We start from the raw sequence: 57,091 nt of genomic DNA, 5'->3' as shown, positions 1-57,091 counted from the left end.
TGCGGCTTCGGCTGAGCCAAGCCAGCTATCGGCGACGAATATCCAAAAACTGTCTGTTAGTCGCTACTATGTCGGTCAGCAATGCGCCGGACCTCGCTTGCTGCTGCATCGAGTATACTCGTCGACAGCAGTTCATCCTCGATGATCCGGGACAGCGTCACCGCACCGACCATCATGGACAATATTGCCATGGCCTTTTCGCTTCGAGTTTCATCGTCAGCACCTCCGATGAGTTCTTCGAGCACCTCGAAATGCGCCCGGATACCATCCTCAAACGGGCGACGAACTTCGGCAGTTTGACGCGCCGCGTCGGCGCCGAGAGCAACAAGCGGACACCCTTCGGCCTTCTCGCCACTATGATCTTTGGAGAGGTAGAAGCCGATAATCGATTCCAGCGGATCTGACGTGTCTGCTGCGGCATCAGACCACCTTCTCGTGGCGCTCTCGAGAGCACGCCGTGATGCGAGCGCCGCAAGATCGTCCTTTGATGCGAACTGCTTGTAGAATCCACCCTGGGTGAGGCCTGCCCCCTTCATCAGGTCTTTCAGGCCAATCCCGTCGAAACCATGCTCTCGAAACAACCGGCTGGCGACGTTGATCACTCTCTCCCGATTTTCTTCTGCCTGTACGCGGCTCACTCGCATGTGGACCTCCAATTAGATTTCATTTGACATCTATATATATTTTAGAGTTAGAGTGCAATCTAATATTTTTGACTAGGCCGTCAATAAGGGGCGATGAAATGAAACGGAAACTTGTTGTCACTGCAGCAGCAGTGCTGGCTCTGGCCGCAGGCGGAGCCGCAGCACTGCTGCTTCCGGCGCAGGCACCAGAGGCAAAGGCTGCCGATCCCCGGACCTTGGCGCCACTGGTCAACCTGGCGACGGCCAGGCTTCCTGGCAATTCGAGCAGCAACTTTACCGGAACCGTTGGTGCCCGGGTCCAGAGTAATCTCGGCTTTCGCGTTCCCGGCAAGATCGTTGAACGTTTTGTCGACGTCGGGCAGCAGGTAAGCGCTGGACAGCCTTTGATGAGGCTTGACGAGACTGATCTTCGCCTTGCTCTGACCGCCAAGCGAAACGCTGTCATTGCAGCACAGGCGACGTTTGTCCAAGCGAATGCAGATGAGAAACGCTTTGCCGTGCTGGTGAAGACCTCTGCCGCCTCGACGCAGCAATATGAACGATCGAAAGCTCTGCTGGATTCGGCAACGGCACAGTTGGCCGCCGCTCAGGCTGAGGCCAATGTTGCCGAAAACGAGGCCAGATATGCGGTTCTTGTTGCCGATGCAGATGGAACCGTTATCGAGACGCTCGGTGAGCCGGGTCAGGTGGTAACCGCCGGGCAGCCGGTTGTCCGGCTCGCGAAGTCTGGTCCGCGCGAAGCGATTGTCTGGCTTCCCGAAACCATGCGTCCTGACATTGGCGTTCAGGCCTCCGCATCGGTTTATGGCAGAAACAATGTGGAAAAGGCCAAGCTGCGCCAGATCTCCGATTCCGCCGATCAGCAGACCCGCACTTATGAAACGCGCTGGGTGCTGGAAGGGGGCGCTGCAAATGCGCCCCTCGGGGCGACCGTCACCATCGAAATCGAGAACAGGGATGTGCAGAACCATGCCGAACTGCCGATAGGCGCGCTGTTGGATGACGGGACGCGAACAGGCGTCTGGGTGATCGATCAGCAATCTTCCGTCGTGAAGTTCCGTGATGTGAACGTGGAGCGGGTGGGCGAAGAGAATGTGATCGTGACCAACGTCAAGCCGGGAGAGCAGGTCGTTGCGCTTGGCGCACATCTTCTGAAGGATGGAGCGCAAGTTCGCACCAGCATTGGGACAAAAGAGGCGGCAAACTGATGAACCTCAATCTGTCCGCCCTTGCGGTTCGCGAACGCGCCGTCACGCTGTTCTTTATCGTCCTTCTGTCGCTTGCCGGCGTCTATGCCTTCGTCAAGCTAGGACGCGCTGAAGATCCCTCCTTTACCATCAAGACGTTGACGGTCACGACTGTCTGGCCGGGCGCAACCGCGCGCGAGATGCAGGATCTCGTTGCCGAGCCGCTGGAGAAGCGCATTCAGGAATTGGCCTGGTACGACCGGGTCGAGACAACGACGCGCCCCGGCTTTGCCTATCTTACCGTCACGCTCAAGGACAATACGCCGCCACGCGCTGTCGCCGAAGAATTTTATCAGGCGCGCAAGAAGCTCGGCGATGAAGCCAGAAACCTGCCGCAGGGTGTTCTGGGACCATTCGTGAACGATGAATATTCCGACGTCAGCTTCGGCCTTTACGCTCTCAAGGCGCAGGGCATGCCGATGCGCGATCTCGTCCGGGAAGCGGAAAAGATCAGGCAGGATATGCTCCATGTTCCCGGCGTGAAGAAGATCAACATTCTCGGCGAACAGCCGGAGCAGATATTCGTAGAGTTCTCCTATGAGAAGCTCGCCACGCTCGGCATATCACCTCAGGACATTGCCGCAGCGCTTCAACGGCGCAATACCGTTACGCCCGCTGGCTCGATAGATACGCAGGGTCCGCAGGTCTTCATTCGTCTCGACGGTGCCTATGACAGTATTCAGTCTATCGCTGAAACGCCCATCGTCGCTTCCGGCCGTGCGTTCAAGCTTGCCGACATTGCTGAGGTACGCCGGGGTTATCAGGAGCCGGCAAGCTATGTCATCCGTCATAACGGCGAGCCGGCCATCATGCTCGGCGTGGTCATGCAGCAGGGCTGGAATGGTCTGGAGCTTGGCAAGGCGTTAGAGCACCGCTCCGGCCGGATTGCACAGTCATTACCCCTTGGCATAACACTGACGAAGGTCAGCGATCAGGCCGTCAACATTGACGCGGCGGTGGGTGAATTCATGGTGAAGTTCGCCATGGCCCTCGGGGTCGTGCTCTTCGTCAGTCTCATTGCCCTCGGCTGGCGGGTGGGCATCGTCGTGGCTCTGGCCGTTCCGCTGACGCTCGCTGTGGTCTTCATCATCATGCTCGAGACGGGGCGGTTCTTCGACCGCATCACGCTCGGTGCATTGATTCTCGCACTTGGCCTGCTTGTCGATGACGCCATCATCGCCATCGAGGTGATGGTCGTGAAGATGGAAGAGGGCATGGACCGCATCAAGGCGGCTGCCTATGCCTGGAGCCATACTGCGGCACCGATGCTGTCGGGCACGCTTGTGACCATTATCGGCCTGATGCCCGTCGGTTTCGCCGCCTCTGCGGCGGGTGAATATGCCGGCAACATCTTCTGGATCGTCGGTTTCGCACTGATTGTTTCCTGGTTCGTGGCGGTGATCTTCACGCCCTATCTCGGTGTAAAGCTGTTGCCCGATATCAAGCCGGTAGCAGGCGGTCATCATGCGATTTACGATACGCCGAACTACAGACGCCTGCGCGGCGCGATCGAATTCACCGTCAAGCACAAGTTCCTGACCTGTGCCGTGGTCGGCGTCGTCATGGCGCTGTCGGTCGTCGGGATGGGTGCGGTGAAGCAGCAATTCTTCCCCACATCGGACCGTCCTGAGGTTCTTGTCGAAGTTCGCATGCCTGAAGGCACGAGCATCGAAACGACGACAGCCACGGTCAAGAAGCTGGAGGCCTGGTTGAAGCAACAGCCTGAAACCAAGATCGCGACCAGCTACATCGGCCAGGGTGCGCCCCGCTTCTTCTTCGCCATGGCGCCCGAACTGCCCGATCCTGCCTTTGCGAAGATCGTTGTGCTGACATCCGACGCACATGAGCGTGAGGTGCTGAAACTTCGTCTGCGGGAAGCCGTTGCGCAAGGGCTGGCGCCCGAGGCATTCGTGCGCGTCACGCAACTCGTCTTTGGCCCCTATACGCCATTCCCCGTCGAGTTTCGGATCAAAGGACCGGACGCCGAAGAGCTGTACAAAATCTCCGAGCAGGCACTTGCTCTCATGAGCTCGGTACCTGACGTCAGAAATGCCAACCGTGACTGGGGTAACCGTACACCTGTTGTCCGGTTCGTTCCTGATCAGGATCGCCTGAACCTCATCGGCATGTCGTCCGCCGATGCTGCCCAGCAGATACAGCTCCTGCTGAGCGGTGTTTCGGTTACGCAAGTTCGTGAGAACATCCGAAACGTTCCCGTCGTGGCCAGAAGTGCCGGTGAAATCCGCCTTGATCCTGCAAGGCTCGCCGACTTCTCGTTGGTGACGAGAGACGGTCGTGCGATCCCGCTCGATCAGATCGGCCACACGGAGGTGCGCTTCGAAGAGCCGATCCTCAAGCGTCGTGACAGAACGCCTGTGGTCACGGTCCGGTCCGACATTAACGAGGCCACACAACCGCCGGAGGTTTCGCAACAGGTGATGACCGCTCTTCAGCCGCTCATTGCATCTCTGCCTTCTGGCTACACGATCGAGATGGGTGGCAACATCGAGGAGTCACTTAAGGCGAATACTGCCCTGGTGAAGGTGTTCCCAATGATGATCGCAGCGACCCTGATCGTCATCATCCTTCAGGTCCGCAGCCTGTCGACAATGACCATGGTGATGCTGACGGCACCGCTCGGTCTTGCAGGCGTCGTGCCGACCCTGATCCTGTTCAACCAGCCTTTCGGGTTTAACGCGATCCTGGGTCTCATCGGCCTGGCGGGCATCCTCATGCGCAACACGTTGATCCTCACCGAGCAGATCAAGGAAAACAAGGCTGCGGGTCTGGACGACTATCATGCCGTGATCGAAGCCACGGTGCAGCGAACGAGGCCCGTCATCCTGACAGCGCTTGCCGCGGTCCTCGCCTTCATTCCCCTGACGCATTCGGTTTTCTGGGGCTCGATGGCCTACACACTTATCGGCGGAACGGCGGTGGGCACGCTTATCATCCTGCTCTTTCTGCCGGCACTCTACGCCGCATGGTTCCGCATCAAGCCGCCCAAGGCAGAAATCTATTCGACGGAGCACGGAAACACGGAAAGAGCTCAGCTCTCCCTTGCTGCGGAATAGCCGACCTGTTCCTGCCGTTCAAACTCCAACGCCTCTTCCAGTACAGAATCCCCGTCGTTCGCATAGGCAGCGGGGATCGACCGAGGTTTTCACCTCTGCAACCTTGAGCGAAATCGGTGCAATGTTCTTTGCACTTTCGGCAGAGGCGTTGCCGCCATCGGCCTGTTTGAGAGAGGGAGGCGGATATGCAGCAGTTTTCGGGCGTTACTGGTTCTGTCGTTGGCCAGACAGGGTTCCGGCATTCCACGCCTGGGGTGCAGGCAGGACGGGTGGCTGACCCTCTTGCCAGACATGCACCGTCATTGTGAGTGTCACGCCGCCGACGCTTGCGACCGTATTTTCCAGAACTTCGAGTGTCGAACCGTCGCGTGTTGAATTCACATAGGTCACAATTCGCGACTTCCCGGCAATTCTGGCCTGCGCCAACCGGGCGTCGGACAGTTGCTTCGCCCGGTCTCCAAAGCTTGCGATGATGCCGTCGATCGAAGATTGCTGAGATTGCAGCAGTGCAGCCGGATCGTAGGTCGTCTTTGCGCTGAACGTGGCGATTTGTCTGATCTCGTCGGCTGCTTCGAGTTTCCAGACGGTGCTTGTCGGGACGAGCATACCCTTCAACTCTTCATTGCCTTCAACCGTCCATTCCCGTCCGATATCGGTCGTGAACGCTTCTGAAGATTGCCCAAGCGCAAGGATCATGCTTTCGGGCGCAAGAACGTCGATAATTGTGAGAGGGTTACTTTTGACGGTCTGGAGCATACGGGAGGCCGTGCTGTCCGGCGGAGAGGTGGACAGTAGCTTCTCCATATTGGCAAGGATCTGATCCGCGCCGACCAGCGCCGTGGGGGTGCCGCTCAGGTCGGTCTCGAATTCCACTTGCTGAACACCGTAGGCGGCGAGCGAATTGCGAAACATGGCGTTCATGGGATAAGAATCCGCCGCGTCCGCCGCATCCGGCGGGATATCAGCGGAGAGCCTCCATCGCACCCGCATGCCCTCGTCGTCCCGCGACAGCACCGTTGCCGATTGACGGAAGTCACCGCGCATGACAGCGGAGGATGCTCCCGGCTTGTCGAGCCAAAGCGACATATCGGTCTCGGTCGTCTTTTGAACGCGATAATGAAGCTCAGTCCCGATGGCGGGCGCGTAAGGCGGAACGGTCACACTCTCCGCCGCCTGCGCGGGGCCGAATTCCATGGTTGCCTGGAATGTCAGCCCGGCTGTGAGAAAGAGGCGAGGGACCAGACCTGTATGGCGCCGTGTTATATTCGTGCGAATTTGCGTGCCCTCCGGTTACGGCTTTCCCTACACCTGACATGCCGATTTTGGACTGTCTATCCCAAGTTCAACGCCATATGGCTTCCGTGGGTAGTGATTTTTGATCATTGAATTCTGTATTGCGTCGCAGTTTCGCTACCATTGCACGAATGGGGTGCTGCATCCCGGGCGGTTCGCACTGCATCCGCACGCTCCCGGGTTTCGGTGCTAGTTGATGCGTTGATTGGTTGCGGCATCGAACAAATGGATCGATGCCAGATCCGGCTGAACCTCGATGGTCGCGCCCGGCTGCGCTTGTACGCGCTCGCGGAAGACACCAATGACCTGGTGATGGCCGAGCATCATCGTGACCTGCGTTTCCGATCCCATTGGCTCCACCAGCAAAACGGTCGCGGTGAGGCCTTGGTTGACCAGCTCGAAATGTTCCGGGCGGATGCCGTATATGGCGTCGCCCGAGGTCGGGCCGGGCGGCAGGGGCAGGACGACGCCATCAGCCTCGAAGCCATTGGCAGTCAGTCGCCCCTTGATGAAATTCATCGCCGGGGAACCGATGAAGCCGGCGACGAAGGGATTGGCGGGCCGGTCATAAAGTTCGAGCGGCGCCCCGCATTGCTCGACCCGCCCGGCATTCATCACCACGATCTTGTCGGCCATGGTCATGGCTTCCACCTGGTCATGCGTGACATAAACGGTGGTGACCCCCAGACGCTGGTGCAGCCCCTTGATTTCGCCGCGCATCACCACGCGCAGCTTGGCATCGAGATTGCTGAGCGGTTCGTCGAACAGAAAAACCTGAGGATTGCGGACGATTGCGCGGCCCATGGCGACGCGCTGCCGCTGCCCGCCGGAAAGCTGTCGGGGAAACCGTTCGAGCAATGGCGTCAGCCCCAATATCTCGGCTGCCCAGCTCACCCGCTCGGCGATCTCGGTTTTGCTGCCGCCGCGATGTTCAAGCGAAAAAGCCATGTTTTTCGCCACGCTCATGTGCGGATACAGCGCGTAGTTCTGGAAGACCATGGCGATGTCGCGGTCTTTCGGCTCGATCTCGTTGACGACACGGCTGCTGATCGAGATATCGCCGCTGGTCACGGTTTCAAGCCCTGCGATCATCCGCAGTAAAGTGGATTTGCCGCAGCCCGAAGGGCCGACGAGGACAACGAATTCGCCATCGGCAATATCGATGTCGACACCATGGATGGTGGCGAATGCGCCATAGCTTTTCTTGACGGATCTAAGGGTAACGGGTGCCATGGTCAGCCTTTCGATTAGCCTTTGAGGCCGGTATGGGCGAGGCCTTCGACGAATTGTTTCTGCGCAACGATGAAGACGATGAGGACGGGGATGGCGGTCATCGTCGCGGCGGCAAGCTGGATGTTCCACATCGGTCCGCCGTAGGCGTCGGTAAATTGTGTCAGCGCCTGGGGCAGGGTGAACTTGTCGGGGCTGGAAAGAAAGACGATGGGTTCGAGATAGAGGTTCCAGCTGCCGAGAAAGGTAAAGACCGCAACGGCGGCCAGCGCCGGACGGGCAAGCGGCAGGGCGATGGTCCAGAATATCTTGAACCGGCCGAGGCCATCGACCCGGGCGGCCTCCTCCAGTTCCACCGGCAAGGAGATGAAGAACTGGCGCATGATGAAGGTGGCGAAGACCGCCGGCGCACCGAAGATCGGCACCAGGATCAGCGGCCAGTGTGTGTTGATCATGCCCCATTTGAGAAACATCCGGAACAGCGGAACCAGCGTCACTTCGGATGGGATGAGCAACCCCACCAGCACCACCATGAAAATGGCGTTGGCAAATGGGAACCTGATACGCGCAAAGGCATATCCGGCCATCGACGCCACTGCCATGGTGCCGATGGTGACGATTGCCGCGATATAGGCCGAGTTCCAGTATTGCAGCGCGAAGGGCTGTATTCTGAAAACGTCGGAATAGGACGAAAAATCAAAGGCGCGCGGCCAGATATCCGGCGGAAAGGCAAATATCTGGCTGACGGGTTTGACCGACGACGTGACCATCCACCAGGTTGGAAAAACGAAGGGGACAAGCAGCACGCAGAGTATGAAATAGATCAGCGTCTGCGCGCGTGGGCTGAGTTCAGTTTTCATAGAATACGAACTTTCTGCGCAGGTGCCATTGGATGAAAGTGAGCGCGCCGACAATGACCAGCAGGATGATGGAGAGTGTCGAGCCATAACCGAAGAGGTAGAACTGGAAGGCCTGCTGATAGAGGTAATAAACGAGAACCGTCGTGGAAAAACCCGGCCCGCCCTGCGTGAGGATCATGATTTGCGCAAAGACCTGCAACGCGCCGACGATGGTGACGATGGATGCGAGCAGGATCGTCGGGCTGATCATCGGCAGGGTAATGCGATAGAATTGCTTGAAGCGCGGCACACCGTCGACGCGCGCGGCTTCGAACAGTTCCCGCGGCACGCCCTGTAGTGCTGCAAGAAACAGGATCATGTTGAGGCCGAGATTCTTGAGCGCCTGCACGACGATGACCGAGATCATCGCGGTCGTTGGGTGGCGCAGCCAGTTGGGACCTTCGACGCCGATCATTTGCAGGAGGCCGTTGATACCGCCATTGTTCTGCAACAAGAAGCTCCAGACGATTGTCCAGGCAACCAGCGACACCACCACGGGCGAAAAGAACAGCGTGCGGAACACGGTCATGAAGGCCAGCTTCTGATTCAGGAGCAACGCAAGCCCCAGCGCCAGGCTCATATTGAGCAGGGCAAGTCCGGCCGAGAACACGGCGGTCACGGCCAGCACTTCGCCTATGGCCGGGTCGTTGAGCAGCTTCTGGTAGTTGGCGGCGCCGGTGAACCGGAACGATCCCGCCAGCACGTTCCACTCATGCAGCGAATACCAGAAGACCAGCACCAGCGGCACGAGCACAAAGACAACGATACCGATGAGTTGCGGCGCTATGAACAGATAACCGGTGGCGGCGTCTCGGCGCGCCATGGTCCAGAAGCCGCGCCGGGCCTCTTTCTGCGCCGTCTGGAGAGCAAGCGTCATGGCTTTTCTTCCTTATGCCTTTCGCATCCGCCGAAAATCGGATGACTACCAAGCGTCAATTGGCCGCCAGCAACGGGTCAAGACGGCCGCAAAGCGCTTGCAGGACAGCCGCGACATCGGCATCTGGTCGCCAGAGACCGTCGAGGCCAGCGCGAACGGTCTGTTGCAGCCGGGCAAAATTGAGAACCTGCTGTGTTGATTGGCCGGTGGCGACGCCACGAATGACCACGGCCTCTATCTGCTCGCGCGACAGCAACGGATTGGCGGCCGCGAGCACATCGGCAGTGAGCAGACTTTGCCGTGCCGGCGGGAAAAACCGCGCGAGCTTGGCTACATTAGGCTTGGAGGAGAAAAACGCGAGGAATTCCGCCGCGAGCTTCGGGTTTTTGCCGCTGGCCAGGACGCCAATGCCTGCCCGACCTGTAACGGCATAGTCACCTGCAGGTCCTGTAGGCAACGGCACGAGATCCCAGTCGAAGGCCTTGTCACCTTTTGGTAGCAACGACGCGCGGCTGATCTGGGTGGTCGTCATCGCCGCATCCCCGGCAAAGAAATCGGCCGAAACACCAGGGCCCGGCATGGCTTTCTTCACGAAGATCGCATCGTGGATGAAGCGCATGGCATCAACCATCTCCGGGCTGGCAAAAGCGCAGGATTTGGTATCCTTCGACCAGGGATAGGCATTCCAGCCGGTATAGACTTCGGCAAGGTTCTCCCAGGCCTTGTATTCGAAATCACGAATGATCAATCCCTGTTTGCCGGTGGCCGCGACTTTCGCTGCGGTCGCAATGGCATTGTCCCAGTTCCATTCGCCGGCAGCGATCATTTCGGCGGGTGTCTTTGCACCTGCCGCCCGGATCATGTCGTTGTTGACGAAGACGCCGAAGGGCGACGTCGAGAACGGATAGAGATATTGTACACCTTCGTAAGACCAGGCGGTGAGTGTTGCCGGGGGGAAGTCGCCCATGTCGTAACCTTCGGTATTGGCAAAGGTTTCGGTGAGGGGATAAAGCGCGCCGGCCGCCATGAAGTCAGGCGCGCTCGTGTCGAACAGCCAGGCCAGATCGGGAGGGTTGCCGCCGGCGATCTGGGTGGTCAAGGTGGTGGCATAGCCTTCGTATGCAAGCGAATCGTAGTTGATCTTGACGCCGGGATGGCTGGCCTCGAACTCATCGGCGATCTCATTGAAGAGGGCGAGATGGGCTTCGTTGGCGCTCCAGATGGCCATTCGCAATTCCTGCGATAAAGCCGGCGAAACCAGCCCGGATGTGACCAGAAAACCGGTCAATGCAATTTTCACTATACTCCTGCGCATGAATAATCCTCCCAGATTATACGTTTTGGCTAGTAGCCGCGAATATCAGGCCAATGGCGCTCCACCCCTTGGCGTTCGATGTGGGTGTGGAATTCCGCCAGCCGCTTTTCATCGGCATGTACACCGTGCGGCGTCTCGCCTCTGTCGAGGCAATAGGCCGCCAGCATGCCGGCCACTTCGCCGATGTTCCATTCCACCGGGTGCAGCCTGTAACAACCATTGGTGATATGCGTGGTGCCGATATTCTTGGATGCCGCCAGCAGGTTCGTTTTGTGGCGGGGGATAAGGGCACCCAGCGGAATTTCGAAAGGGCAGGCCCCCACATCGATATAATTATCACCGCCCGTCGAGGGGTGCAGGTCGATGCGATACATGCCGATACCGATGCTGTCAGGGTAATGCACCGCGCCGCGATCGCCGCGCACCGCCAGCGACAGATCCTGCTCGACCACCGTGGTCAGGGCACGAATGCGACGGCTTTCACGGATATAGGGCGCCATGGCCAGGCCATGTTCCGTGCCTGTAATGTCGCCGCGCAGGCGCAGTCCCGGAAAGCCCTGACCGCCATCCGGGCGAGGCGCTTCGGTCTGCATCCAGTAGAACATGGAATAGGACAGACTAGCCGCATCGGCCAGCCGCTCGGCATATTGTTCGGGGGTAACGTCGATGATGGGCGCCTCGAAATAATCGATCATCGGCCAGTTCACGAGGCAGATATCGCTCGCATATGCGCCGGGCCGAAATGTGTGGCGGGCGGCAATGCGGCGGAATATCCAAAGGCTCATATCGCCCGCGCTCTGTCGCTGGTCGGCAACGTCGCGTGTTGCGTTGTCGACCGGGTTGGGATCGAAGAACCGGCGGCTGCGTTCCAGTGTCCGCGGGTTGGGAGAGTCCCAGCTCAACAGCGGGCCGCCCCAGAATTCGGGAGCAACCTGCCGCCAGTGGTCATACCGGGCGGGCTTGTCGATGACATGATTGCCGTCAACCTGATCGACGGCGAAGCAGATCGATACGGCCTGCTGATTGTGCGGTTGCGCCTCGGCCGGCGCGCTCGGCTCGCCGGTTTCGGATTGGGCTTCGAAACCGGTGACATAGTCGGTCGCGGTCAGCGGCAGCAGATCGCCCAGTTCGGTGGCGTCGATGATGTAGCGGGCCGAGCAGGAAATGAGGTCGCCCGTATTGCAATGGCGCAGCGTCACGGCCTGCACGGTGTCGCCGTCGACCGCCGCTGATATCGGCTCATAGGGCTTGAGGATGGTCAGCTTGCCGCCCGCCGCGTAAGGCGCAAGCATTGCTTCCATCACCGCCAGCGAAACGCGCGGCTCGTGGCACAGGCGAGATACATTGCCTTCTCCGGGGTTGAGCGTCAGATCGGCCCGGGCGGCGTCCGTCAGCGGATAATGGTCACGGTAATATTGCCGCACACCCGTGCGCAGGGCGCGATAGCTGGCGGTGATCCCGAATTGTTCCACCCAGCTGTGCTCGTCGGGCGGCACGGCCTGGCTGGTCAGCTGGCCGCCAATCCACTCGAATGCTTCGGTCAGGATAACGCTGCGACCGTTGCGCAGGGCCCCGAGCGCCGCCGCCACGCCGCCAAGGCCGCCGCCAACCACAAGAATATCTGCATTGTATTCTCTCACGTCAGGTTCTCTTTCCTTGAGTTGGGCCTTGTTTTGGGGAGGCGAGCGTTTCGCCCGCCACGATGTCGCAGCCCAGCAATATCTGCTTTACGGGGCCGGGTGGGCTGGTCAGGGTTTCGACCAGCATGGAGGTTGCCTGCCTGCCCATTTCTTCGCGGGGGATGGCATAGGAGGTGAAGACGCGTTGAAACCGAAGCGTATGTGTGCGGGTGCCGCTGCCCAGCACCACGATGGAAAGATCGCCGGGGACGCTCACCCCTTGCGAACGGGCATGATTGTCGAAGACCACCGCCTCGGCCACCTCGGCGAAAAAAACGACACTTGCGCCGCTGGCGCGAACGGCTGCCAGTTGCTCGCTCGGATCGCCATTTTCGCTTTCGTGGGAATAGACCAGCTCCGCCGCGCCCTCGATTGCGGCGAGAAAACCACGCCAGCGGTCGCTGATGGATTCCGCCGGACCCGTCGCGCCGATAAAGGCGAAGCGACGATGGCCGGCGGTAAGTGCTTCTCGGACAAGAGCATGTGTGGCCGTCACGTAGTCCGCGCCAACATAACGCACCGGCCCGCCGGCATCGTCACGGCGGCCGACTGCGACGTAAGGGTAGTCACCGGCAACCAACTGAGTCAGCTCATCACGATCGAACTGGCCGCCCAGAATGAGGCATCCGTCAGCTAGCCGCAGCCGACCAGTTTCCCCGAAGATGCGCTTGCGACCGTTATCGTCGCGCGCGGCTGCCGTCATCAGCAGAAGGTCGTAGCCCAACCTTTCCGCCTGCTCCTCGATCCCCATCAGAAAAGGCGTGTAGAAATCCGCCTGCGCAATCGGGAAGGCCGGCTGATAGGTGAAGACACCCAGGATCCGGTTTGCGCCCTTGACCATGCTGCGTGCGATGGGATCCGCCACATAACCGGTCTCGCGAATGGCCTTCAGCACACGCTCGCGCGTTTCAGGCGGAATGCGACCTTCAGCAGACTTCGCTTCATTGAGTACGAGCGAAACCGTTGCCTGGCTAACCCCCGCGAAGATCGCAATATCACGTTGCGTGACCCGCCTAGCCATAGAAATCTCATTCCCCGTCATTATTGCTAATTCGTATTAGCTGCTTATACGTATAAACAACATTACTCTGCAGGTGTCAAGGGGCGGTCGTAGGGTGGGCAAGCGGATTTCTATTCCGCGCAGACAGCTGTCAAGGCCAGGCAAGCGGAGGGCGCTCTGCTTTGCGCTTGCGGTGCTCTAAATCTGGGTGATGGTCAATTTCTGGGCGCGGAGGTGCAGGTCGTGGGGTGCCTATGTCAATCGTCATAAAGACTGAACGATTGCATCTGCGCAAAGTCGAAGACGCTGATTTCGTTTCACTCGGCAGAATTTACGCTGACCAGGAGTGCATGCGGTTCTATCCGAGTGCCAAGTCATCATTGGAAGTCAGAGAATGGTTTCAAAGACTTGCGTTCGACAGCTATGCGCAGCATGGATTTGGTCTCTGGGCGGTCGTCGATAGGGTTTCGGGGGAGGTCATCGGTGATTGCGGGATTACCCTGCAACAGACCCCGGCCGGCCTTGAGCCCGAAATCGGCTACCACCTATGGCGCGAATACTGGGGAATGGGCTTGTCAACCGAAGCGGCGATTGCGTGCCGCGACTATGCTTTTCACGCTCTGGGTTTGCGCCGAGTGGTGAGCATCACCAGCCCTGAAAACATACCCTCACAAAAGGTCGCGGAACGAGTGCATGACAGGATGGAAATTTATCAGAAGCAGCGTGAAGGCAGTGGAAGCATAGTCAGTCGTCACCTGTATATCAGCGAAAACCGATGACAGATAACGAGGCAATCGCAACATGGGCGAAAGCGGTTTCGTCCGCCATCGTTGAGGCGTGTCGGCAACCGTTCCGCCGCAGCTGGCGGATAACTGTTGCCGACATGCGTTTCGCCGGTTTCGAGCGCGCTCAGGCAGGCGCCGGATCGCTCACGCAGATCCTGCGTACGCGCTCAACTATTGTGCCACCTCCGCCGAAAACGCGGATTTGATGAGTGTTTTGGTATATTCAGCCGTCGGCCTGCTGAATATGGCGTCTGTTTCTCCCTCTTCCACGATCTTTCCATTTCTCATGACGATGACGTAGTCCGAAATGGCCTTGATGACCGAAAGGTCGTGGCTGATGAAGATGTAGGAAAGGCCATGGGCTTTCTGCAGATCACGCAGCAGGTCGATGACCTGTCCTTGGACGGATCGGTCCAGCGCAGATGTCGGCTCATCGAGGATGACGACTTCAGGCTTGAGGATGATTGCGCGGGCGATTGCGATACGCTGACGTTGTCCGCCTGAAAATTCGTGAGGGTAGCGGTTGCGGGCCGCGGGATCGAGACCGACTTCTTTCAGCGCTTCTATTGCCCGCTTGTCCCGCTCCGCCCGGCTGAGCTGTTGCTCGTGCACGAACAGGCCTTCGGTGATGATCTCCCCGACTGTCTGCCTTGGCGAAAGCGAGCCATAGGGATCCTGAAACACAAGCTGCAAGTGCCGCCGCAATGGCCGCATGGCCTTTCGATCAAGGCCTGTGATTTCCGTCTTGCCGAAGAAAATGCGGCCATCCGCAACGATGAGACGCAGAAGCGCGCGACCGAGCGTGGACTTGCCCGATCCGGACTCACCGACAATGCCGATGGTCTGTCCCTGATGAAGATTGACATTGACGCCGTCGACGGCCCGGAAGGTGCTGGACTTCGACAGGAAGCCACCCGGTATCTTATAGTCGATCGTCACATTCTTGCCGGAAAGAACGACCGGTGCTTCGCTGCCGACTGCGGGCTTGTGTCCACTGGGTTCCGCATCGAGAAGCATCTTCGTGTAGTCCGCCTGCGGACGCTCGAAGATATCTTCCGTCGTGCCGGACTCGACGATCTCGCCGCGGCGCATCACGGCGACGCGATTGGCGAAGTGGCGGACAACGCCGAGATCGTGCGTAATCAGGACGACGGCCATGCCGAAGCGTTGCTGCAACGACTTCAGAAGGTCGAGGATCTGCGCCTGGATCGTGACGTCGAGCGCCGTGGTCGGCTCATCCGCAATCAGAATGTCCGGCTCGTTTGCGAGCGCCATGGCGATCATCACGCGCTGGCGCTGACCGCCGGAAAGTTCATGCGGATAGCTGTCTATACGCCGCTCGGGTTCCGGAATTCCCACAAGTTTCAGGAGTTCCAGAACGCGTGCGCGCGCCTCCTTCTTGCTGCCGCCCCTGTGATGAATGATCGGTTCGGCGATTTGCGCGCCAATCCGGTAGAGGGGATCGAGCGAGGTCATCGGCTCCTGGAAAATCATAGTGATTTTCGCGCCGCGGATATCGTTCAGCTCGTTGACCGGCAGGCCGATCAGCTCGCGTCCCCGATATTTTGCCGAGCCCTCGATAATGCCGTTGGATGCCAGCAGTCCCATGATGCCCATCATGGTCTGGCTCTTGCCGGAGCCGGATTCTCCGACGACGGCGAGGGTTTCTCCCTGTTTGACGTCAAGATTGATGCCCTTGACGGCCTTCACGGTGCCGTCCGGCGTGTTGAATTCAACCTTGAGGTCGCGCACGGTGAGGATGGTTTCAGGTGTCGTATTCATATCAACGATCCTTGGGATCGAGTGCATCACGCAACCCGTCGCCCACAAAATTGAGCGAAAACAGGGTCAACACGAAGAAGATCGCCGGGAATATCAGGAGCCATGGTGCCGACTGGATATTGTTGGCACCTTCGGAAATCAGCGCCCCCCAGCTCGTCAGCGGCGCCTGCACGCCAAGGCCGAGGAAGGAGAGGAAGCTTTCCAGAAGAATGACTTTGGGCACGACGACCGTGACGAATACGACGACCGGTCCGATCGTATTGGGAATGATGTGACGACGGATGATCTGCCAGTCGCTCAAACCAAGGGCCTGGGCGGCCCCCACAAATTCCCGCCGTTTCAGCGCAAGCGTCTGGCCACGGACGATACGCGCCATGTCCAGCCATTCCACCGCACCGATGACCAGGAAGATCAGGATGAAGCTGCGGCCGAAGAAAACCACGAGAACGACCACCAGAAAGACGAAGGGCAACGAATAGAGGATTTCGACGAAACGCATCATCACATTGTCGACGCGCCCGCCGATATACCCGGCAGTGGCGCCGTAAAGGACACCGATCCCGAGCGAAACCAGGCTCGCCAGAATGCCGACGGCGATGGAAATCTGACCCCCCAGCATCACGCGGGCCAGCATGTCGCGACCATTCGAATCCGTGCCGAAGAAGAAGTACTCGCGGTTGACGTCGCCTTCCAGCTTCAGCGTGCGGCCATCGTCTTCGGTGGCAACGACCTTGGTGTTTTCGAATTCGTTGGCGCGGTCGAAATAGCGTGTCGCGCGTGGGTCGATCGCGCTGCTGGAGGTGATGGTCGCCGTGAAGGTTTGCCCTTCTACGGAAAATTCCTTCAGCTCCACGCGCGCCCGTCCGGCAACGCCTTCCATCACGCCCTGAAGGTTGTTCACGTCAGGGCGCGGCTCAAGGCTGGGCGCCATGGAGACGTAGGACGAGAATACCTGATCATAGGTGTGTGTGAGGAAATTCGGACCAATAAAGGAAAAAAGCGTAATCAGCAGGAGCATGATGGAACCCGCCATGGCCGCTTTGTTTCGTCTGAAACGCAGGGCCGCGAGCTGAAACAGGCTTCGGCTTTTCACCATGGGTTGATGAGCAGTGCCGGGGATATCAGTCATGTCTGACCCTCGGATCAAGCAGGCCGTAGAGAATATCGACCAGGAGATTGAAAACTATGACGAAAATCGCGACGAGAACGACGGTCCCCATCACCAGGGTGTAGTCGCGATTGATAGCGCCAAGAACGAAATAGCGGCCGACACCAGGGATCGTGAAGATCGTCTCGATGACCGCCGAACCCGTGAGAAGAGCTGCGGCACAGGGGGCGAGATAGGAAACGACTGGCAGCATCGCCGCGCGCATGGCATGCAGCACGACCACGCTGCGCGCCGGAAGACCATAAGCCTTGGCGGTGCGGATATGGTCCATCCGCAAGGCCTCGATCATTGCGCCACGCGTCAGGCGCGCAATAACCGCAAGCTGCGGCAAGGCGAGTGCGATCATCGGAAGAATGAGATATCTGAGCGATCCATCACCCCAGCTGCCTGCGGGCAGAAGTCCGAGTATCACGGCAAATACGAGTGTGAGAACCGGTGCGACAACGAAGTTCGGCACGGTAATGCCAACAGTTGAAATCGACATGAGCGAGAAATCGAAGGCACTGTTCTGCCTGAGCGCGGCCAAGGTACCGGCAAGAACGCCGCCCACCAGCGCCAGCAACAGCGCATAGCTGCCGAGTTCCAGCGAGTAAGGCAGACCCTTGCCAATCAGTTGCGCGACGGTATTGTCCTTGTAGATGTAGCTCGGACCGAAATCGCCGGTGACGGCATTGCGGAGGTAGATGAGATACTGGCGCCACAATGGCTCATCCAGATGATAGGTTCTCATCAGGTTTTCCATCGTCTGCGGCGGCAGGGGACGTTCGAGATTGAACGGGCCACCTGGCGCAAAACGCATCAGGAAAAACGAAATCGTGACGACGATAAACAGGGTCGGCACAGCGCTCGCCAAACGGCGCAGAATAAACGAGATCATGGTTTTTCGGGCTCCGGCATGGCACGGTGGTGTTTGCCACCGTGCCAGCGCTGCTTATTCGGAAACGCTCAGGAAGCGGCTGAGGTGTTCGTTGGCAGCATTGTCGACCCAACCCTTGACGCGGTTGGAAACCAGCCAGAGATCGGCCTGCGTCAGAAGCGGCGCGACCGGCTGTTCCTTCATGAGGATGGTCTCTGCATCATGCAGCAGCTTCGAGCGCGCTGCCGGATCCTTTTCGTCATAGGATTTCTTCATCAACGCGTCGTATTCGGCGTTGTTGAACTTCGAATAGTTGAAGGTCTTGTTGGAGGATACCGAAAGCGCCAGGAAGTTTTCCGCATCCGCATAGTCGGCAACCCAACCGGCGCGCGCCACGTTGAACTTTCCACCTTCCTGCAGATAGCCATAGTGCGAAGCGACGTCGAGGTTCACCAGCGACACCTTCGCGCCGAACGTGTTCTTCCACATATCCGCGATCGCCGTCGCCACGCGTTCATGGTTCGGGTTGGTGTTGTAGCGGATTTCGACGGAAAGCGGTTTGCCGCCTTCACCGTAACCGGCCTCCTTCATGAGCTTCAGCGCTTCGTCTTCCCGGTCGAGCTGCGACAGCGTGGCGAAATCGGCCTTCGCCGGCTCGCCGTAGGAATCCATGCCCGGGGGAACCATGGAGTAGGCCGGAACCTGCGATCCGCTGTAAATCTCCTTGGCGAGGAAATCGCGGTCCACTGCCATGGAAAGGGCCTGGCGGACACGAACGTCGTTATACGGCGCTTCGCGGGTATCGAAGGTGTAATAATATGTCGCGAGCGTCGGCGAAACGTGAACCTGTTCGCCATAGGACTTGCGCAGCCGGTCGATCTGGTCCGCAGAGAAGTTGTATGCGAGGTCCATTTCCTTCGCTTCGAAACGACGAACGGAAGCGGCCTGGTCGTCGATCGGGTAGAAGATGACTTTGTCGATCTTGGTGTTTGATGCGTCCCAGAAGTTGGTATTCTTGACGACCGTCAGGCTGTCATTGGGAACATGCGCTTCGAGCTTGTAAGCGCCGTTCGAGATCATGACACCCGGCTTTACGAAGTCGGTGCCGTTCTTATCGTAGCTCGCCTTCGAGATTGGCAGAGCCGTCTGGTGAGCAAGAAGTTCAAGGAAGAATGGTGTTGCACGCTCGAGGGTAATCTCAAGGGTCTTGTCATCCACCGCCTTTACGCCCAGCTGGTCAACCGTAGTTTCGCCCTTGTTGATCTTTTCGGCGTTCTTGATCGGGTAAAGAATATTTGCATATTTTGCTGCGGTTTTTGGGTCTTCCACACGCTGGTAGGAGAACACAAAATCTCCAGCCGTTACCGGCGTGCCATCCGACCATTTCGCATCCGCGCGCAGCTTGAATGTGTAGACGGTGCCGTCGTCAGACAGCGTCCAGCTTTCCGCGGTACCGGGAATGATCTTGCCGGCAGCGTCGTAAATGGTGAGACCTTCAAAAAGGTCTTTGAGGATGAAGGCTTCGATGTTGATCGAGGTTTGAGCCTGATCGAGCGTCTGCGGCTCCCCGGAATTGCCGCGATGCAGAACCGTTTCCGCGAGTGCGGAACTGGCGCCGAGCAGAAGCGATCCGAGCAGCAGAGTAGTGCGAACTGTTGTTGTTATGGACATTGTTTTCTTTCCCCGTGAGTATTTTAAGCGCACAAACAAGGCCAAATTTCTCCGAAGTGCAACCACAATAAATTGTGAGTTGGCGGGGAACCCACAGCTTTAGTGGGACCTGCGTGCTCTGCTTCTATTGCGCCATCCGCTCTCCGTTGCAGGAAATCCAAGCAAATGGTTGAGCAGCCTCCGGCCTGCGGCGGCAACGAAAACGGGGCGACCGACCGGCCGCCCCGCTTACTTTGAAACCAGGTGAAAGTGCGTTTTATGCCGGTCGTTCTTCGCCCGCATTCGGCCGCCAGGTAATCAGCTTTTTCTCTGCAACATCGAGAATGAGGTCGATGATGAGGACGAAAACCGCCAGGATGATGATGCCTGCGAAGACGCCGACCGCATCGAAATTCCCTTCCGAGCGCGCAATCAGGTAACCGAGGCCTGCGGAAGCGCCGAGATATTCGCCGATGATCGCGCCGACTACCGCAAAGCCGACGGAGGTGCGCAGCGACGACAGGATCCAGCTCGCTGCGGCCGGGAAGTAGACGTGGCGCAGCAGATCCGAACGCTTGGCGCCCAGAATGCGGGTATTGGACAGCACGACGGGGTTCACTTCACGCACGCCCTGCATGGCGTTGAAGAAGGTGACGAAGAAAACGAGCGTGACGGCCAATGCAACCTTTGACCACAAGCCAAGACCGAGCCAGAGAACGAAGATTGGCGCCAGAACGACACGCGGAATGGCGTTCACCGCTTTGATGAAGGGATCGAGCACGCGGGCGACGAAGGGGCTGAGGCCGAGCCAGACGCCGGCGCCGACGCCTAGACCGGTGCCGATGACGTAGCCAAGCACGGTTTCGCTGAGCGTGATGCCGACATGTTTATAGAACCCGGCATCGGCAACCCAGGCGATGACCTGTTTGACGATGTCATAAGGGGCCGGGAAGAAGAAGCGGTCGATGGCGCCCGAGGAAACACCAAGCTGCCATCCGCCCAGGAGGACGACCAGAAGAGCGACCTGGATGATACGAACATTAACGGCTTGCATAGCTTTTCTCCACTTCGCCACGCAGGGACGCCCAGATATCGCGATAGAGCGTCATGAATTTAGGATCGAGTTTGATTTCGGCGACGTTGCGGGGCCGTTCGAGATCGACGGGGAAGCTCTCGATAACGCGGCTCTTCGGGCCGGCTGCGAGAACGACGACGCGGTCTCCGAGTGCGATTGCCTCTTCCAAATCATGGGTGATCATCACCACCGCACGGCGGTCTTCCTGCCACAGGCGCAGCAATTCGTTCTGCATCAGGTGGCGGGTATGGATATCCAGTGCGGAGAAGGGTTCGTCCATCAGGATGACCTTCGGCTCGGTGATGAGCGCCTGCGCCATCTGCACACGTTTACGCTGGCCGCCCGAGAGCTGGTGCGGGAAACGGTCGCCAAAACCTTTCAGGCCGACCTTTTCGAGCCAGGCCGTCACTTTGGCGCGCCGTTCGTCCTCGGCGACACCCCGGAACAGCAGGCCGAGTTCCACGTTCTGATATGCCGTCTTCCAGGGAAGAAGTGCGTCCTGCTGGAACAGATATCCGATGGTGTTTTGAACGCCCTGAACGGCCGTGCCGTCGATTGACACCTTGCCCTGTGCAGGCTTCAGCAGCCCTGCGATGGCGTTGAGGATGGTGGATTTTCCGCAACCGGTGGGGCCGACGATGGAGAGAAACTCTCCATCGCCAACCTTGAGGTTGACGTTTTGAACGGCAACGAACGCACCAAATGCCATGGTCACGTCATCGATTGCCACCATCGGCTGGGGTTTGAGTTCCGTCACGGGCTCTAGCTTTCTCACTGGCGAAGACATCGCAGGACCTCAGTTTCCGCCCTTCGAAGCCGCAGCCTCGACGAACTTGTTGGTATAGGTGGTGTTGAGATCGATCGTCGCCTTTGCGACCGCATCGTTGAAACTTTTCAGAACGGCGAGCGGCGTTTCGAGATCGGCCGGCTCGAACTTGCCGTCTTCGGAGAAGATCGCCTTGGCCGCTTCGACAGCCTTGATGTAGGTCTGCTTGTCACCGGACACGAAATCATCGGGAAGCTTTGCGACGATTTCTTCCGCCGAATGCTGCTTCATCCAATGCAGCGCCCGAACCGTGGCATTGGTGACCTTCTGGATCACTTCGGGATTGGCATTGATGTAGTCTTGGGTCGCATAGAGGACTGATGTCGGATAGATGCCGCCATAGACGTCCTTGGCGCCCTGATCGCTGCGGGCGTCGATGAGAATCTTGCCCAGCCCGCGTTCGACCACGATGGTTGCGGCGGGATCGTAGTTGACGAGCAGATCGATCTTGCCCTGCTGCAGGGCGGCAACGGCCGCAGCGCCCGAACCGACGCCAATAATGGAGATGTCGTTGTCGCTGAGATTGTGCTGCTTCATGTAGTAACGAATGAAGAAGTCCGACGAAGAACCAGGCGAGGTGATGCCGACCTTCTTGCCCTTGATTGTCTCAGGCTTGGCCGGGTCAAAGTCGGTGTCGTTCTTGCCTGCGAGAACCAGACCCGAGTTGCGGGCGAGCTGTACGAAGCCCACGACATGTTTGTTCTGCGACTGCATCTGGATCGTGTGATCGTAGAAACCGACGGCGACGTCGGTGGAGCCTGCAACCAGTGCCTGGAGCACCTTCGATCCGCCCTGTGCGAAGTTCTCGGTGGTGACATCGAGCCCTTCGTCCTTATAGAAGCCGAGGCTCGCCGCCACGGGGAAAGGCAGATTGTTGAGGTTGTACGAGCCTACGCTCATTCTGACGGATTCGGCATTTGCAGATGCCGCCAGTGCACAGAGCGCGGCTGTTGCAAGCAGGTATTTACGCATGAGGGTCTCCTCCCTGTTTCATGTTTTGTGTCAATATGGCTGTATTTAAGCTGCGTCTTCAATTGCAGCGGTTGGCTTGGCGAAGGCAAAGCCTTCGAAAAGTCTGCGCGCCGTTCTGACAAGCCCGGCGGTTACTGTTCCCTCCCGCATTTCCAGCTGCACGTCGAGGCGGCCGGCGGGGTGTTCAATGCCGATCTGGATCGGTACGGAGAGGCGGCCCGCCAAATCGTAGGCAATCGAGCCTTCGGTTACGGCCGCTGTTGCAATGCCGACGGCACCGGTCGTCGCCAGGGCCGGGTGGCACTCATTGGGCATGAAGTATCGGACCGACAGAGTGCCGCCCTTGCGGGCCGGCGCGACGAGCACCGGTTTTGGAATGACCATGTCCGTGACATCACCCATGCCCATCAGCTTTCCAGCCTGAATGCGGATGCGGGTCATGCGCTCGATGAGGGCGCTGTTGGCGGTAAGCGTCTGCGGATCCTCATAACCTGTCAGGCCGAGATCGGCCGCCCGCATCAACACCATCGGAATGGCGCAGTCTATGGCTGTCACCGCCACGCCGTCGATCACGTCTACGGCTTTGCCCGTCGGCAGCAGCTTGCCGGTCTTTGCGCCTGCGGCATCCATGAACGTCAAGGCGATCGGCGCTGCGAGACCCGGCACACCATCGATCGAAGCGTCGCCGAGATAGGTAACTTCCCGACCGCGTGTTGGAACCTTCGCCTCGATCAGCTTGCCGGTATTGACGTTATGAATGCGCACCAGCGTGTCGCTGCCACGGGCTTCGACAAGCCCGGCTTCGATCGCGAAGGGGCCGACGGCAGCCAGCATATTTCCGCAATTGGGGGAATAGTCGACATATTGCCTGTCGGTGCGCACCTGCGCGAAAAGATAGTCGATGTCGGCACCCTTGACCGAGGCTGGGCCAATGATCGCCACTTTCGACGTGACCGGATTGCCACCGCCAATGCCATCGATCTGCAGCGGGTGGCCGGACCCCATGATGGAGAGGAGGGCCGCATCCCGTTCGGCTTGATCACGGGGGAGATCGGATGCGAGAAAGAACGGCCCACGCGATGTTCCGCCGCGCATCAGCACACAGGGTATCTTGAGTAGATCGTTCATGGAAGGTAGCCTCAGTCTTGCATTTGGCGGATCAATACGCCCGGTTGTTGCAATATGAGGAAAGAAGTATAATCTGTTAAATGCAATGTTCGGAGGTATTATTGCGATATGAGCATTAATTGCGAAATTCTTGATTTGCGAGCTTTTCAAGCAGTGGTTGAATTGGAGAGCTTCCACAGGGCGGCCGATGCGCTGCATATTTCGCAACCGGCACTAACCCGGCGTATCCAGAAACTGGAGCAGGCCATCGGTGCGCCGCTTCTCGAAAGGACCACACGCCATGTCGCTCCGACGGCGATGGGACAGGAGGTAATGCCGCTCGTCCGGCGCATGCTGGAAGAGTTTGACGGATCGCTTTTTGCAATGAAGGACGGTGCGCAGCGGCGCGGCCTTATCACGATGGCATGCGTTCCGACCGCGGCATTCTACTTTTTACCGACCGTTATCAAAACCTTTAGCCAGCAATATCCGCATATCCGGCTGCGTATCAGAGATCTGACGGCAAACGAGGGTTTGCAGGCGGTTGCCCGTGGCGAGGTGGAATTCGGGATTAACCTGATGGGTAATTCCGATCCTGATCTGGCGTTCGAGCCGCTGATCGATGACCCTTTTGTGCTGGCGATGAGGAAAGACCATCCTCTGGCAGCTTTCGAAACGATCGAGTGGGATCAATTGGAGCCGCACCCGCTTGTGGTTGTTGATCGCTCCAGCGGCAACAGGACCCTTCTCGATGGCGCGCTTGCCCGGCACAATCTAAAGCTGAACTGGTTTTACGAAGTCACTCACCTCAACACATCGCTCGGTCTCGTTGAAGCGGGGCTCGGGATTTCCGTGCTGCCGCGATTGGCCACCCCGCAGGATGAGCACCCTTTCATCGTCACGCGACCGATCGTTAATCCCGTGGTCTCGCGAACGATCGGTATCGTGCAACGGCGCAGCGGCGCGCTGTCTCCGGCCGCGGAAAAATTCGTGCAAATGCTGTTGAAGACCTGGAAAACACCCTGAATGGGGCGTTGCGGGGAGCTTTCACAGCGCCTGTGCCCATTCATGGCCGGGATGCAGGAGGTCCAGGCAATCCCGCAACCACCGTCGGCGTCAGCCCCGCCGCCTCAGCAGCCCCGCCAGAATCGTCAGCGCCCCGGTCAGGTCGTCGAATGACGGGCCACCGAGGCAAAACCGGATACCGCTTGCCTGATCTTCCGTATCCGCCATCATGGAATCCGGCGCGGTCAGTCTTATACCGCTTGCCGCCGCAGTGGATACAAAGCCATTGGCGGCGGCACGCTCCATCGGCAGCCAGACATTGTACGCATCGGGATGCGAGACAAGCTCGCTCGCACCCAGCAGGGATACCGCGAGGCTGGAGCGCCGTTGCGCCTCATGGCGCAGATCGTATTGGATTGACGAGATGACGCCGGTGGTCAGCCAGTCCTCCACGACCGCGCAGGAAAGTGCTGACGGGGCCATAGGCGCATCCTGCAGAAGTTTTTCCGCTGCATGCTTCTGTCCCGCTGGCAGCGCCAGTACCCCGATCTGCAACCCGGGGCCGACTGACTTGGACAAGCCATTCACATGAAACGAAATGTCGGGAGCCAATGCCGCCAGTGGACTGAAACCCGGGTCGGATGCGGCATAAACGCCGTCCTCAATGATCGTGACGCCGGCCCGTCGACAAATATCCACGATGGCGTGCCGCCGCGCCATGCCCATGGTGGCGGTTGTCGGATTGTGCAGCGTTGGCGTCAGATAGATCACCCTGCCACCGCCTGGCTCCATGCCAGCGAGCGCCGCCGCAAGCGCCTCCGGCACCATCCCCTCGGCATCGATATCCACAGCCTGCACCCTGCACCCCTTACGCCGAAGAAGCGCGAGCGCGCCGGGATAGGTGATCCGCTCGGTCAGCAGCACGCTATCCTTGCCGCAGGCAAGATCGAAGGCCAATGACAGGGCCTGGCGGGCACCGCTTGTCAGCACCAGATGCGATGGATCGACGGACAGGCCGAGTGTTGCAAGCCAACGTGCCAGCACACGCCGGTGCTCCACATGCCCGGCGGGCGGAGCATAGAGATTGAAATGATCCGCATCGATCCTGCGCGCGATACCTGTCAGTGTTTTTGCCAGGATACGGGCGTTGAGCGTGGCCGGTGGTGCGTTGGACGAGAGGTCGATCTCCCGATCGTTATGTGCCTCCTGGAGCGCCACGAATGTTCCCCGGCCCCTGACGCTGCGCGTCAGCCCGCGCCTTTCCAGAACGGCATAGGCCTTCGTCACCGTGCCGAGACCCACGCCCAGTTTCCAGGCGAGGTCACGATGGGCAGGCAGGCGGGCACCGCCCGTTAATCGCCCTTCGACGATGTCGTCGGCAAGCGCCAACACCAGCCGTTCGGCGGCATTCGCTTCGATATCCGCAAGGCGAGGCACCCAAGGGGATTGCAGCAGCACCGTCTCAACCTCGTTAAAAGTGTCACGTTACACTATTTCAATAACCAAGAAGTGTAACATAGGCTATGACGACGCTGAATGAAATCCATACTTTGCAACAGGCTGCAGCCACCATGGCGGGCGCATTGAGGTTTAAATGTTCAGCCACGTAACCGTCGGAACGCGTGATCTTCAGCGGGCAGGAGATTTCTACGACGCCGTGCTCGCGCCGCTCGGCCTGAAGCGCCGGACCATCACACCCGACGGCGGGCCGGCGGCACTCTGCTGGGTGGAGCCGCACGCTCCATTGCCGCGTTTTTACGTCTACAGTCCCTTCAATGGCGAGGCGGCAACGGCCGGCAACGGTGGCATGGTCGCCTTTCTGGCGCCATCGAAAGGCGCGGTGCATGAGGCCCATGCCGCCGGTTTGGCTCATGGCGGAACGGACGAAGGTGGTCCGGGTCCGCGGCCGCACTATGGTGAAGGTTATTTCGGCGCCTATCTGCGTGATCCCGATGGGAACAAGGTTCATATCGTCCATCGCGGTGATCTCCCGCGCTAGTGCAAAACCCTTGATTTCCGGAGAAAACCGATATGTTCGCCAGCCAGCTTGCCCTCGTTTATGGCACCTATTTCATCGCCACCGCCAGCCCGGGGCCAAGCAACATGGCAATCATGGCCACGGCGATGCGCAACGGCCGCCTGCCGGCCCTTGCTTTGGCGGCGGGCGTCGTCACCGGCTCGCAGTTCTGGGCGATCCTGACGGCGACCGGTCTGTCCGCCGTGCTCACCGCCTATGCGCAGGCGCTTTTCATCATCAAGATCGCCGGTGGGGCATATTTGCTGTATCTGGCGTTCCGTACCGGCAGGTCAGCCCTCAAGCCGGTCTCCGATGTTGCCGGGACGACTGCGCAGCGCGCGTTGCCGCGTTATCGATCACTCTATCGGCAGGGCCTTTTCATGCATATCGGCAACCCGAAGGCCATTTTGTCGTGGATAGCCATCATGTCGCTCGGGTTTCGCGCGGACGCGCCCGCGGGGATGCTGCCGGCAATCATCGGCGGCTGCGCCATTCTCGGCATTACCGTGTTCGGCGGTTATGCCCTGCTTTTCTCGACGACCGCAATGATTACGCTCTATACCAGGTTACGGCGCCGGATCGAATCCTTGCTCTCTGCGGTCTTTGCCATTGCGGGTCTGAAGCTGCTTGTCTGGTAGGGCTGAAGGCTCACCCGCCGTCCATGACCGCCCGTGATCCGAACTGAAAGAACAATGACATGACCTTCGCTATCCATATGATCGACGTATTTGGGTCCGGACCGCTTTCCGGCAATCCGCTGGCCGTTGTCACGGGTGCCGGCAACCTGACGCCCGAGGAAATGCAGCTGTTAACGCGGTGGTTCAACCTGTCTGAAACCACATTTCTGCTACCGCCCACACATCCCAAGGCTGACTATCGGGTCCGGATATTTTCGCTGGACCGGGAAATGCCCTTTGCCGGACACCCCACGCTGGGCAGTTGCCATGCCTGGCTCTCCGCCAACGCTGCGCTCAAAGACGAAACGGACGTCATTCAGGAATGCGGTGCCGGTCTTGTCACGATCCGGCGCGCGCAAGGGCGGCTTTCCTTTGCCGCTCCGCCGCTTATCCGCTCCGGCGCGCCGACACCGGCTGAGCTGGAAGAGGCGCTGCAGCTCTTGGGGGTCGAAGCTCATGACGTCCTTGATGCCGCCTGGATCGATAATGGTCCCGGATGGCTGGGGATCAGGCTGGCATCGGCCGAAAAAGTGCTTTCCATCGATCCGGTTCGCAGTTGGCCCGGGCGCATCGATGTCGGTGTGGTCGGCCCTCACGCGGAAGGCGGCAAGGCTGCCTTCGAAGTTCGCGCTTTCTTCAGCGATCATCTCGGTGCCATCGTCGAAGATCCCGTTACCGGAAGCCTCAATGCCTCGATAGCGCAATGGCTGTTTGCCACGGGCATGGTCGCGGCAGATTATGTCGCCGCTCAGGGGACGCGTCTCGGCCGCCACGGTCGCGTTTACCTGAGCCGCGACGAGACCGGAGTTATATGGGTGGGTGGTGAAACACGCACCCATGTCGAAGGCCGATTGCGCGGCCTTTCAAAGACAGATGAAAATGAGGTGAGTTGATGAATGACAGTGTTTACCGCCCGATTTCCGAACGTGTGTTGGCGGATGATTGGGGCCGGCTGACCAAATATGAATATGAACTCCGGCTGCGGGACGGCAGCTGGCAGAGGCAGACCCGGGAGGCATATGATCGCGGCAACGGCGCGACTTGCCTGTTGTACAACCCGGCAAGCGGCCATGTCCTTCTGACCCGCCAGTTCCGATTGCCTGTTCTCTTGAATGGCGGGCTGGAATCACTGATCGAGACACCGGCAGGACTGCTAGAAGGTGCGGAACCGGCGACGCGCATGCGTGCGGAGCTGATGGAGGAAACCGGTTATGAGGTTTCCGCACTCACACACCTGTTCGATATTTATATGAGCCCCGGCTCGGTCACCGAATATCTCGCCTTTTTCCACGGCGAATATACCGACACCCACAAGGTGGGCGCAGGCGGTGGCTCGGTTGAAGAGGGGGAAGATATTGACGTGCTCGAAATCCCCCTGCCGGAGGCGATGCGAATGATCGACCGTGGCGATATTCGCGACGCCAAGACGATCATTCTGCTCCAACATCTTGCCATCCGGCTTTTACAGGAAAAGCACGGGACGCTCTGATCCCGATCAATGGAGACCCGCACAGCCGTTTTCCGACCCGGCGCAACAGCGCCGGGCCGAACGATCATTATTTTGAAGTGCCAAACCGCCAAGGATCTCCAAAACCCCTTCCGCCTCGATCAGCCCCACTCCGGCGATCATCTGGCGAAAAGATTGGCGGCCATGTAGTCGACAAACGCTCTGACCTTTGGAGAAAGATATCGATTGGTCGGCCAGAGGACACAGAAGGTTCCCGTATCGGCCACATAGTCGTCCAGTAACGAAACCAGTTTCCCCTCGGATATCTCGGATGCCACGGCGAATGACGGAAGACAGGTGATCCCGAATGATCGCGCCGCGAGATAGATCAGGGGCTCCAGCGTGCTTGCAACGGTCGCAACAGGTAGATCGATCCTGATTTCGCGCCCGTCGCGAACCAGCGGCCACGGTTCAAACTTGCCGGAATTTGCGAAGCGGTGGTGGAGACAGCGGTGCCCGGCAAGGTCTTCGGGAACCGTTGGCCAGCCATGCGCTTCGAGATAGCCGGGTGCCGCCACGATCCTGTGCTTGAAGGTACCGAGCTTGCGGCTCATCAGCCTCGTGTCCCTGATATCGCCTGTCCGGATAACGGCATCGAACCCTTCCTCGATGACATCGACCAGGCGATCCGTGAAATCGAGGTCGAGATTGATGTCAGGATAGGCATCCATGAAGGCCGATATCGTCGGCATCAGCAGCATGCCCGCCAGCGGAAGGCTGACGCGCAGCTGCCCGCGCGGAATGGCCTGCGATCGCGATAGTTGCGCCTGGACGGTCTCATATTCCGACTGGATGCGCCGGCATGTATCGAGGAAGAAACCACCATCTTCCGTCAGGGTCATGCTGCGCGTCGAGCGATTGAACAATCGCACGCCAAGTTCGTTTTCCAGACGTGCGATGGCTTTACCGACGGCTGATCCGGAGATGCCAAGACGATGTCCGGCCGCCACGAAGCTTCCTGCTTCCGCAACCTGAATGAATATGCCGAGTGTTCCGAGCTTGTCCATGATCTACAATTGAGGAATTTTCTTCCGGTATGTTGGGAATAGGAGCCTGTTTATCCGCTATTTTTCTTTCGATATCCAGATGTGGCCGCGGCTGAACTGGCCGGGCTTCAAAATGGAGACACTTATGGAAACGACGCCTCTTGCAGCCTTCACCGGCTCTCCCGCCCCCACGACTTTCGTCGTCAATGTCATTCACGTTCATCCCGGAAAGCAGGAGGAAGCCTTCGCCATCATTCAGGACGTCGTGCATTACGTTGCCGAACGGAAAGAAGGGTTCCTCTGGAGCAGCCTTGCGAAAAGCACGGATGGACAGACGGTCGTCAACGTCGAGGCCATCCAGGGTGTGGGCAATGTCGATGAATTCTTTACCGATCCGGCATTCGTTGAAAAATTTCGTAAGCTGGACACGGTTTCAAAAAGCGAATTTCATACCTACACGGTTGATGATCTGGTTCTTCCCAAACTCAGGACCGCGTGACCGGCCTCGCGGCATCAGTTTTCCGGCCTGCTGATGGCGGAAGGGCAAGACATATTCATCCCTCGCAATATCGCAGCCTGCACCTGAAGTCGTTCATCAATGCCGTTTTTCCACGGCATTGGCAGCAGCCACAATTCCATCAACCACTATGTCCGGTCCTTGCCGACATGTTCGGCAAGGAAGTCTATTAAGGCGCGGATGCGGGTCGCAAGGTGCTCGTGTCCGGCAAAGACCGCGTGGATCTCTTCGATATCCTCGGGATTGTAGTCTTCCAGCACGGGAATGAGCGTCCCGGCATCGATATCGGGCTGGACATGGAACCGGCCCACCCGGCCGAGACCGGTGCCGGCAAGACAGAGCCTGCGCATGATCATGCCGCTGTTGACGGAGCTGTTGCCGGATACCGGAAGACGATAGATTTCCGTCGAGCCAGGATCGCGGAACGGCCACTCATTGAGGCTGCGCCGGAAGTTGAAACTGAAGCAATTATGGGCCGCGAGATCGGCCGGTGTTTTCGGCATGCCATGCCGTTTTATGTAGGACGGCGAAGCGATAATGACCCGCCGGCTCTCGAGAAGTTTTCTCGCCTTCAGGGATGAGTCATCCATGGTTCCGGAGCGGATGGCGATATCCGTCCGCTCCTCAATGAGGCCAATGATGCCGTCGGTCAGCGAAATGTCGAGCTGGACTTCGGGATAGAGGTCCAGAAAGGCCGGCACGAGCGGAAGAAGAAACCTTTCACCGAAGCCAACGGAAGCGTTTACCCGCAACAGTCCTCGCGGCACCAGTTTCCCGCCCGCCGCCACGATCTGCTCCGTTTCGGCGATGTCGGCTAGAATTCTCCGGGCCCGTGCCAGATAGATTTCCCCCTCCGGCGTCAGCGTCATCATTCGGGTGGAACGCACGAGCAGGCGGGTCCCGAGCCGATCCTCGATGCGGGTGACAAGCTTGCTGACAGCCGATGGAGAGAGCTTCAGGCGTCGCCCCGCTGCCGAAAAACTCTGCAATTCCGCAGCGCTTACAAACACTTCCATTTCGCCGGTGCGATTGTCCATGTGTCCGTCCTGTGAATTCAATTCAAAGCTATTTATCCAATAGTGTCGATTATCATACAAGCCTCCATCGACCATATTGCATGACAACAATTCCAACCGACAGCGACGCTGTCACTGTAACCCTCACCCGGGCGGTGAGTGGAGAGGAACCTGTCATGCCCTTAGCCATCTTCGCCTTGACGATCGCGGCTTATGCGATCGGAACAACGGAGTTCGTCATTGTCGGCCTTCTGCCGACAGTTGCGACCGACCTCCACATTACCCTTCCGCTTGCCGGCCTCATCGTCAGCGTCTACGCACTCGGCGTCACTTTCGGCGCGCCGATCCTGACAGCGCTCACCGGCAAGATCGAAAGAAAGCCGCTCCTGCTCGGCCTGATGGCTCTGTTCATCGTCGGGAACACCGCTGCGGCCCTTTCGCCCAGCTACGAGATGTTACTTGTCGCCCGTGTGATCGCCGCTTTTGCCCATGGTGTCTTCTTCTCCGTCGGTGCGACCATTGCCGCCGATCTCGTGCCGGAGAACCGCCGCGCCTCGGCGATCGCCATGATGTTCATGGGTCTGACCGTCGCCATCGTCACCGGCGTGCCGATCGGCACCTATATCGGCCAGGTATTCGGCTGGCGTGCGACCTTCTGGGCCGTTGGCGCGCTTGGTATCCTTGCCTTTGCAGCGATTGCTGCCCTGTTGCCGAACACGCTGAAAAAGGCTCCTCCGGCAAGCCTTCTTGACCAGGTCCGCGTGCTTGGTTCCGGCCGTCTGCTGATCGTTTTTGCCATGACTGCACTCGGCTACGGCGGCACATTTGTCGCCTTCACCTTCCTCGCGCCGATCTTGCAGGATGTTACCGGCTTTTCGGAATCCAGTGTCAGCCTGATCCTTGTGCTTTACGGCATCGCCATCGCCGCGGGCAATATCGGCGGCGGCAAGATCGCCAACCACAATCCAGTCAAGGCGTTGATCGGCCTCTTCGCGCTGCAGGCAATCGTCCTGGTGATCTTTTCCTTCACCGCGGGTTCACCGGTCTTGACCCTGATCACGCTTGCGGCCCTCGGTTTCCTGTCGTTCGCCAACGTTCCAGGTCTCCAGCTTTATGTCGTGCAGCTTGCCAAGGAACAGCGCCCCGGCGCCGTTGATGTCGCTTCGGCGCTGAATATCGCGGCCTTCAACCTCGGCATCGCGCTTGGCGCATGGCTTGGCGGCGTCGTGGTGGAATCGCCGATGGGTCTCGGCGCAACTCCCTGGGTTGGCGCGATCCTTGTTGCCGTCGCCTTGTTGCTGACCATCTGGAGCGGGGCTCTCGACCGCCGTGCGGCTCCCATGCTGAAGACCGCTTGATGTTGGCAAGCTTGGTGTGAGTGCTGAGTTGCCCGCCGGGCGCATCTGCCCAACCGCTCTGCAAAGACTGATAATCGATGACCAAGGAGAAACAAATGCACAATGTAACCGCCAATGGCGCCACCATTCCGGCCCTCGGCTTCGGCACGTTCCGCGTGCCTGGCCCCGATGTTCTCAGGATCGTTCCACATGCGCTAAAGCTTGGCTTTCGCCATGTGGACACCGCGCAGATCTACGGCAATGAGGCGGAAGTTGGCGAAGCCATTATCCATTCAGGCGTGGCCCGCGGCGATATCTTCCTGACTACCAAGGTCTGGGTCGAGTATTACGGGCATGACGCCTTCATCAAATCCGTCGATGAGAGCCTGATGAAGCTGAAGACCGATTATGTCGATCTGCTTCTGCTGCACTGGCCCAATGAAGCGGTTTCGCTTGCCGAGCAGATCGGCGCGCTGAATGAGGTGAAGGAAGCCGGCAAGGTTTGCCACATTGGTGTTTCCAACTTCAATACCGAGTTGATGGCTGAATCGGTCAGGCTCTCCAAGGCTCCGATCGTCACCAACCAGATCGAGTTGCATCCTTATCTCAATCAGGACGTGGTCATCGCCGCGGCGAAGAAGGCAGGCATGTCGGTGACAGGCTATTTCGGCATGGCTGACGGCAAGGTCTTCAACGATACGGTCCTCAAGGACATCGGCGCCCGGCACGGCAAGTCGGTTGCGCAGGTGGTGCTGCGCTGGCTGGTTCAGCAGGAGGGCGTCATTGCGCTATCCAAGACGGTCGGTGAGGCTCGCGTTGCCGAGAACCTCGCGATTTTCGATTTCGCACTCACGGCCGATGAAATGGCCGCCATCCACGCCCTTGCTGTTCCCGACGGCCGCATCGTATCGCCGGACGGTCTTGCGCCGGTCTGGGACAAGGCCGCCTGATAATGGGAGGGGAGGGGCGTCGTGCTCCTCCCTTCATGTCATCCTGCGACATGTCATGCAGTATCCGACTGATCTTGATAGCGGCCGGCTCACGCCATGACGGGTCACGATGTCGGAAGCAGCACGCCGACGGCGAATTCTTCGTCGGTTGCGGTGTGGCCCGCCTGTGTCTTGCGATATTCGCTGGGGGTAAAGCCACGCTCCGTCCGCAGCGTACGGGAAAGATGCGGGGCGTCGCAGAAGCCGGTGGCAAGAGCGATCTGGGTGATCGGGTCATGCGTCGTGCGCAGAAGCGAGAGTGCACGGTCCAGCCGGAGTTCGAGATAGACTTTGGACGGTGACGCCTTCAGGTCGTTGAGGAAACGCCGTTCGAGGCTGCGGCGGCCCAGGCCAAGGTCGTGAGCCAGTTCCAATACGGTTCTCGGAACTTCGATATTCTGCTGCATTCGCAGGATCGCCTTTTTGACGAGGGGGTCATTGGCCTTGCGTGCGCTCTGCTGGCCGGGCTGCGGTTTTTCGCCACTCAACGCGCTGTCGATCATCATGATATTGAGGCTCTTGATGGCGGCGGACTGGCCGACATGGCGCTCCACGAGGAAGGCCGCCAGATGGGCAGCACCGTGCCCACCGGAGCAGGTCAGCCGGTCTCTGTCGATGACGAAGATCTGGTCGGAGACCATCTGCACGGTATCGAAGCGATCAAGAAAATCCTGACGGTGGAACCAGCTCACGCAACAGCGATAGCCATCAAGCAGGCCCGCTTCGTGCAGAATGAAAACGCCGGTGCAGAGCCCGACGATGGGAATGCCCGCCGCCGCCCGGTCTTTCAGGAAACGCAGAGCCTCCTGGGGCAGGGCGCTATGATCGCTGATCAGGCCGCCGACAACGACGATATAGTCGTAATGCCCGGCGTCCATCAGCCGAGTGTCCGGCTGCACCTTCACCCCGCAGCTCGACTGCACGTTTGCAAGCGTTGCCGAGAGCACCGACCATTCGCACAGGATGGGACGGGAACGGTCTGCCTCGTCGGCGGCAAGGCGCAGTACGTCGACGAAATTCGCGAAGGCGGACAGCGTGAAACGATCGGCAAGCAGGAAGGCGACGCTCAGGCGTTTTCTGTTTCGATGTGAGCTCATGACGCAAATATTCATTCAAACGGACGCGATTGTCCAGCCGGGCGACGGCAAATGATCCTAGCTTTTACGACAATAGATTTTCCAACCGTCGGGTCCGATCATGACGCGTTTTAATGCTTTCAGTCTTTTGAAAAATGCCCTGACGGGCAATAAAAACTGGGAAGAACAATGGCCCGACAGCCAGCCGAAAGCCGAGTATGACGTCGTCATCGTCGGCGCCGGCGGCCATGGATTGGGGGCGGCCTATTATCTCGCCAGCCAGCACGGCATCACCAATGTGGCCGTCATCGACAAGGGCTGGCTCGGCGGCGGCAATACCGGCCGCAACACGACGATCATCCGCTCCAACTATCTCTACGACGAAAGCGCCCGTCTTTACGATCACGCGGTCGATCTCTGGGAAAATCTCAGCCAGGAACTGAATTACAACGTCATGTATTCGCGGCGCGGCGTGCTGATGCTAGCCCATAATGTTCACGACGTGCAGAGCTTCAAGCGTCATATCCACTCCAACCGTCTGAACGGCGTCGACAATCGCTGGCTCTCGCCTGAGGAATGCAAGGAATATTGCCCGCCTTTAAGCCTTTCGCCTGACGCCCGTTACCCTGTCATGGGCGGCGCATTGCAGGAGCGTGCGGGCACGGCGCGCCACGATGCGGTCGCCTGGGGTTATGCGCGCGGCGCCGCCGCCCGCGGTGTGGATATCATCCAGAACTGCCCAGTCACCGCCATTCGTCGTAACGCCGACGGTTCCGTTGCCGGTGTCGAGACGGCACGCGGGTTCATCAAGGCGAAGAAGGTCGCGGTTTCCGCCGCTGGCCACACCTCTGTCGTCATGGATACGGCCGGTGTCCGCCTGCCGCTCGAAAGCTATCCCTTGCAGGCGCTGGTATCTGAGCCAATCAAGCCGATCTTCCCCTGCGTCGTCATGTCCAATGCCGTCCACGCCTATATCAGCCAGTCGGACAAGGGCGAGTTGGTGATCGGTTCGGGCACGGACCAATACACCTCCTATTCGCAACGCGGTGGCCTGCCGCTGATCGAGCATACGATCGCGGCCATCGTCGAAATCTTCCCGATCTTCAACCGCATGCGGATGCTGCGCAAATGGGGCGGCATCGTTGATGTCACGCCGGATCGCTCGGCCATTCTCGGCAAGACGCCGGTGGCGGGGCTCTATGTCAATTGCGGCTGGGGTACCGGCGGGTTCAAGGCCACGCCGGGCGCTGCCCACACCTTTGCCTGGACCATTGCCAAAAACGAACCGCACCCGATCAACGCGCCGTTCACACTGGAGCGTTTCCGCTCCGGCCGCCTGATCGACGAGGCCGCCGCCGCCGCCGTGGCGCATTAATTTCACGCATTTTCCGGAAATGCTCCGAGGATTTGAATCATGCTTTTGATCCGCTGCCCCTATTGCAACGAAACGCTGCCCGAAGCCGAATTCACCTATGCGGGCCAAGCCCATGTTGTTCGCGCTGCCGACCCGTCGTCGCAGACAGATGAGCAATGGGAAGAATTCCTGTTCATCCGCGAAAACGTAAAAGGTCCGCATTTCGAACGCTGGCGGCATCTGCATGGCTGCGGCCGCTTTTTCAACGCCGTGCGTGACACGGTGAGCGATCGTTTCCTGACGACCTATCGTGCGGGTGAGCCGCGTCCTGAACTCTCTTCCCTGACACGCTTGACCGCAAGCTCCGAGGTGTCGAAATGAACTCCTATCGCGTTTCCGGCCGGGGCCGGGTGGATGCTTCCCGCTCGGTCAGCTTTACCTTCGATGGCAAGACCTATCGCGGCGTGCAGGGCGATACCGTCGCCTCCGCGCTCCTTGCCAATGGCGTGCATCTTATGGGCCGCTCGTTCAAATACCACCGCCCGCGCGGCCCGGTGGCGGCGGGTTCCGAAGAGCCGAATGCGCTGATCGGCACCCGCCGCGGCGCCGGCCGGTTCGAGCCTAATACACGGGCCACGGTGCAGGAAATCTGGAACGGGCTGGAAACCACCTCGCAGAACAAATATCCGAGCTTGAAATTCGATATCGGCGCTGTCAACGACATGGCCTATATGCTGTTTTCGGCCGGTTTCTACTACAAGACCTTCATGTGGCCGAAGAGCTTCTGGAACAAGGTCTATGAGCCCTTCATCCGCGCGGCCGCGGGCCTCGGCGTTTCGCCGACGGAAGAAGATCCTGACACCTACGCCTCGCGCAACCTGCATTGCGACGTGCTGATCGTCGGTGCCGGTCCCGCCGGTCTAGCAGCCGCGCGCGCGGCGGCGGTCGAGGGTCTCAAGGTCGTGCTGGTCGATGAAAATGCCGAAGCCGGCGGCACGCTGCTGTCTGAACCCCAGGCGAAGATCGACGGCAAGCCCGCTTGGGTCTGGCTCGCTGATGAATTGAAGGCGCTGAAGGAGCAGGGCGTCAAGGTGATGACGCGTACCACGGCGATTGCCTATTACCACCAGAACATGATCGGCCTTTGCGAAAAGCTGACCGACCATCTCGAAGCCGTGCCGAAGGATACGCCGCGCGAACGCCTGTGGCGGGTTAGGGCGCGTCAGGTGGTGCTGGCGCAGGGTGCGCTGGAAAAACCGCTGGTTTTCCACGGCAACGACCGGCCGGGCGTGATGCTCGCGGGTTCCGCCCAGACCTATCTCAACCGCTATGGCGTCAAGGTCGGCAACCGGCCGGTGGTGGTGACGAGCCATGACAGCGCCTGGTATGCGGCTTTCGATCTTCACGGCGCGGGTGCTCGCGTTCAGGCCATTGTCGATACCCGCGCCAAGGTGCGCGAGGAGCTGGTGAATGAGGCGCGCGCGCTCGGCATTCCCGTTAAATTGTCGCATACGGTCACGGCGACGTCGGGGCGGTTGCGCGTCAAGTCGGTTCGCGTCAATCCGGTGGATGGCTCCAAGGTCGGCGCGGGTCAGGACATCGCCTGCGATGCCGTGCTGATGTCGGGCGGCTGGACGCCGTCGCTGCATCTCTTCTCCCACACGCAGGGCAAGATCGCCTGGGATGACGAGCGGACGACCTTCCTGCCAGCGCTCACCAATGAGGATTGTGTGATTGCAGGCGCCGGTCGCGGACTCTGGGGCATTGAGGCGGCGCTGAAGGACGGTGCGGAACGGGGGCGTGAAGTCGTCGCAGCCCTCGGCAAGACCGCCAATGTTTTCAGCCATGCGGTCGACCATGACCGTATCGGCAGCGGTGTATCGCACACGGAACTGCCGAGCGATCGCGATGCAGGCAAGGCCAAGGCCTTTGTCGATTACCAGAATGATGTGACCGCCAAGGATCTGCGGCTTGCCGTGCGCGAAGGCATGCGCTCCATTGAGCACGTCAAACGCTACACCACCAATGGCATGGCGACGGATCAGGGCAAGATGTCCAACATCAACGGCCTGAACATTGCCGCACAGGCACTTGGCAAACGCCAGCCGGAAGTGGGGCTCACCACTTTCCGTCCGCCCTATACGCCGACAACCTTTGGGGCCTTCGCCGGTTATCACCGTGGCGCGCATTTCGAGGTGACGCGCAAGACGCAGATCGACAGTTGGGCCGGGGCCCATGGCGCGGTTTACGAGCCGGTCGGGCAATGGCGTCGCGCCTGGTATTTTCCAAAGCCCGGCGAGGACATGGATGCCGCCGTCGGCCGCGAATGCCGGGCGGTGCGCCAGAGCGTGGGCATTTTTGACGCTTCGACGCTCGGCAAGATCGAGGTCGTCGGTCCCGATGCGGTCGAGTTCATGAACCGCATGTATACCAATCCCTGGACGAAGCTGGCTGCCGGTCGTTGCCGTTATGGCCTGCTGCTCGGCGATGACGGCTTCATCCGCGATGATGGCGTTATTGGCCGCATGACCGAAGACCGTTTCCACGTCACCACCACGACTGGCGGTGCCGCCCGGGTGCTGAACATGATGGAAGACTACCTCCAGACGGAATGGTCCGATCTCAATGTCTGGCTCACCTCGACCACGGAGCAATGGTCCACCATTGCTCTCAACGGCCCGAACGCGGCGAAGCTGCTTACGCCGCTGGTGGAAGGTGTCGAGCTGACCGACGAGGCCTTCCCGCATATGTCCTGCGTCGAATGCACCGTGGCCGGCATGCCGGCGCGGCTGTTCCGGGTCAGCTTCACCGGCGAGATCGGCTTCGAGGTCAATGTGCCTGCACCGCTCGGTCGCAAGCTCTGGGAAATCCTGTGGGAAGCCGGTCAGCAATATGGCATCACGCCTTACGGCACCGAGACGATGCATGTGCTGCGTGCGGAAAAGGGCTACATCATCGTCGGTCAGGACACCGATGGCACCGTCACGCCCTATGACGCGGCGATGGGCTGGGCCGTTGGCAAGAACAAGCCCGATTTCGTCGGCAAGCGCGGCCTTGCGCGACCCGATCTGGTCGCCAAGGGCCGCCGCCATCTCGTCGGCCTTCTGACGGAAGACCGCTCGAAGCTGGAAGAGGGCGCACAGATCGTCTTCGACCCGAAACAGCCTATCCCGATGAAAATGGTCGGCCACGTTACATCATCCTACCATTCGGATGCCGTTGGCCAGCCGATCGCGCTGGCGCTGGTGGAGGGCGGTCATGAGCGTATGGGCGAGACCGTCTACATCCCGATGCTGGACCGTACCATCGCCGCGAAAATCACCGGGATGGTCTTTGTCGATCCCGAAAACACACGCCTGAAAATCTGATCCGGAGATGACAATGAACATGCGCGTTTCCTCCCCCGTTCCCGGCACGCTGGCCGAGAGCAAGGCAGCCCGGGTCAGCGTCTCGGCCGCACAGGCCCGGTTTTCGCTGCGGGCGCGCGGCGATCTGGCACCGCTCAACGCTGCCCTCGGCCTGAACTTGCCCGACCGGATCGGCACCCGCGCCGCTTCCGGCGACATTGAAGTTCTGCGGCTTGGTCCCGACGAGTGGACCGTCGTTGCACCAACGGCGGAAATCAACAGGCTAATCGCCGCCTGTGCTGGCGTTTACGCCGATCTTCCGCACAGTCTTGTCGATATTTCCGGGCGCGAAGTGACGCTGCTGATCGAGGGTCCGCAGGCCGCCGAACTGCTGACGCTAGGCTGCGCCCGCGATATCGAGACGATCGGCATCGGGGAGGGACGCCGGACGATTTTCGACGGTGTGACCGTGGTGCTGTGGCGTGATGGAGAAAACCGTTTCCGCATGGATATCTGGAACAGTTTCGTATCGCATCTGGGCCATCTGCTAGAAACTGGCTGCAAGGAACTTGCCGCTGATATCGCCTGATCTGGGAGGAAAAATTATGCTAGACCGCCTGTCACACAACAATCGCCGATACGCGGGTTCTGGCGCGCGCGATCCACGCCCATCTTCAATAACGGACCTTTTTGAACGGCAATAAGATGGTCGGTTTCCCGCATTGTCTAGGGACATGTTCATAGCGTATGGGCTGAGCTCGCAGTCTCAGCCCGTTCTTATTCCGTTTGTCTCGAGGCTCGTCGTCCTGCAAGACTTCTGTGTCTCTTCTTATTCCGCAGGCTGCTCGACCGCAGGTGCCGAGTGTAAATGTGCGGGTTCTCCAGACAGGCTGCGCTGCCCAAGTCCGATGATGGCGACCGTGGTCAGGCTCGCGACAACCGATACCCAGAAGCCGTTATCCGGGCCGAAATTATCGATCACCCAGCCGGAGATGAAGGCGCCGAGCGCCATGCCGATGCCAATACCGGTCATGACCCAGGTCACGCCTTCCGTCAGCATCGATTCCGGCACGCGGCGCTCAATCAGGCCGAATGAGGTGATGAAGATGGGAGAGATTGCCACGCCGCTGAGGAAGACGGCAACGGCAAGCAGGGCAACGCTGGTATTGGCGACGAGGAGCGGCAGAGCGGTGAGCGCCAGCACGCTGACGGCGATCAGCAGTTGCCGCTGCAGCGGCATTTTCGGATTGATCGCGCCGAGAATGAGGCCGACCACGAAGGAGCCGATGGCATAGACGCCGATCACGAGGCTGGCCGCTTCCGGCTGACCGAGATCCTTGGTGATCGCGACGGCGCTCACCTCGGCCGTGGCGAAGGTCGAACCGACGAAGATCAGGGCGAGCGTGATGATCTGCACCGGGCGCAGGAAGATGGCCGAACGCTGCCGGTGTCCGCTTTCCACCGGCCGCACTTTCGGTTCGGTCGAGCGTTGCAGCAGGAAGGCGAAGCTGCCGAGCGCCAGGAAGGTGGTGCTGATCATCATGCCGGCTTCCGGAAAGAGCGAAACCGCAAGGCCGACGGAAAGCGATGCGCCGGCAATATAAACCAGCTCGTCGGCGGCGGATTCGAACGCGAAGGCCGTATTGAGTTCCGGCCGGTCGCGGAAGATTTCCGTCCAGCGGGCGCGCATCATGGCTGGAATGCTCGGCATTGCGGCGGCGAGGAAGGCGGAAAGGAACAGCGTCCAGGCCGGCCATCTCTGGCTTGTTGCGATGATCAGCGCCGCAAAGGCGATGACCGAGACGATGGTGGCGGGGATGAGGACGCGGCTTTGCCCCTTGCGATCCACCAGCCGGGAGATTTGTGGTGCTGCGGCGGCATTGGTCAAGGCGAAGGTGGCCGAAACGGCGCCAGCCAGCCAATACTCCCCATGGGTCTGCGAAAGCATGGCGACGATACCGATCGGGGCCATGGCGATGGGAAGGCGGGCGAAGAAACCGGCGACGGAAAAGCCTTTTGCCCCTGGAGCGCGGAAAATTTCTCTGTATGGATTAGCCATTGGGATGCACCTTGTTCAAAGGGTGTCCACCACATACATACGTGGCGTATGTAAATGAGACAATTGCATACGGTGCGTATGTCAACTAATATACGCCTCGTATGTGGAGAATGGAGAAAAAATGCGCAAACCTCGCAGCGAAATGATTGCCGAGACGCGGACTAAGCTTCTGGCTGCCGGCCGCAAGGCCTTTGGCAGCATCGGTTATGCGGAAGCGTCGATGGATGACTTCACCGCCGAAGCCGGTCTCACCCGCGGCGCGCTCTACCATCATTTTGGCGACAAAAAAGGCCTGCTGTCGGCGGTCGTGGCTGAAATCGATGCCGAGATGACAAAAAGGCTCTGCGATATCTCCTCTAAGGCCAATTCCCGATGGGAGGGCTTTGTCGAGGAGAATCTCGGTTATGTGCGCATGGCTCTCGAACCGGAAATCCAGCGGATCATGTTTCGCGATGGGCCGGCGGTGCTCGGCGATCCGTCGCGCTGGCCAAATGCCAATGGCTGTATCTCGGCCGTTGCGCGCAGCCTCAGCGCTCTGAAGGAGGAGGGCACCATCGGCGACATCGATCCGGAGGCATGCGCCCGCTTTATCAATGCGGCAAGCAGTAGCGCCGCCCAATGGATCGCCAATTCCGACGACCCCGAAACGACTTCGAAACGGGCGGTCGACAGTTTCCGGTCGTTTCTGGAGGGATTGCGGATCAGGAAAAACTGACCCTGTGCAGGGCGAAATCCCCGTGCTCCGTCACGCCCGATATGTCCGATACGACCATCTGCAAGTCATGCGACTGTCATATGGCGGGTCTAGGAGAGGTTGTAGTTTTCACATATCTCGAGAGAGGGGATTATGCGCAAAATTGTTGCCACTCTGGTCGCTTCGACCATTCTTGCCGCCGCCGTCCAGGCTGCCGAGGTTTATCCGCTGGATCGTGCCACGATCCTGACCGGTTCGCCGTTTGATTTCAAAGTCGAGTTCGCTTCCGTCGTGAAGCCGGAAGACGTCAAGATCACCGTTAATGGTCAGGATTACAAGGCAGCCCTCGGCAAGGACGCGGAATTCGTCGCCGAGGAAAAGGGTAAGGACAAGGTGTTCGGTTCGGCCGTCATCCTGCGCGGCGTTACGCTTGCCAATGCCGGTGACTACAAGGTTGAAGTCTCAGCCGGCGCCGAAACCAAGAACGTCACCTGGACCGTTTATGGCACGCCTGCCCAGGCGAAAGCCAAGAACGTGATCTTCCTGATTGCCGACGGCCTTTCGGTCGCCCATCGCACCGCCGCCCGCATCATGTCCAAAGGCATGACAGAGGGCAAGGCCAATGGCCGTCTCAACATGGACGACGTGCCGCCGGTCGCCTTCGTCGGCACCTCCGCCACCGACGCCGTCGCCACCGACAGCGCCAACATCATGTCCGCCTACATGACCGGTCACAAGACCGCCGTGAACGCAATCGGTGTTTACGCCGACCGCACCCCCGCCTCGCTCGACGATCCGAAGGTTGAAACGCTGGCAGAAGCGCTGCGTCGTCAGACCAGGAAATCGATCGGCATCATCACCACCGCCGAAGTGCAGGATGCGACGCCGGCTGCCGTCGTTGCCCACACCCGCAAGCGTGGCGACAAGGCCGAGATCAACGGCATGCTGTTCGACGTGAAGCCGGATGTTCTTCTCGGCGGCGGTTCCGCCTATTTCCTGCCGCAGGCCACGGCGGGGTCCAAGCGCAAGGACGACAAGGATTATATCGCCATGTTCAAGGAAGCCGGCTACACGCTGGCGACCAGCAAGGCGGAACTCGCAGCGGCGTCGGGCACCAATACCGGCAAGATCCTCGGCCTGTTCCACACCGGCAACATGGATACAACGCTTGACCGCGATTTCCTGAAAAAGGGCACCACGGCCAAGTTCCCGGACCAGCCGGGTCTCGTTGAAATGACCAAGGTCGCGCTCGACAATCTCTCGAAGAACCCGGACGGTTTCTTCCTGATGGTTGAAGCGGCCAATGTCGACAAGATGTCCCACCCGCTCGACTGGGATCGCGCCGTGGTCGATACGATCGAATTTGACAAGACCGTCGGCATCGCCCGCGAATTTGCGGCGAAGAACCCGGATACGCTGATCATCGTCACCGGCGACCACACGCATGGCGTTTCCATCATCGGCACCGTTGATGACAACAAGCCTGGCACCGATATGCGTGAAAAGGTCGGCACCTATGCCGAAGCCGGTTTCCCGAACTACGAAGACAAGAACGGCGATGGTTATCCTGATAACATCGACGTTTCGCGTCGCCTGTTCCTGAACGCCAATAACGGTCCTGATCACTACGAAACCTTCCGTCCGAAGCTCGATGGCCCGTTCACGCCAGCCGTGCAGAACGAAAAGAAGGAATATATCGCCAACGAGCAGTACAAGGATGTTCCCGGCGCCGTGCTCATTACGGGCATCCTTCCGAAGAGCGCGGAGAGTGGTGTCCATGCCGTTGACGACGTCGTGCTACAGGCCGAAGGCCCCGGTGCAGACGGTTTCCGCGGCTACATGGAACAGAGCGATGTTTACAAAGGGCTCGCTGAAGCTTTCGCACTTGGTACGAAACAGACCAACTAAGCTATGAACCCGGCAAGGGGGCGCCCACAATGGCGTGCCCTTGCCGTCACTTCCGGTATTGCATTGCCTGTCAAAGACGGCTGGCGATGAAAAACCTTCCAAACAGGAGATGGTCATGGGCAAGCCTGAGCAGACGCGGTTCAACCGCCGCCAGACATTGGGTTTTATCGCCGGTCTGCCCCTGCTGGCCGCCGGTACGCGCGCGCAGGCGACAAGCGATCTTACCTTTGACGAACTCTATGGCAAGGTCGGCGTCCTCGGGCTGGAATTCTCCGAAAAGGTCAAGCAGCTGAACGGCAGGGAAATCGCCATGCGCGGTTTCATGGCGCCGCCGCTGAAGGCCGAAGCGCAGTTTTTCGTTCTGACCGAAATACCCATGTCTATCTGCCCTTTCTGCTCCACGGATGCCGACTGGCCGGACAATATCGTCGTCGTTTATCTCGGCGAAAAACAGACCTTCACCCAGCCCGGCCAGACGATAGAAGTGCGCGGCACGCTGGAGACAGGCTCCTGGACCGATCCCGAGACCGGTTTCGTCAGCCTGCTGCGCATTCGCCAGGCAGAATACGCGACGGTTTGAGACCATGCTGTCCCTGAAGATAGATCATCTTGCCGTCTCGTTTCCGGGACTTGCGTCGCTGGTCCTCGTTCTCGACCATCTGCACATCGCCGCCGGCAGTCGTGTTGCGCTGACTGGCGGCTCCGGCTCGGGCAAGAGTACCCTGATCAACATCATTGCCGGTCTCGAGCGCGTGCAGGCCGGCAGCGTCGTCTGGGCCGGGCAGAATATTGCCGATTTGTCGGAGGGGCGCCGTGACCGATGGCGCGCGGCCAATATCGGCCTTGTCATGCAGGAGTTTCACCTGTTTCCCGGCCTGTCTGCTCTGGATAACATTTTGCTGCCCGCCCGCCTGTCACGTGTGGCGGATGCGGACCTGATGAAGCGTGCCGAATCCCTGTTTGCGACCGTCGGCCTCAAACGCCACGGGCAACACGTCGAAACCATGTCGCGCGGTGAAATGCAGCGTGTCGCCATCGCCCGTGCGCTGCTGCGCAACCCCGGTGTCATCATCGCCGACGAGCCGACCGCAAGCCTCGATCTCGAAAGCGGAGAAGCTGTCGGCGACCTGCTGCTGTCCGTCGCCGCCAGCACCGGCAGCACGCTGATCGTCGCCAGCCACGATCCGCATCTGATCGACCGTCTTGACCGGCGCTTGACGCTCAGCGGCGGTCGTATGATCGCCGATAGCGGGCGCGAGGAGATCGCGGCATGATCGGCTTCATCCTTGCCGACCTGCGTCGCCTGTGGTTGGGCGGGGCGGTCGTGGTCCTCCTGGTGGCGTTGGCCACCGCGCTTGGTGTGGCCGTCACATTGCAGGAACGTTCGTTGCGTCTTGGCAGCGCGCGCGCCGCCGATAAATTCGATCTCGTCATCGGCGCGGCCGGCAGCGAAACCCAGCTGATCCTCTCATCCATCTTTCTGCAGGCGGCACCGTTGCCGCTTGTGGATGGCGCCGTTCTGACGAAGCTTGCCGCCGATCCACGCGTTGCCTGGGCAGCGCCGGTCGGATTTGGCGATTCCTTTGCCGGTTATCCCATCGTCGGCACAACGACGAGCCTCGTCAGCAATACGACGCCGGGTTTTGCCGAGGGCAAAATATTCGCGCTGGAAGGTGAAGCCGTGCTTGGGGCCGCAGTCAATCTCTCCCTCGGCGCCGAGATCAAGCCGATGCATGGCAGCGCCGAGACCGGCGGCCACACCCATACCGAGATCGCCTATACGGTTGTCGGCAGGCTGCAGCCGACCGGTACGCCTTGGGATCGCGCCATTCTCGTACCCATACAGGCCGTCTGGCACGTTCATGGTCTCGGTGGGGACCATGGTCATGCGCAAGGACATGGTGAGGGCGATGCGGATACACATGCCGGCGAAGATCATCAGGGAGACGGTCACGATCACGCTCATGAAGACGGCGGACACCCCGAGGCCGAGCATCATGGCGGCATCGATCCCGATGCGCCGATCGCCGAGAATTTTGGCGATGGCCTGCCCGGCCTGCCTGCCATTCTCGTCAAGCCGAAAACCATCGCTGATGCCTATCGCCTTCGGCAGGAATACCGCAGCGGCAATACGCTCGGCGTGTTTCCGGGTGAAGTGCTGACCGGCCTTTATGCGACGCTGGGCGATGCCAAGGCGGTGCTGAGCGCGGTTGCCGCCGGTTCGCAAGCATTGGTGGCGGCGTCACTGATGCTGGTAACGGTCATCCATGTCGGGCAAAGGCGTCGGCAGATCGGCGCGCTGCGGGCATTCGGTGCCCCCCGCGGCTCGGTCTTCGCCATCGTCTGGCTTGAGCTTTTCGTTCTGGTGGCGCTTGGCGTCGGCATCGGTTTTCTGCTGGGCTTGGGCGCTGCCCATATTGGTGCACAGCTCTTCACCGCAAAAAGTGGCGTCATCCTGCCGGTCGGCTTCACCGGGGAAGATCTACGTCTTGCGCTCTTCCTGCTTGGTTTTGCCGCTGTTCTTGCGGCGATACCGGCGCTGCTAGCTTATCGACAGTCTCCTGCCGCCGCGCTGCGTGCCTGAGACAACGATAAGCTTTCGATGAAGCGCGGGTTGCCAAGCGGATGAAGCAGGCGAGCTGGCTGCCGGGCGAGAAGCTTCAGGGAGGCTCGGCCTGAAGGCCTTGCGGGGATGTATGCCCCGAGACTGGCGACGAATCATGCCTTATCCTGCGTTACCGAAAGGCCGTGACATCTCGCCAGTGATGAGAAATCGCAGGCCACTCGATACAGTTTTTCCTTCGGGAAGAAAAACCGGACGATCCGGCGGATTTCTATTTACTTTTGCCGAAGTTGCACGCCATCACGCTTACAGAATTCGCTGCCAGGCGTATCGCGAACCATGGAGGATGAGATGAAGGCACTGGTGCTGGAAGAAAAAGGCAAGCTCTCGCTCAGGGATTTTGATATTCCGGGTGGAGCAGGATCGGGAGAACTCGGACCGAAGGATGTGCGCATCCGCACCCATACGGTCGGCATCTGCGGCTCCGATGTCCATTATTATACCCATGGAAAGATCGGCCATTTCGTCGTCAACGCACCCATGGTGCTGGGCCATGAAGCGTCCGGCACGGTGATCGAAACCGGTTCTGACGTTACCCATCTGAAGGCCGGCGACCGCGTTTGCATGGAGCCGGGTATTCCCGATCCCACATCTCGGGCCTCGAAGCTCGGCATCTATAATGTCGATCCCGCTGTCCGCTTCTGGGCGACACCCCCGATCCATGGCTGCCTGACGCCTGAGATCGTTCACCCCGCCGCCTTCACCTACAAGCTGCCGGACAATGTGTCCTTTGCCGAAGGCGCGATGGTCGAACCCTTCGCCATCGGCATGCAGGCAGCGCTGCGGGCACGCATTCAGCCAGGTGATATCGCCGTTGTCACGGGCGCAGGTCCGATCGGCATGATGGTGGCGCTGGCAGCACTTGCCGGCGGTTGCGCCAAGGTCATCGTTGCCGACCTCGCTCAGCCGAAGCTCGATATCATCGCCGCCTATGACGGCATCGAGACAGTCAACATCCGCGAGCGTAACCTTGCCGAAGCGGTTTCGGCCGCCACGGATGGCTGGGGCTGCGATATCGTATTCGAATGCTCAGGCGCGGCGCCCGCCGTGCTCGGCATGGCGAAACTGGCGCGTCCGGGCGGCGCCATTGTGCTGGTTGGCATGCCGGTCGATCCGGTTCCGGTCGATATTGTCGGCCTGCAGGCCAAGGAGCTGCGGGTGGAGACGGTCTTCCGCTACGCCAATGTCTATGACCGCGCCGTGTCGCTCATCGCATCCGGCAAGGTCGACCTGAAGCCGCTGATTTCCGCGACAATTCCCTTCGAAGACAGCATTGCCGGTTTCGACCGCGCGGTAGAAGCGCGCGAAACGGATGTGAAACTGCAGATCGTGATGCCGCAATAACGGACATGGCTTGCCGCTGATGAATGAGCGGCAGAGATGTTACGGAAAAGTATGAGTGTGGCCCGCCGGCATCCGGTGGGCCACACGTCAAAATTTCACCATAAATCCTATTCGGTTGCGCATTGTTTGGGCGCATCACGGCAAATTGAGCAAAAAAATCGCCGCCTTCGCCACGTTCGTAATCAGCCCTATCGGGCGGCTATTCATTTCTCGACAAAAATGAGTCAAAAAAGTATCAGCAATTTCTTCGGCGTGATGTGGATGCTTAGCCACGGCCCGCCCTATGCTCCTCATCAACGCCTGGGACGAGCCATAAAGAGGAATGGCCCGCTCCGTGAATGCGGCGGACGTATGAATGGGAGGAACTATGATGCAGCCCGATCTGGAACTGGTGCACATCCGCAAGGGCGAATCTTTCGCTGCTTGGCGGCATGGCTATCCGTTCCGCACCGTGCGCTGGCATTATCATCCCGAATATGAAATTCATCTGGTCGTCGCGACATCCGGCACCTTTTATATCGGTGATTTCGTCGGCCGCTTCGGCCCCGGTCAGCTTATCATGACCGGCCCCAATCTCCCCCAGAACTGGATCAGCGAGATCGAGCCGGACGAAATTGTGCCGACACGTTCCCTCGTGATCCAGTTTCCGGAGAGTTTTATCGAGGATGCCTGCGCCTCCATGTCCGAGATGGAAGTGGTGCGCGCGCTTCTGGATCGCAGCCGTCGCGGTATTCTCTTTGACGATGAGACGAGCGATCGGGTCCGTCCGCTGATCCTTCGGCTCATCGAGGCGCAGGGGCTGACGCGTCTGGCGCTTTTCTGGGAAATTCTCGATCTGCTGGTCAATGCGCCGACATCCGAGGTGCTGGCAAGCCTGAGCTACGAGCTTGATCTGACGGGCATTGGCGATAGCGGCATCAACCGCGCACTGTCGCATCTGCGCGAACATTTGACCGAACAGGTCGAGGAAATCGACCTCGCCGACATGGTGGGCCAGAGCCCGAGCGCCTTTTCCCGCGCCTTCAAGCGCCATACGGGTACGACGCTGGTGCGGTATCGCAATCAGTTACGCATTGATCTCGCCTGCCAGATGCTTTTGGCGGATCAGGATGTGAAGGTGGCGGAGGTCTGCTACGATGTCGGCTTCTCCAACCTTTCCAATTTCAACCGGCATTTCCTCAAACTCAAGGGAATGTCACCGTCGAGGTTCCGAACCATTTTTGCGGCCCAGAAGGCAGCTGTGATGGCGGAGTAAACCAGCGACACATCGCCAATTTCTAAGAATTCGGGCAGAGGTCTGTCCGGAAACGGGCACCTGTTGCCCCAACTTTCCTAATGGGAGGAAGAGTGAGATGAAAATGAAATCCAAGTTTCTGATGGCGACAGCCGCAATTGCAATGATGGCCGCTCCGGCGCTGGCGCAGGAAAAGCTGAAGATCGGCATGACCTTCCAGGAGCTGAACAACCCCTATTTCGTGTCGATGCAGGAAGCGCTGAAGGAAGCCGCAGCAAGCATTGGCGCTGACGTTGTCGTGACCGATGCCGGCCACGATGTGGCCAAGCAGATTTCTGACGTTGAAGACATGCTGCAGCAGAAGATCGACATTCTGCTTCTGAACCCGACCGACAGCGCCGGCATCGAAGCCGCCGTGCATGCTGCCAAGGCTGCCGGCGTAATCGTTGTTGCGGTTGACGCCAACGCCAACGGCCCGGTCGACACCTTCGTGGGCTCGAAGAACCGTGACGCGGGTTACAAGTCGTGCAAGCATCTCGGTGACGCGCTCGGCGGCAAGGGTGAAGTCGCCATTCTCGACGGCATTCCGGTCGTTCCGATCCTGCAGCGCGTCGAAGGCTGCAAGGCAGCTCTCGCCGAATTCCCCGAGATCAAGCTGGTCGATACGCAGAACGGCCGTCAGGACCGCTCCGTTGCTCTCGGCGTCGTTGAAAACATGATCCAGTCGCGTCCGAACCTCGCCGGTATCTTCTCGGTGAACGACGGCGGTGCGATGGGCGCTCTGGCTGCGATCCAGGGTTCCGGCAAGGACATCAAGCTGACCTCGGTCGACGGTGCTCCGGAAGCTGTGAAGGCGATTGCCGAGGGTGGTCCTTTCATCGAAACCACCGCGCAGTTCCCGCGTGACCAGGTTCGCGTTGGCCTTGCCATGGCGCTCGCCCAGAAGTGGGGCGCTCGCGTCGTGCCGAAGGAAGTCCCGATCGATGTCATGGTGGTCGACAGCAAGAACGCCGGCGAGTTCAGCTGGTAAGAACTCCTCCCAAGCCCCGTCCCCATCTCGTATGGGGGCGGGGTTAAATCCCGACCATTGAGGAGGGTGAAATGCTGGAACTGAATGGAATAAGAAAAAGCTTTGGCAAGATCGAAGTCCTGCGTGGCGTGGACCTTGAGGCGCGCGCCGGTGAGGTGCATGCGCTTCTGGGCGAGAATGGCGCCGGCAAATCGACGCTGATGAAAATCCTGTGCGGCATTTTGCAGCCATCCGAGGGAACGATCCGCATTGACGGCAAGGATCGCCGCTTTGCCAATTACGATGAGGCGATAGCCGCCGGTGTCGGCATCGTGTTTCAGGAATTCAGCCTGATCCCTTATCTCAACGCCGTTGAAAACATGTTCCTTGCCCGCGAAATTCGCGGGCCGCTGCGCCTTTTGAACAAGGGCGCGATGCGCAAGCGCGCAGCGGAAATCATGGGCCGGCTCGCCGTAGATGTTCCGCTGGACGTGCCGGTGCATCGCCTGTCCGTCGCCCAGCAGCAATTTGTCGAAATCGCCAAGGCGCTGTCGCTTGATGCCCGCATTCTCGTGCTCGACGAGCCGACCGCCACGCTGACGCCTTCCGAGACCGAACATCTGTTCAAGGTCATGCGTGAGTTGCGCCGTCAGGGCGTGGCAATCATCTTCATTTCGCACCACCTCGAAGAAATATTCGAGATCTGCGACCGCATAACCGTTCTGCGCGATGGCGAATTGATCGGCTCGTGCCTGACCTCGGAGGTCGATAACGATCGGCTGGTGGAGATGATGGTCGGCCGGCGCATCGAGGCCAGCTTCCCGCCCAAGCCGCAACTTGATCCTTCCGCCGCAAAGGTGATCGAAGTCGAAGAGCTGCAATTGAAGAAGGGCGGTCCTGTCTCGCGTTTCGCGCTACGCAAGGGCGAAATTCTTGGTTTTGCCGGGCTGGTCGGCTCGGGCCGTACGGAAACTGTTCTCGCCATGCTCGGGGCGCATTCAGCCTCGCGTCGCAAGATCAAGCTCGATGGTGTGGAGACGCGTTTTTCCGGCCCCGATGATGCGCTGATGCGCGGCATTGGCCTGCTGCCGGAAAGCCGAAAGGAAGAGGGACTGATCACCAGCTTCTCCATCCTGCAGAATATCTCGCTGAACAACTACGGCAAATACCGCAAGGCGCACTGGTTCCTCGATCTCAAAAAGGAACTGGAGTACACGACGAAGGCGATGGCGCAGGTGCAGGTGAAGGCACAAGGGCCTTATGCCCGTGTCGATACCCTGTCCGGCGGCAACCAGCAAAAGATCGTCATTGCCCGCTGGCTGAACCACGATATGCGCGTGCTGATCTTCGATGAGCCCACACGCGGCATCGATGTGGGTGCTAAGGCGGAAATCTATTCGCTAATGCGCGAATTCGCCGCCAAGGGTTACTCGATCATCATGATCTCCTCGGAACTGCCGGAAGTCATCGGCATGTCCGACAGGGTCTGCGTCTTCCGCTCCGGCGGCATCGTCGCCACGGTCGAGGGAGACGACATCAATTCAGAAACAATAATGACAAACGCCACCACCGGGAGAGTTGAACATGTCGCTTGATGCAAACACCGGCGTTGCCGCGAAAACGGGCGGTTTCAGTCTCAGTGCCATGCTGCGCTCACCGCTTGCCCTGCCGCTGGCGGGTCTTATCGTCGTATCGATCCTCATGGGGCTTGCGAGCGACAATTTCTTCAGCGTTAACAATATCATGAATGTGCTGCGACAGGTTTCTGTCGTCGGTATTCTCGCCGTCGGCATGACCTTCGTCATCCTCACAGGCGGCATAGACCTGTCGGTCGGCGCTGTCATGGCGCTGATCGGAACGCTGTCCGCGGGCCTGATGGTGAATACCGGCCTGTCTCCGGCGGTTGCCCTGCCGGCCGGCCTGTTCATCGGTCTCGGCATCGGCATCTTCAACGGGGCGCTCGTCGCCTGGGGCAAGATGCCGGCCATCATTGTCACGCTCGCCACCATGGGCATGGCGCGTGGCCTCGGCCTTATCTATTCCGGCGGCTATCCCGTCAGCGGCATTCCGAGCTGGATTTCCTGGTTCGGCGTCGGCCGCGTCGGCATCGTTCCAGTTCCCGTCATCATCATGGTGGTGATTTATGCGGTGGCATGGGTGCTGTTGCAGCGCACGGCGTTTGGTCGTCACGTTTATGCTCTCGGCGGAAACGAGTTGGCGGCCCGTCTTTCGGGCGTGAAGACCCAGCGCGTCAAGCTCGCCGTCTATGGCATTTCGGGTGTGACGGCCGCTTTCGCCGCGCTGATCCTCACCGGCCGCCTGATGAGCGGACAGCCCAATGCCGGTGTCGGCTTTGAACTCGATGCTATCGCTGCCGTCGTTCTTGGCGGCACGGCGATTGCCGGCGGAAGAGGTCTCATTCTCGGCACGCTTATCGGCGCGGTGCTGCTGGGCATTCTCAATAACGGCCTCAATCTGATGGGCATCAACCCCTATCTGCAGGATGTCATCAAGGGCGGCATCATCCTGCTGGCCATCTATATCGGGCGCGAATGGCGCTGAGCCGGCCCGGAAACATCTTCATAAACGCAGGAGAATTAAATGTCTGAATCGCTGCAAGGCAAGATTGCGGTCATCACCGGCGCCGCATCCGGCATCGGGCTTGCCACCACAGAAGCGCTCTTGGAACAGGGTGCGACCGTGGTCATGGTCGACTGGAACGAGAAGGCCCTGAATGATCTGGTCGCCAAGCTCGGCGACCGCGCCATCCCGCAGGTCACCAATCTGCTCGATGCCGACAGCTGCAACGCGATGATCCCCGAGATCCTCAAGAAGGTCGATCATATCGACATTCTCTATTGCAACGCCGGCACCTATATCGGCGGCGATCTCACCGAGACCACGCCGGAAGCCATCGACAAGATGCTCAATCTCAACGTCAACGCCGTCATGAAGAATGTTCATGCCGTCGTACCCCACATGTCGGAGCGCAAGACCGGCGACATCATCGTTACCTGCTCGATTGCCGGCCACTTCCCGACCTATTGGGAGCCGGTCTATTCCGGCTCGAAATGGGCGATCACCAGCTTCGTGCAGGGCATGCGCCGCCAGATGATCCCACACGGCGTGCGCGTTGCGCAGGTCTCTCCGGGTCCCGTCGTTTCCGCACTTCTGGCCGACTGGCCGGAGGAAAACCTCCGCAAGGCCAAGGAATCCGGCAGCCTCATCGATGCAAGCGAAGTGGCCGATGCCGTCGTCTACATGCTGACGCGCAAGCGCACCGTCACCATCCGCGACATGCTGGTCTTGCCGACCAACTTCGACCGCGTTTAAAAAACCTCTGGAGCGGCGGGAAAACCGGATACGGTTCCGCCGCTCAAATCTGTTCAAACACCGGATGATCCGCTCCGAGGAGTATCGCAAATGGCTTCCTATCTCGTTGGTGTCGATGTCGGGACCGGCTCGGCGCGGGCCGGTGTCTTCGATATCGCAGGCAAGCTTCTCGCCACCGCCAAGCGCCCGATCAGCATGCATCGCGAGGATGGCGGCATTGCCGAGCAATCGAGTGCAGAGGTCTGGCAGGCGGTTTGCGATAGCGTGCGCGAAAGCGTTTCGCGCGCTGGTATCGATCCGGCTGAGGTCGCCGGCATCGGTTTTGACGCGACCTGCTCGCTCGTCGTCCATGGGCCGGACGATGAGACCCTGCCGGTTGGCGATGCCGATCATCCCGAACGCGATATCATCGTCTGGATGGATCACCGTGCCGTTGAACAGGCGGAGCGCATCAATGCGGGCGAACATGCCGTGCTGAAATATGTCGGCGGTCGCATCTCTCCCGAAATGCAGACGCCAAAGCTTCTGTGGCTTCGGGAAAACCGGTCGGATATTTATTCCCGGGCCGAGCACTTCTTCGATCTTACGGATTTTCTGACATGGAAGGCATCCGGCGCGCTTGATCGCTCTGCCTGCACCGTTACCTGCAAATGGACCTATCTCGCCCATGAAAACCGCTGGGATGCGGAATATTTCGCCAAGATCGGACTTGGAGATCTGGCGGAGCAGGGCTTTCGCCGCATCGGTGAAAGCGTCGTCCATCCCGGCACGGCGCTGGGCGCTGGGCTAACCGAAGATGCCGCAAAGGCTATGGGGCTGGTTGCTGGTACCGCCGTTGCGGCGGGCCTGATCGATGCCCATGCCGGCGGTGTCGGCACGGTGGCTGCCGGCGGTGATGCTTCGAAATGCCTCGGTTATGTCTTCGGCACTTCGTCCTGCACCATGACCACCACTGCCGAACCCGCTTTTGTGCCGGGTGTCTGGGGTCCTTATTATTCCGCGATGGTTCCCGGCGCATGGCTAAACGAAGGTGGCCAGTCCGCTGCCGGTGCGGCCATCGATTATCTGGTGCAATTGCACCCGGCCTTTGCCGAGGCGAAGGCGCTTGCCGACAAGGAAGGCAAAGCCTTGCCGGTATGGCTCGCGGACCGTGCCATCAGCCTTGCCGCATCCGCTTCTGCCGCCGCTGATATCGCTGAAGATTTTCATGTGGTGCCGGAGTTTCTCGGCAACCGTGCGCCTTTCGCCGATCCGCATGCCCGCGCCGTCATCGCCGGATATGGCATGGAAACGGGTGTGGATTCTCTCGTCGCGCTTTATGTGGCCGGGCTTCTCGGCCTCGGCTACGGGCTTCGCCAGATCATCGAAACACAGGCCCGCAACGGTGCGCCGGTGGAAACCATCAGCGTTAGCGGCGGCGCAGGTGCCCATCCGCTTGCCCGGCAGTTGCTGGCCGATGCGACCGGATTCCCGGTCGAACTCACTGAATGCGAAGAGCCCGTCCTTCTCGGCTCGGCTATGCTCGGCGCTGTTGCCGCCGGAACCTATCCGGACCTGATGGCGGCGATGCCCGCCATGTCGCGTATCGCCAGCTGCGCGGCTCCAGATCCCGCGTTCCAGAAGGTTCATCAGGCACGCTACGACGCCTTTCTTGCGTTGCAGAATGCAGCGCGCGCCATTCGCGCCGCCAGCCACTCCTGAACCGCGTCACAAGCTTAGATCATCCGGCCGCATCGGCCGCAAAATAACGAGGGTTCCATGCAGTTTTCCGGAAAATCCGTCATCATCACCGGCGCAGGCAAAGGCATCGGCCGCGCCTGTGCGCAGTTGATGGCCGCACGCGGTGCTGAAGTGGTTGCAATCAGCCGCACGCAATCCGATCTCGATAGCCTGAAAAGCGAAATCGGCGGCCGGTCGATCCGCGTCGATCTCGCCGATGTCGCCGCCACCCGCGCCGCCATGGCGGAGGCGGGCCCGTGCGATTATCTGATCAATAGTGCCGGCATCAATGTGCTGGAAAGCGTGCTCGACATGAGCGATGCCGGCTATGAAGCCGTGCTGGGCATCAACCTGCGCGCCGCGCTCGTCACCTGCCAGGAATTCGCCCGCGCCCGCGTCGCAAACGGCGGCGGCGGTGCAATCGTCAACATCACCTCTATCGCCGGCCATCGCGGTTTTCAGGATCATCTGTGTTATGCGGCGTCGAAGGCCGGGCTGGAAGGCGCAACCCGCGTTCTCGCCAAGGAGCTTGGGCCCCACGGTATTCGCGTTAACGCCGTTGCCCCGACGATCACCCTTACCGAATTGGCGGCGGAAGCATGGAACGATCCCGCCAAGAGTCAGCCGATGATGGTTCGTCACCCGCTCAACCGTTTTGCCGAAGCGGAAGAGGTGGCGCAGAGCATCGCGCTTCTGCTTTCGGATGACAGCAGGATGATTTCCGGCGCCGTATTGCCCGTGGATGGTGGCTTCCTCGCTGTCTGAGACAGGTCACAGCTGGTCTCAAAGCGGATCAATGAAAACCACTGAAACAAATGCGCGGGGTGCGAGATGCACCGCCGCGCATTTCAGTTTATGAGTGGCGTTGTCAGGTCAGGTCCGGATGACGGCCGACGAGTTCGTCACGTTTGGTTTGCAGAATTTTCTTCTGCTCTTCGAGTTTGACGAGTTCTTCGTCAATTTCCTCGACGCTTTTTTCGATATGCAGATATTGCTCCGCCAGAAGCGATTTCGCTTCCTTCCGGCTGGAGGCATTGGGTGTATCGCCGTAAAGCGGCCGGTTGGCCGTTTCCTTCAGGAAGAAGGTCGTGACGATGCCGAAAACGGCGGCGACCATGAGGTAATAGGCCGGCATGTAGATGTTTTCGGTCGCTTCCACCAGCCAGGCGGTTATCGTTGGCGTCAGACCCGCGACGATGATCGAGATATTGAAGGCGATTGCCAGCGCGCTATAGCGGATGCGGGCGGGAAAGAGGGCCGGCAAAGTCGAGGCCATGATGCCGATCAGGCAATTGAGCGCGACTGCGAGAATAAGCAGGCCGAAGAATATCTGGACGACCTGTCCGCTGGCGATGAGATGAAAAGCCGGGAGTGACAGAAAAAGGATTGCCGTGCTGCCAACCGCGAGAAACGGCCTGCGGCCGATCCGGTCGCTAAGAAGCCCGATCGCAGGCTGCACGAACAGCATGCCGACCATGACGGCGATGATGATGAGAACGCCGTGATCCTCGCTGTAGTTCAGCGTTTTCGACAGATAGGTCGGCATGTAGGTGAGTAGCATGTAATAGGTCACGTTGGTGACGAGAACCATGCCGATGCAGATCGCCAGGGATCGGGTATGTTTGCTGGCAATTTCCGCGATCGGAACCATCGGCCGTTCTTTCAGCGAATCCCGATCTTCTGCCTCGGCGCGCTCGAGGCGTTCCGTAAAGGCTGGTGTTTCTTCAGCCGCATGTCGAAGATAAAGACCGATCAAACCCAGAGGTGCTGCCAAGAAGAAGGGGATGCGCCAGCCCCAATCGAGAAACCTTGCCTCCCCCATGGCGGTGCTGAGCAGCACGACGAGTCCCGCGCCAAGCAC

50 protein-coding genes (1 of these 50 running past the window's edge) are annotated in these 57,091 nt (G+C 59.6%); 28 read left to right on the top strand and 22 right to left on the bottom strand.

Translation table 11 applies throughout. From position 1 onward, the window contains the following. Window positions 1-56 precede the first annotated feature (56 nt). On the bottom strand, window positions 57-644 hold the full coding sequence (locus tag ACFVTJ_RS23030; protein ID WP_386910889.1) for a TetR/AcrR family transcriptional regulator: 588 nt from the start codon (window positions 642-644) through the stop codon (window positions 57-59). A gap of 98 nt (window positions 645-742) precedes the next feature. On the opposite strand from ACFVTJ_RS23030, the gene ACFVTJ_RS23025 reads away from it, so the two are divergent. Then, window positions 743-1,852 carry an efflux RND transporter periplasmic adaptor subunit gene (locus ACFVTJ_RS23025; RefSeq protein WP_386910888.1) on the top strand — a complete coding sequence of 370 codons (1,110 nt, stop codon included), beginning with the start codon at window positions 743-745 and terminating at the stop codon, window positions 1,850-1,852. Next, a complete protein-coding gene (locus ACFVTJ_RS23020; protein ID WP_386910887.1) occupies window positions 1,852-4,965 on the top strand; it encodes an efflux RND transporter permease subunit in 3,114 nt (1,037 codons plus the stop codon). Before ACFVTJ_RS23025 ends, ACFVTJ_RS23020 begins: the two co-directional genes overlap by 1 nt. A 204-nt stretch (window positions 4,966-5,169) precedes the next feature. Here ACFVTJ_RS23020 and ACFVTJ_RS23015 read toward each other — a convergent pair whose 3' ends face one another. The 7 genes from ACFVTJ_RS23015 to ACFVTJ_RS22985 form a co-directional block, all read right to left on the bottom strand. After that, entirely contained in the window at window positions 5,170-6,159 is a 990-nt protein-coding gene (locus ACFVTJ_RS23015) for a hypothetical protein (protein ID WP_386910886.1), read from the bottom strand. Between the two features lie 288 nt (window positions 6,160-6,447). Continuing rightward, window positions 6,448-7,491, bottom strand: a complete 1,044-nt coding sequence (locus tag ACFVTJ_RS23010) for an ABC transporter ATP-binding protein (protein ID WP_386910885.1) — start codon at window positions 7,489-7,491, stop codon at window positions 6,448-6,450. Window positions 7,492-7,505: 14 nt separating this feature from the next. After that, complete coding sequence (locus ACFVTJ_RS23005; RefSeq protein ID WP_386910884.1) at window positions 7,506-8,348, bottom strand: carbohydrate ABC transporter permease; 843 nt, start codon at window positions 8,346-8,348, stop codon at window positions 7,506-7,508. Continuing rightward, complete coding sequence (locus ACFVTJ_RS23000; RefSeq protein WP_386910883.1) at window positions 8,338-9,264, bottom strand: carbohydrate ABC transporter permease; 927 nt, start codon at window positions 9,262-9,264, stop codon at window positions 8,338-8,340. The genes ACFVTJ_RS23005 and ACFVTJ_RS23000 overlap by 11 nt, the downstream gene beginning before the upstream one ends. A 55-nt stretch (window positions 9,265-9,319) precedes the next feature. Beyond that, window positions 9,320-10,579 carry an ABC transporter substrate-binding protein gene (locus ACFVTJ_RS22995; protein ID WP_386910882.1) on the bottom strand — a complete coding sequence of 420 codons (1,260 nt, stop codon included), beginning with the start codon at window positions 10,577-10,579 and terminating at the stop codon, window positions 9,320-9,322. A 29-nt stretch (window positions 10,580-10,608) separates the two neighbouring features. Beyond that, a complete protein-coding gene (locus tag ACFVTJ_RS22990; protein ID WP_386910881.1) occupies window positions 10,609-12,219 on the bottom strand; it encodes an FAD-dependent oxidoreductase in 1,611 nt (536 codons plus the stop codon). 1 nt (window position 12,220) lies between these two features. Further along, the gene (locus tag ACFVTJ_RS22985; protein ID WP_386910880.1) at window positions 12,221-13,279 is read right to left on the bottom strand and encodes a LacI family DNA-binding transcriptional regulator; all 1,059 of its coding nucleotides are present in this window, start codon (window positions 13,277-13,279) and stop codon (window positions 12,221-12,223) included. Between the two features lie 233 nt (window positions 13,280-13,512). Here ACFVTJ_RS22985 and ACFVTJ_RS22980 point away from each other — a divergent pair, with 233 nt between their 5' ends. Next, window positions 13,513-14,037, top strand: coding sequence for a GNAT family N-acetyltransferase (locus ACFVTJ_RS22980; protein ID WP_386910879.1), 525 nt, complete (start codon window positions 13,513-13,515; stop codon window positions 14,035-14,037). Window positions 14,038-14,214: 177 nt separating this feature from the next. Here ACFVTJ_RS22980 and ACFVTJ_RS22975 read toward each other — a convergent pair whose 3' ends face one another. From ACFVTJ_RS22975 to ACFVTJ_RS22940, 8 genes are all read right to left on the bottom strand, one after another. Then, a complete protein-coding gene (locus ACFVTJ_RS22975) occupies window positions 14,215-15,825 on the bottom strand; it encodes an ABC transporter ATP-binding protein (RefSeq protein ID WP_386910878.1) in 1,611 nt (536 codons plus the stop codon). 1 nt (window position 15,826) lies between these two features. Further along, window positions 15,827-16,954 (bottom strand): ABC transporter permease, encoded by a 1,128-nt coding sequence (locus tag ACFVTJ_RS22970; RefSeq protein WP_386910877.1) that lies wholly within the window; start codon window positions 16,952-16,954, stop codon window positions 15,827-15,829. Then, the gene (gene oppB, locus ACFVTJ_RS22965) at window positions 16,947-17,870 is read right to left on the bottom strand and encodes an oligopeptide ABC transporter permease OppB (RefSeq protein WP_006316000.1); all 924 of its coding nucleotides are present in this window, start codon (window positions 17,868-17,870) and stop codon (window positions 16,947-16,949) included. Before oppB ends, ACFVTJ_RS22970 begins: the two co-directional genes overlap by 8 nt. A gap of 54 nt (window positions 17,871-17,924) precedes the next feature. After that, on the bottom strand, window positions 17,925-19,520 hold the full coding sequence (locus ACFVTJ_RS22960; RefSeq protein WP_386910876.1) for a peptide ABC transporter substrate-binding protein: 1,596 nt from the start codon (window positions 19,518-19,520) through the stop codon (window positions 17,925-17,927). A gap of 256 nt (window positions 19,521-19,776) precedes the next feature. Beyond that, window positions 19,777-20,553 carry an ABC transporter permease gene (locus ACFVTJ_RS22955; RefSeq protein ID WP_386910875.1) on the bottom strand — a complete coding sequence of 259 codons (777 nt, stop codon included), beginning with the start codon at window positions 20,551-20,553 and terminating at the stop codon, window positions 19,777-19,779. Continuing rightward, window positions 20,540-21,307 (bottom strand): ABC transporter ATP-binding protein, encoded by a 768-nt coding sequence (locus ACFVTJ_RS22950; protein WP_386910891.1) that lies wholly within the window; start codon window positions 21,305-21,307, stop codon window positions 20,540-20,542. The genes ACFVTJ_RS22955 and ACFVTJ_RS22950 overlap by 14 nt, the downstream gene beginning before the upstream one ends. 63 nt (window positions 21,308-21,370) lie before the next feature. Next, window positions 21,371-22,372 carry an ABC transporter substrate-binding protein gene (locus ACFVTJ_RS22945; protein WP_386910874.1) on the bottom strand — a complete coding sequence of 334 codons (1,002 nt, stop codon included), beginning with the start codon at window positions 22,370-22,372 and terminating at the stop codon, window positions 21,371-21,373. 45 nt (window positions 22,373-22,417) lie between these two features. Next, complete coding sequence (locus ACFVTJ_RS22940) at window positions 22,418-23,500, bottom strand: 4-oxalomesaconate tautomerase (RefSeq protein WP_386910873.1); 1,083 nt, start codon at window positions 23,498-23,500, stop codon at window positions 22,418-22,420. A gap of 108 nt (window positions 23,501-23,608) precedes the next feature. Between ACFVTJ_RS22940 and ACFVTJ_RS22935 the strand changes: the two genes are divergently transcribed. Beyond that, entirely contained in the window at window positions 23,609-24,505 is an 897-nt protein-coding gene (locus tag ACFVTJ_RS22935) for a LysR family transcriptional regulator (protein WP_386910872.1), read from the top strand. Between the two features lie 90 nt (window positions 24,506-24,595). On the opposite strand, the gene ACFVTJ_RS22930 is transcribed toward ACFVTJ_RS22935, so the two are convergent. Then, the gene (locus tag ACFVTJ_RS22930; protein WP_386910871.1) at window positions 24,596-25,942 is read right to left on the bottom strand and encodes a PLP-dependent aminotransferase family protein; all 1,347 of its coding nucleotides are present in this window, start codon (window positions 25,940-25,942) and stop codon (window positions 24,596-24,598) included. A gap of 136 nt (window positions 25,943-26,078) precedes the next feature. On the opposite strand from ACFVTJ_RS22930, the gene ACFVTJ_RS22925 reads away from it, so the two are divergent. Genes ACFVTJ_RS22925 through ACFVTJ_RS22910 form a run of 4 tightly spaced genes read left to right on the top strand, consistent with a single transcriptional unit; the run spans window position 26,079 to window position 28,667 of the window. Beyond that, on the top strand, window positions 26,079-26,483 hold the full coding sequence (locus tag ACFVTJ_RS22925; RefSeq protein ID WP_386910870.1) for a VOC family protein: 405 nt from the start codon (window positions 26,079-26,081) through the stop codon (window positions 26,481-26,483). 32 nt (window positions 26,484-26,515) lie between these two features. After that, the gene (locus ACFVTJ_RS22920; protein WP_386910869.1) at window positions 26,516-27,139 is read left to right on the top strand and encodes a LysE family translocator; all 624 of its coding nucleotides are present in this window, start codon (window positions 26,516-26,518) and stop codon (window positions 27,137-27,139) included. 59 nt (window positions 27,140-27,198) lie between these two features. Beyond that, window positions 27,199-28,071, top strand: coding sequence for a PhzF family phenazine biosynthesis protein (locus tag ACFVTJ_RS22915; protein ID WP_386910868.1), 873 nt, complete (start codon window positions 27,199-27,201; stop codon window positions 28,069-28,071). Beyond that, window positions 28,071-28,667 carry an NUDIX domain-containing protein gene (locus ACFVTJ_RS22910; protein ID WP_386910867.1) on the top strand — a complete coding sequence of 199 codons (597 nt, stop codon included), beginning with the start codon at window positions 28,071-28,073 and terminating at the stop codon, window positions 28,665-28,667. Before ACFVTJ_RS22915 ends, ACFVTJ_RS22910 begins: the two co-directional genes overlap by 1 nt. A gap of 137 nt (window positions 28,668-28,804) precedes the next feature. Here ACFVTJ_RS22910 and ACFVTJ_RS22905 read toward each other — a convergent pair whose 3' ends face one another. After that, window positions 28,805-29,692, bottom strand: coding sequence for a LysR family transcriptional regulator (locus ACFVTJ_RS22905; RefSeq protein WP_386910866.1), 888 nt, complete (start codon window positions 29,690-29,692; stop codon window positions 28,805-28,807). Between the two features lie 124 nt (window positions 29,693-29,816). Between ACFVTJ_RS22905 and ACFVTJ_RS22900 the strand changes: the two genes are divergently transcribed. Continuing rightward, window positions 29,817-30,170, top strand: a complete 354-nt coding sequence (locus ACFVTJ_RS22900) for an antibiotic biosynthesis monooxygenase (RefSeq protein WP_386910865.1) — start codon at window positions 29,817-29,819, stop codon at window positions 30,168-30,170. Between the two features lie 146 nt (window positions 30,171-30,316). Here the strand turns inward: ACFVTJ_RS22900 and ACFVTJ_RS22895 are convergent, their stop codons facing one another. After that, window positions 30,317-31,225, bottom strand: a complete 909-nt coding sequence (locus tag ACFVTJ_RS22895; protein ID WP_386910864.1) for a LysR substrate-binding domain-containing protein — start codon at window positions 31,223-31,225, stop codon at window positions 30,317-30,319. 155 nt (window positions 31,226-31,380) lie between these two features. On the opposite strand from ACFVTJ_RS22895, the gene ACFVTJ_RS22890 reads away from it, so the two are divergent. Next, entirely contained in the window at window positions 31,381-32,562 is a 1,182-nt protein-coding gene (locus tag ACFVTJ_RS22890) for an MFS transporter (RefSeq protein WP_386910863.1), read from the top strand. A gap of 95 nt (window positions 32,563-32,657) precedes the next feature. Continuing rightward, the gene (locus tag ACFVTJ_RS22885; protein WP_386910862.1) at window positions 32,658-33,491 is read left to right on the top strand and encodes an aldo/keto reductase; all 834 of its coding nucleotides are present in this window, start codon (window positions 32,658-32,660) and stop codon (window positions 33,489-33,491) included. Window positions 33,492-33,595: 104 nt separating this feature from the next. On the opposite strand, the gene ACFVTJ_RS22880 is transcribed toward ACFVTJ_RS22885, so the two are convergent. After that, window positions 33,596-34,642 (bottom strand): GlxA family transcriptional regulator, encoded by a 1,047-nt coding sequence (locus tag ACFVTJ_RS22880; RefSeq protein ID WP_386910861.1) that lies wholly within the window; start codon window positions 34,640-34,642, stop codon window positions 33,596-33,598. Window positions 34,643-34,727: 85 nt separating this feature from the next. Between ACFVTJ_RS22880 and ACFVTJ_RS22875 the strand changes: the two genes are divergently transcribed. The 4 genes from ACFVTJ_RS22875 to soxG are packed head-to-tail and all read left to right on the top strand — an operon-like array spanning window position 34,728 to window position 39,896. Next, window positions 34,728-35,981: a sarcosine oxidase subunit beta family protein gene (locus ACFVTJ_RS22875; protein ID WP_386910860.1), complete on the top strand. Its 1,254-nt coding sequence runs from the start codon at window positions 34,728-34,730 to the stop codon at window positions 35,979-35,981. Between the two features lie 39 nt (window positions 35,982-36,020). Further along, entirely contained in the window at window positions 36,021-36,341 is a 321-nt protein-coding gene (locus tag ACFVTJ_RS22870) for a sarcosine oxidase subunit delta (protein ID WP_022562852.1), read from the top strand. Continuing rightward, on the top strand, window positions 36,338-39,328 hold the full coding sequence (locus ACFVTJ_RS22865; RefSeq protein WP_386910859.1) for a sarcosine oxidase subunit alpha: 2,991 nt from the start codon (window positions 36,338-36,340) through the stop codon (window positions 39,326-39,328). The genes ACFVTJ_RS22870 and ACFVTJ_RS22865 overlap by 4 nt, the downstream gene beginning before the upstream one ends. A 13-nt stretch (window positions 39,329-39,341) precedes the next feature. Then, window positions 39,342-39,896, top strand: a complete 555-nt coding sequence (gene soxG / locus ACFVTJ_RS22860) for a sarcosine oxidase subunit gamma family protein (RefSeq protein ID WP_386910858.1) — start codon at window positions 39,342-39,344, stop codon at window positions 39,894-39,896. Between the two features lie 240 nt (window positions 39,897-40,136). Here the strand turns inward: soxG and ACFVTJ_RS22855 are convergent, their stop codons facing one another. Further along, the gene (locus ACFVTJ_RS22855) at window positions 40,137-41,366 is read right to left on the bottom strand and encodes an MFS transporter (protein ID WP_386910857.1); all 1,230 of its coding nucleotides are present in this window, start codon (window positions 41,364-41,366) and stop codon (window positions 40,137-40,139) included. 121 nt (window positions 41,367-41,487) lie between these two features. Here ACFVTJ_RS22855 and ACFVTJ_RS22850 point away from each other — a divergent pair, with 121 nt between their 5' ends. The 13 genes from ACFVTJ_RS22850 to ACFVTJ_RS22790 all read left to right on the top strand — a co-directional run bounded on the left by ACFVTJ_RS22850 (window position 41,488) and on the right by ACFVTJ_RS22790 (window position 55,995). Next, a complete protein-coding gene (locus ACFVTJ_RS22850; protein WP_386910856.1) occupies window positions 41,488-42,081 on the top strand; it encodes a TetR/AcrR family transcriptional regulator in 594 nt (197 codons plus the stop codon). A 132-nt stretch (window positions 42,082-42,213) separates the two neighbouring features. Beyond that, the gene (locus tag ACFVTJ_RS22845) at window positions 42,214-43,968 is read left to right on the top strand and encodes an alkaline phosphatase (RefSeq protein ID WP_386910855.1); all 1,755 of its coding nucleotides are present in this window, start codon (window positions 42,214-42,216) and stop codon (window positions 43,966-43,968) included. Window positions 43,969-44,083: 115 nt separating this feature from the next. After that, entirely contained in the window at window positions 44,084-44,548 is a 465-nt protein-coding gene (locus tag ACFVTJ_RS22840; RefSeq protein WP_386910854.1) for a hypothetical protein, read from the top strand. Between the two features lie 4 nt (window positions 44,549-44,552). Continuing rightward, on the top strand, window positions 44,553-45,242 hold the full coding sequence (locus ACFVTJ_RS22835; protein ID WP_386910853.1) for an ABC transporter ATP-binding protein: 690 nt from the start codon (window positions 44,553-44,555) through the stop codon (window positions 45,240-45,242). Further along, window positions 45,239-46,552 (top strand): FtsX-like permease family protein, encoded by a 1,314-nt coding sequence (locus ACFVTJ_RS22830; protein ID WP_386910852.1) that lies wholly within the window; start codon window positions 45,239-45,241, stop codon window positions 46,550-46,552. Before ACFVTJ_RS22835 ends, ACFVTJ_RS22830 begins: the two co-directional genes overlap by 4 nt. A gap of 330 nt (window positions 46,553-46,882) precedes the next feature. Continuing rightward, window positions 46,883-47,935 (top strand): NAD(P)-dependent alcohol dehydrogenase, encoded by a 1,053-nt coding sequence (locus tag ACFVTJ_RS22825; protein ID WP_386910851.1) that lies wholly within the window; start codon window positions 46,883-46,885, stop codon window positions 47,933-47,935. A gap of 370 nt (window positions 47,936-48,305) precedes the next feature. Next, window positions 48,306-49,190: an AraC family transcriptional regulator gene (locus tag ACFVTJ_RS22820; protein ID WP_144576926.1), complete on the top strand. Its 885-nt coding sequence runs from the start codon at window positions 48,306-48,308 to the stop codon at window positions 49,188-49,190. Between the two features lie 97 nt (window positions 49,191-49,287). After that, window positions 49,288-50,199: an ABC transporter substrate-binding protein gene (locus tag ACFVTJ_RS22815; protein ID WP_003522008.1), complete on the top strand. Its 912-nt coding sequence runs from the start codon at window positions 49,288-49,290 to the stop codon at window positions 50,197-50,199. 71 nt (window positions 50,200-50,270) lie between these two features. Continuing rightward, window positions 50,271-51,773, top strand: coding sequence for a sugar ABC transporter ATP-binding protein (locus ACFVTJ_RS22810; protein ID WP_386910850.1), 1,503 nt, complete (start codon window positions 50,271-50,273; stop codon window positions 51,771-51,773). Beyond that, window positions 51,763-52,740, top strand: a complete 978-nt coding sequence (locus ACFVTJ_RS22805; protein WP_386910849.1) for an ABC transporter permease — start codon at window positions 51,763-51,765, stop codon at window positions 52,738-52,740. The genes ACFVTJ_RS22810 and ACFVTJ_RS22805 overlap by 11 nt, the downstream gene beginning before the upstream one ends. 39 nt (window positions 52,741-52,779) lie before the next feature. Continuing rightward, on the top strand, window positions 52,780-53,511 hold the full coding sequence (locus ACFVTJ_RS22800; RefSeq protein ID WP_004438213.1) for an SDR family oxidoreductase: 732 nt from the start codon (window positions 52,780-52,782) through the stop codon (window positions 53,509-53,511). A gap of 90 nt (window positions 53,512-53,601) precedes the next feature. Next, entirely contained in the window at window positions 53,602-55,212 is a 1,611-nt protein-coding gene (locus ACFVTJ_RS22795) for an FGGY-family carbohydrate kinase (protein WP_386910848.1), read from the top strand. A 57-nt stretch (window positions 55,213-55,269) separates the two neighbouring features. Further along, window positions 55,270-55,995: an SDR family oxidoreductase gene (locus tag ACFVTJ_RS22790; RefSeq protein ID WP_386910847.1), complete on the top strand. Its 726-nt coding sequence runs from the start codon at window positions 55,270-55,272 to the stop codon at window positions 55,993-55,995. Window positions 55,996-56,098: 103 nt separating this feature from the next. Here ACFVTJ_RS22790 and proP read toward each other — a convergent pair whose 3' ends face one another. After that, window positions 56,099-57,091, bottom strand: the 3' portion of a protein-coding gene (proP, locus tag ACFVTJ_RS22785; protein WP_386910846.1) for a glycine betaine/L-proline transporter ProP. It continues 528 nt past the right edge of the window; the window shows 993 of its 1,521 coding nt (coding positions 529-1,521); the start codon falls outside the window, past its right edge — the gene reads right to left on this strand; the stop codon is at window positions 56,099-56,101.

Origin of the sequence: Agrobacterium sp. NPDC058088, assembly GCF_042885035.1 — a bacterium.
In the GTDB taxonomy this organism is placed as follows: domain Bacteria; phylum Pseudomonadota; class Alphaproteobacteria; order Rhizobiales; family Rhizobiaceae; genus Agrobacterium.
This window is presented reverse-complemented; position numbering and strand designations above follow the sequence as displayed.

What these genes read in the sequence shown, in the direction of transcription:
- ACFVTJ_RS23025 (WP_386910888.1), top strand. Translation starts at nt 743, where the DNA reads ATGAAACGGAAACTTGTTGTCACTGCAGCAGCAGTGCTGGCTCTGGCC.
- ACFVTJ_RS22830 (WP_386910852.1), top strand. Translation starts at nt 45,239, where the DNA reads ATGATCGGCTTCATCCTTGCCGACCTGCGTCGCCTGTGGTTGGGCGGG.
- ACFVTJ_RS22790 (WP_386910847.1), top strand. Translation starts at nt 55,270, where the DNA reads ATGCAGTTTTCCGGAAAATCCGTCATCATCACCGGCGCAGGCAAAGGC.
- soxG (WP_386910858.1), top strand. Translation starts at nt 39,342, where the DNA reads ATGAACATGCGCGTTTCCTCCCCCGTTCCCGGCACGCTGGCCGAGAGC.
- ACFVTJ_RS22795 (WP_386910848.1), top strand. Translation starts at nt 53,602, where the DNA reads ATGGCTTCCTATCTCGTTGGTGTCGATGTCGGGACCGGCTCGGCGCGG.
- ACFVTJ_RS22825 (WP_386910851.1), top strand. Translation starts at nt 46,883, where the DNA reads ATGAAGGCACTGGTGCTGGAAGAAAAAGGCAAGCTCTCGCTCAGGGAT.
- ACFVTJ_RS22950 (WP_386910891.1), bottom strand. Translation starts at nt 21,307, where the DNA reads ATGGTGGCAATCGATGACGTGACCATGGCATTTGGTGCGTTCGTTGCC.
- ACFVTJ_RS22945 (WP_386910874.1), bottom strand. Translation starts at nt 22,372, where the DNA reads ATGCGTAAATACCTGCTTGCAACAGCCGCGCTCTGTGCACTGGCGGCA.
- ACFVTJ_RS22890 (WP_386910863.1), top strand. Translation starts at nt 31,381, where the DNA reads ATGCCCTTAGCCATCTTCGCCTTGACGATCGCGGCTTATGCGATCGGA.
- ACFVTJ_RS22935 (WP_386910872.1), top strand. Translation starts at nt 23,609, where the DNA reads ATGAGCATTAATTGCGAAATTCTTGATTTGCGAGCTTTTCAAGCAGTG.
- ACFVTJ_RS22915 (WP_386910868.1), top strand. Translation starts at nt 27,199, where the DNA reads ATGACCTTCGCTATCCATATGATCGACGTATTTGGGTCCGGACCGCTT.
- ACFVTJ_RS22845 (WP_386910855.1), top strand. Translation starts at nt 42,214, where the DNA reads ATGCGCAAAATTGTTGCCACTCTGGTCGCTTCGACCATTCTTGCCGCC.
- ACFVTJ_RS22820 (WP_144576926.1), top strand. Translation starts at nt 48,306, where the DNA reads ATGCAGCCCGATCTGGAACTGGTGCACATCCGCAAGGGCGAATCTTTC.
- ACFVTJ_RS22980 (WP_386910879.1), top strand. Translation starts at nt 13,513, where the DNA reads ATGTCAATCGTCATAAAGACTGAACGATTGCATCTGCGCAAAGTCGAA.
- ACFVTJ_RS22910 (WP_386910867.1), top strand. Translation starts at nt 28,071, where the DNA reads ATGAATGACAGTGTTTACCGCCCGATTTCCGAACGTGTGTTGGCGGAT.
- ACFVTJ_RS22850 (WP_386910856.1), top strand. Translation starts at nt 41,488, where the DNA reads ATGCGCAAACCTCGCAGCGAAATGATTGCCGAGACGCGGACTAAGCTT.
- ACFVTJ_RS22955 (WP_386910875.1), bottom strand. Translation starts at nt 20,553, where the DNA reads ATGCAAGCCGTTAATGTTCGTATCATCCAGGTCGCTCTTCTGGTCGTC.
- ACFVTJ_RS22815 (WP_003522008.1), top strand. Translation starts at nt 49,288, where the DNA reads ATGAAAATGAAATCCAAGTTTCTGATGGCGACAGCCGCAATTGCAATG.
- ACFVTJ_RS22985 (WP_386910880.1), bottom strand. Translation starts at nt 13,279, where the DNA reads ATGGCTAGGCGGGTCACGCAACGTGATATTGCGATCTTCGCGGGGGTT.
- ACFVTJ_RS22805 (WP_386910849.1), top strand. Translation starts at nt 51,763, where the DNA reads ATGTCGCTTGATGCAAACACCGGCGTTGCCGCGAAAACGGGCGGTTTC.
- ACFVTJ_RS22840 (WP_386910854.1), top strand. Translation starts at nt 44,084, where the DNA reads ATGGGCAAGCCTGAGCAGACGCGGTTCAACCGCCGCCAGACATTGGGT.
- ACFVTJ_RS23010 (WP_386910885.1), bottom strand. Translation starts at nt 7,491, where the DNA reads ATGGCACCCGTTACCCTTAGATCCGTCAAGAAAAGCTATGGCGCATTC.
- ACFVTJ_RS22855 (WP_386910857.1), bottom strand. Translation starts at nt 41,366, where the DNA reads ATGGCTAATCCATACAGAGAAATTTTCCGCGCTCCAGGGGCAAAAGGC.
- ACFVTJ_RS23030 (WP_386910889.1), bottom strand. Translation starts at nt 644, where the DNA reads ATGCGAGTGAGCCGCGTACAGGCAGAAGAAAATCGGGAGAGAGTGATC.
- ACFVTJ_RS22995 (WP_386910882.1), bottom strand. Translation starts at nt 10,579, where the DNA reads ATGCGCAGGAGTATAGTGAAAATTGCATTGACCGGTTTTCTGGTCACA.
- ACFVTJ_RS22880 (WP_386910861.1), bottom strand. Translation starts at nt 34,642, where the DNA reads ATGAATATTTGCGTCATGAGCTCACATCGAAACAGAAAACGCCTGAGC.
- oppB (WP_006316000.1), bottom strand. Translation starts at nt 17,870, where the DNA reads ATGATCTCGTTTATTCTGCGCCGTTTGGCGAGCGCTGTGCCGACCCTG.
- ACFVTJ_RS22920 (WP_386910869.1), top strand. Translation starts at nt 26,516, where the DNA reads ATGTTCGCCAGCCAGCTTGCCCTCGTTTATGGCACCTATTTCATCGCC.
- ACFVTJ_RS22875 (WP_386910860.1), top strand. Translation starts at nt 34,728, where the DNA reads ATGACGCGTTTTAATGCTTTCAGTCTTTTGAAAAATGCCCTGACGGGC.
- ACFVTJ_RS22925 (WP_386910870.1), top strand. Translation starts at nt 26,079, where the DNA reads ATGTTCAGCCACGTAACCGTCGGAACGCGTGATCTTCAGCGGGCAGGA.
- ACFVTJ_RS22885 (WP_386910862.1), top strand. Translation starts at nt 32,658, where the DNA reads ATGCACAATGTAACCGCCAATGGCGCCACCATTCCGGCCCTCGGCTTC.
- ACFVTJ_RS22895 (WP_386910864.1), bottom strand. Translation starts at nt 31,225, where the DNA reads ATGGACAATCGCACCGGCGAAATGGAAGTGTTTGTAAGCGCTGCGGAA.
- ACFVTJ_RS22870 (WP_022562852.1), top strand. Translation starts at nt 36,021, where the DNA reads ATGCTTTTGATCCGCTGCCCCTATTGCAACGAAACGCTGCCCGAAGCC.
- ACFVTJ_RS22960 (WP_386910876.1), bottom strand. Translation starts at nt 19,520, where the DNA reads ATGTCCATAACAACAACAGTTCGCACTACTCTGCTGCTCGGATCGCTT.
- ACFVTJ_RS22970 (WP_386910877.1), bottom strand. Translation starts at nt 16,954, where the DNA reads ATGACTGATATCCCCGGCACTGCTCATCAACCCATGGTGAAAAGCCGA.
- ACFVTJ_RS23000 (WP_386910883.1), bottom strand. Translation starts at nt 9,264, where the DNA reads ATGACGCTTGCTCTCCAGACGGCGCAGAAAGAGGCCCGGCGCGGCTTC.
- ACFVTJ_RS23020 (WP_386910887.1), top strand. Translation starts at nt 1,852, where the DNA reads ATGAACCTCAATCTGTCCGCCCTTGCGGTTCGCGAACGCGCCGTCACG.
- ACFVTJ_RS23005 (WP_386910884.1), bottom strand. Translation starts at nt 8,348, where the DNA reads ATGAAAACTGAACTCAGCCCACGCGCGCAGACGCTGATCTATTTCATA.
- ACFVTJ_RS22810 (WP_386910850.1), top strand. Translation starts at nt 50,271, where the DNA reads ATGCTGGAACTGAATGGAATAAGAAAAAGCTTTGGCAAGATCGAAGTC.
- ACFVTJ_RS22905 (WP_386910866.1), bottom strand. Translation starts at nt 29,692, where the DNA reads ATGGACAAGCTCGGAACACTCGGCATATTCATTCAGGTTGCGGAAGCA.
- ACFVTJ_RS22940 (WP_386910873.1), bottom strand. Translation starts at nt 23,500, where the DNA reads ATGAACGATCTACTCAAGATACCCTGTGTGCTGATGCGCGGCGGAACA.
- ACFVTJ_RS22800 (WP_004438213.1), top strand. Translation starts at nt 52,780, where the DNA reads ATGTCTGAATCGCTGCAAGGCAAGATTGCGGTCATCACCGGCGCCGCA.
- ACFVTJ_RS22835 (WP_386910853.1), top strand. Translation starts at nt 44,553, where the DNA reads ATGCTGTCCCTGAAGATAGATCATCTTGCCGTCTCGTTTCCGGGACTT.
- ACFVTJ_RS22900 (WP_386910865.1), top strand. Translation starts at nt 29,817, where the DNA reads ATGGAAACGACGCCTCTTGCAGCCTTCACCGGCTCTCCCGCCCCCACG.
- ACFVTJ_RS22865 (WP_386910859.1), top strand. Translation starts at nt 36,338, where the DNA reads ATGAACTCCTATCGCGTTTCCGGCCGGGGCCGGGTGGATGCTTCCCGC.
- ACFVTJ_RS22975 (WP_386910878.1), bottom strand. Translation starts at nt 15,825, where the DNA reads ATGAATACGACACCTGAAACCATCCTCACCGTGCGCGACCTCAAGGTT.
- ACFVTJ_RS23015 (WP_386910886.1), bottom strand. Translation starts at nt 6,159, where the DNA reads ATGGAATTCGGCCCCGCGCAGGCGGCGGAGAGTGTGACCGTTCCGCCT.